The sequence below is a fragment of the Burkholderiales bacterium genome (assembly GCA_035543335.1).
Lineage (GTDB): Bacteria > Pseudomonadota > Gammaproteobacteria > Burkholderiales > JAHFRG01 > JAHFRG01.
In genome coordinates this window covers 1-57,003 of the sequence record DASZZH010000029.1, presented here as the reverse complement: position 1 = coordinate 57,003, position 57,003 = coordinate 1, and the positions used below count along the sequence as shown (strand labels likewise).

Annotated in this window: 56 protein-coding genes, 1 tRNA gene and 1 pseudogene (1 of these 58 only partly in view); 48 read left to right on the top strand and 10 right to left on the bottom strand. The window is 57.9% G+C overall.

Translation table 11 applies throughout. The features are described 5' to 3' along the window. The 8 genes from VHE58_08695 to VHE58_08660 form a co-directional block, all read right to left on the bottom strand. Positions 1–1,447, bottom strand: partial view of a hypothetical protein gene (locus VHE58_08695; GenBank protein HVS27357.1) — the 5' portion only. The gene continues 98 nt to the left of window position 1, outside the view; 1,447 of the gene's 1,545 nt are visible here — the first part of the coding sequence; the start codon lies at positions 1,445–1,447; its stop codon lies beyond the left edge, outside the window. A gap of 8 nt (positions 1,448–1,455) precedes the next feature. Then, positions 1,456–2,661, bottom strand: a complete 1,206-nt coding sequence (locus VHE58_08690) for a type II secretion system F family protein (protein HVS27356.1) — start codon at positions 2,659–2,661, stop codon at positions 1,456–1,458. A 43-nt stretch (positions 2,662–2,704) separates the two neighbouring features. Continuing rightward, on the bottom strand, positions 2,705–4,402 hold the full coding sequence (locus tag VHE58_08685; protein HVS27355.1) for a GspE/PulE family protein: 1,698 nt from the start codon (positions 4,400–4,402) through the stop codon (positions 2,705–2,707). A gap of 6 nt (positions 4,403–4,408) precedes the next feature. Further along, positions 4,409–5,542, bottom strand: coding sequence for a tetratricopeptide repeat protein (locus VHE58_08680; GenBank protein ID HVS27354.1), 1,134 nt, complete (start codon positions 5,540–5,542; stop codon positions 4,409–4,411). Beyond that, positions 5,539–7,320, bottom strand: a complete 1,782-nt coding sequence (locus tag VHE58_08675) for a secretin N-terminal domain-containing protein (protein HVS27353.1) — start codon at positions 7,318–7,320, stop codon at positions 5,539–5,541. The genes VHE58_08680 and VHE58_08675 overlap by 4 nt, the downstream gene beginning before the upstream one ends. A gap of 177 nt (positions 7,321–7,497) precedes the next feature. After that, the gene (locus VHE58_08670) at positions 7,498–9,012 is read right to left on the bottom strand and encodes an AAA family ATPase (GenBank protein HVS27352.1); all 1,515 of its coding nucleotides are present in this window, start codon (positions 9,010–9,012) and stop codon (positions 7,498–7,500) included. Between the two features lie 12 nt (positions 9,013–9,024). Further along, a complete protein-coding gene (locus VHE58_08665; GenBank protein ID HVS27351.1) occupies positions 9,025–10,521 on the bottom strand; it encodes a sigma-54 dependent transcriptional regulator in 1,497 nt (498 codons plus the stop codon). Positions 10,522–10,776: 255 nt separating this feature from the next. Next, a complete protein-coding gene (locus VHE58_08660; protein ID HVS27350.1) occupies positions 10,777–11,517 on the bottom strand; it encodes an ABC transporter ATP-binding protein in 741 nt (246 codons plus the stop codon). A gap of 143 nt (positions 11,518–11,660) precedes the next feature. On the opposite strand from VHE58_08660, the gene VHE58_08655 reads away from it, so the two are divergent. The 22 genes and pseudogenes from VHE58_08655 (at position 11,661) to tatC (ending at position 26,594) form a co-directional block, all read left to right on the top strand. Further along, positions 11,661–12,473, top strand: coding sequence for an ABC transporter ATP-binding protein (locus VHE58_08655; protein HVS27349.1), 813 nt, complete (start codon positions 11,661–11,663; stop codon positions 12,471–12,473). Beyond that, the gene (gene mlaE, locus VHE58_08650; GenBank protein ID HVS27348.1) at positions 12,466–13,257 is read left to right on the top strand and encodes a lipid asymmetry maintenance ABC transporter permease subunit MlaE; all 792 of its coding nucleotides are present in this window, start codon (positions 12,466–12,468) and stop codon (positions 13,255–13,257) included. Before VHE58_08655 ends, mlaE begins: the two co-directional genes overlap by 8 nt. A gap of 2 nt (positions 13,258–13,259) precedes the next feature. Beyond that, positions 13,260–13,763, top strand: a complete 504-nt coding sequence (mlaD, locus tag VHE58_08645) for an outer membrane lipid asymmetry maintenance protein MlaD (GenBank protein ID HVS27347.1) — start codon at positions 13,260–13,262, stop codon at positions 13,761–13,763. Next, a complete protein-coding gene (locus tag VHE58_08640) occupies positions 13,760–14,401 on the top strand; it encodes an ABC transporter substrate-binding protein (protein HVS27346.1) in 642 nt (213 codons plus the stop codon). Before mlaD ends, VHE58_08640 begins: the two co-directional genes overlap by 4 nt. After that, positions 14,398–14,697 carry an STAS domain-containing protein gene (locus VHE58_08635; GenBank protein ID HVS27345.1) on the top strand — a complete coding sequence of 100 codons (300 nt, stop codon included), beginning with the start codon at positions 14,398–14,400 and terminating at the stop codon, positions 14,695–14,697. The genes VHE58_08640 and VHE58_08635 overlap by 4 nt, the downstream gene beginning before the upstream one ends. 69 nt (positions 14,698–14,766) lie before the next feature. Beyond that, positions 14,767–15,663, top strand: coding sequence for an ABC transporter ATP-binding protein (locus VHE58_08630; protein ID HVS27344.1), 897 nt, complete (start codon positions 14,767–14,769; stop codon positions 15,661–15,663). Further along, positions 15,663–16,418 carry an ABC transporter permease gene (locus tag VHE58_08625; GenBank protein ID HVS27343.1) on the top strand — a complete coding sequence of 252 codons (756 nt, stop codon included), beginning with the start codon at positions 15,663–15,665 and terminating at the stop codon, positions 16,416–16,418. Before VHE58_08630 ends, VHE58_08625 begins: the two co-directional genes overlap by 1 nt. Before the next feature lies 1 nt (position 16,419). After that, on the top strand, positions 16,420–16,653 hold the full coding sequence (locus VHE58_08620; protein HVS27342.1) for a BolA family protein: 234 nt from the start codon (positions 16,420–16,422) through the stop codon (positions 16,651–16,653). After that, positions 16,641–17,894 (top strand): UDP-N-acetylglucosamine 1-carboxyvinyltransferase, encoded by a 1,254-nt coding sequence (gene murA, locus VHE58_08615; GenBank protein ID HVS27341.1) that lies wholly within the window; start codon positions 16,641–16,643, stop codon positions 17,892–17,894. The genes VHE58_08620 and murA overlap by 13 nt, the downstream gene beginning before the upstream one ends. Positions 17,895–17,966: 72 nt before the next feature. Then, entirely contained in the window at positions 17,967–18,620 is a 654-nt protein-coding gene (hisG, locus tag VHE58_08610) for an ATP phosphoribosyltransferase (GenBank protein HVS27340.1), read from the top strand. Continuing rightward, positions 18,607–19,905 (top strand): histidinol dehydrogenase, encoded by a 1,299-nt coding sequence (gene hisD, locus VHE58_08605; GenBank protein ID HVS27339.1) that lies wholly within the window; start codon positions 18,607–18,609, stop codon positions 19,903–19,905. The genes hisG and hisD overlap by 14 nt, the downstream gene beginning before the upstream one ends. A gap of 15 nt (positions 19,906–19,920) precedes the next feature. Next, on the top strand, positions 19,921–20,994 hold the full coding sequence (gene hisC / locus VHE58_08600) for a histidinol-phosphate transaminase (GenBank protein ID HVS27338.1): 1,074 nt from the start codon (positions 19,921–19,923) through the stop codon (positions 20,992–20,994). Positions 20,995–21,028: 34 nt separating this feature from the next. Then, entirely contained in the window at positions 21,029–21,616 is a 588-nt protein-coding gene (gene hisB, locus VHE58_08595) for an imidazoleglycerol-phosphate dehydratase HisB (GenBank protein HVS27337.1), read from the top strand. Positions 21,617–21,631: 15 nt separating this feature from the next. Then, complete coding sequence (hisH, locus tag VHE58_08590; protein ID HVS27336.1) at positions 21,632–22,270, top strand: imidazole glycerol phosphate synthase subunit HisH; 639 nt, start codon at positions 21,632–21,634, stop codon at positions 22,268–22,270. Positions 22,271–22,374: 104 nt separating this feature from the next. After that, positions 22,375–23,127, top strand: coding sequence for a 1-(5-phosphoribosyl)-5-[(5-phosphoribosylamino)methylideneamino]imidazole-4-carboxamide isomerase (gene hisA / locus VHE58_08585; GenBank protein ID HVS27335.1), 753 nt, complete (start codon positions 22,375–22,377; stop codon positions 23,125–23,127). A gap of 98 nt (positions 23,128–23,225) precedes the next feature. Next, on the top strand, positions 23,226–23,996 hold the full coding sequence (gene hisF / locus VHE58_08580; protein ID HVS27334.1) for an imidazole glycerol phosphate synthase subunit HisF: 771 nt from the start codon (positions 23,226–23,228) through the stop codon (positions 23,994–23,996). Positions 23,997–23,998: 2 nt separating this feature from the next. Beyond that, complete coding sequence (hisI, locus tag VHE58_08575; GenBank protein ID HVS27333.1) at positions 23,999–24,388, top strand: phosphoribosyl-AMP cyclohydrolase; 390 nt, start codon at positions 23,999–24,001, stop codon at positions 24,386–24,388. Next, positions 24,385–24,735, top strand: a complete 351-nt coding sequence (locus tag VHE58_08570; GenBank protein HVS27332.1) for a phosphoribosyl-ATP diphosphatase — start codon at positions 24,385–24,387, stop codon at positions 24,733–24,735. The genes hisI and VHE58_08570 overlap by 4 nt, the downstream gene beginning before the upstream one ends. Continuing rightward, positions 24,736–25,095, top strand: coding sequence for a histidine triad nucleotide-binding protein (locus VHE58_08565; protein ID HVS27331.1), 360 nt, complete (start codon positions 24,736–24,738; stop codon positions 25,093–25,095). A gap of 19 nt (positions 25,096–25,114) precedes the next feature. Beyond that, positions 25,115–25,339 carry a Sec-independent protein translocase subunit TatA gene (gene tatA, locus VHE58_08560; protein ID HVS27330.1) on the top strand — a complete coding sequence of 75 codons (225 nt, stop codon included), beginning with the start codon at positions 25,115–25,117 and terminating at the stop codon, positions 25,337–25,339. Positions 25,340–25,449: 110 nt separating this feature from the next. Next, positions 25,450–25,686 (top strand): annotated as a pseudogene (gene tatB / locus VHE58_08555) (Sec-independent protein translocase protein TatB). 146 nt (positions 25,687–25,832) lie between these two features. Next, positions 25,833–26,594: a twin-arginine translocase subunit TatC gene (gene tatC / locus VHE58_08550; GenBank protein HVS27329.1), complete on the top strand. Its 762-nt coding sequence runs from the start codon at positions 25,833–25,835 to the stop codon at positions 26,592–26,594. 22 nt (positions 26,595–26,616) lie between these two features. Here tatC and VHE58_08545 read toward each other — a convergent pair whose 3' ends face one another. Together VHE58_08545 and VHE58_08540 are read right to left on the bottom strand one after the other, a co-directional pair. Further along, positions 26,617–27,789 carry a Do family serine endopeptidase gene (locus tag VHE58_08545; GenBank protein HVS27328.1) on the bottom strand — a complete coding sequence of 391 codons (1,173 nt, stop codon included), beginning with the start codon at positions 27,787–27,789 and terminating at the stop codon, positions 26,617–26,619. Positions 27,790–27,919: 130 nt separating this feature from the next. Beyond that, positions 27,920–28,291 (bottom strand): PH domain-containing protein, encoded by a 372-nt coding sequence (locus VHE58_08540; protein ID HVS27327.1) that lies wholly within the window; start codon positions 28,289–28,291, stop codon positions 27,920–27,922. 399 nt (positions 28,292–28,690) lie between these two features. On the opposite strand from VHE58_08540, the gene petA reads away from it, so the two are divergent. The 26 genes from petA to VHE58_08410 form a co-directional block, all read left to right on the top strand. After that, positions 28,691–29,287, top strand: a complete 597-nt coding sequence (gene petA, locus VHE58_08535; GenBank protein ID HVS27326.1) for a ubiquinol-cytochrome c reductase iron-sulfur subunit — start codon at positions 28,691–28,693, stop codon at positions 29,285–29,287. 2 nt (positions 29,288–29,289) lie between these two features. Next, positions 29,290–30,651, top strand: a complete 1,362-nt coding sequence (locus VHE58_08530) for a cytochrome bc complex cytochrome b subunit (GenBank protein ID HVS27325.1) — start codon at positions 29,290–29,292, stop codon at positions 30,649–30,651. Positions 30,652–30,653: 2 nt separating this feature from the next. Continuing rightward, the gene (locus VHE58_08525) at positions 30,654–31,382 is read left to right on the top strand and encodes a cytochrome c1 (protein HVS27324.1); all 729 of its coding nucleotides are present in this window, start codon (positions 30,654–30,656) and stop codon (positions 31,380–31,382) included. A gap of 51 nt (positions 31,383–31,433) precedes the next feature. Next, entirely contained in the window at positions 31,434–32,033 is a 600-nt protein-coding gene (locus VHE58_08520; GenBank protein HVS27323.1) for a glutathione S-transferase N-terminal domain-containing protein, read from the top strand. A gap of 40 nt (positions 32,034–32,073) precedes the next feature. Then, the gene (locus VHE58_08515) at positions 32,074–32,469 is read left to right on the top strand and encodes a ClpXP protease specificity-enhancing factor (protein HVS27322.1); all 396 of its coding nucleotides are present in this window, start codon (positions 32,074–32,076) and stop codon (positions 32,467–32,469) included. An 85-nt stretch (positions 32,470–32,554) separates the two neighbouring features. After that, positions 32,555–32,630: transfer RNA gene (locus VHE58_08510), tRNA-Thr, on the top strand. Between the two features lie 20 nt (positions 32,631–32,650). After that, positions 32,651–32,815, top strand: coding sequence for a hypothetical protein (locus VHE58_08505; protein HVS27321.1), 165 nt, complete (start codon positions 32,651–32,653; stop codon positions 32,813–32,815). Positions 32,816–32,829: 14 nt separating this feature from the next. Beyond that, positions 32,830–33,996 (top strand): ADP-forming succinate--CoA ligase subunit beta, encoded by a 1,167-nt coding sequence (gene sucC / locus VHE58_08500; protein ID HVS27320.1) that lies wholly within the window; start codon positions 32,830–32,832, stop codon positions 33,994–33,996. A 106-nt stretch (positions 33,997–34,102) separates the two neighbouring features. Then, positions 34,103–34,978, top strand: coding sequence for a succinate--CoA ligase subunit alpha (gene sucD, locus VHE58_08495; GenBank protein HVS27319.1), 876 nt, complete (start codon positions 34,103–34,105; stop codon positions 34,976–34,978). 297 nt (positions 34,979–35,275) lie between these two features. Beyond that, entirely contained in the window at positions 35,276–36,964 is a 1,689-nt protein-coding gene (locus VHE58_08490; GenBank protein HVS27318.1) for an NAD(P)H-dependent oxidoreductase subunit E, read from the top strand. A gap of 19 nt (positions 36,965–36,983) precedes the next feature. Beyond that, a complete protein-coding gene (fdhF, locus tag VHE58_08485) occupies positions 36,984–39,782 on the top strand; it encodes a formate dehydrogenase subunit alpha (protein ID HVS27317.1) in 2,799 nt (932 codons plus the stop codon). A gap of 141 nt (positions 39,783–39,923) precedes the next feature. Then, on the top strand, positions 39,924–41,600 hold the full coding sequence (locus VHE58_08480; protein ID HVS27316.1) for a formate--tetrahydrofolate ligase: 1,677 nt from the start codon (positions 39,924–39,926) through the stop codon (positions 41,598–41,600). Positions 41,601–41,741: 141 nt separating this feature from the next. After that, a complete protein-coding gene (locus tag VHE58_08475) occupies positions 41,742–42,524 on the top strand; it encodes a TerC family protein (GenBank protein HVS27315.1) in 783 nt (260 codons plus the stop codon). A 54-nt stretch (positions 42,525–42,578) separates the two neighbouring features. Then, positions 42,579–43,004: a universal stress protein gene (locus VHE58_08470; protein ID HVS27314.1), complete on the top strand. Its 426-nt coding sequence runs from the start codon at positions 42,579–42,581 to the stop codon at positions 43,002–43,004. 184 nt (positions 43,005–43,188) lie between these two features. Then, positions 43,189–44,163, top strand: a complete 975-nt coding sequence (locus VHE58_08465) for a tripartite tricarboxylate transporter substrate-binding protein (GenBank protein ID HVS27313.1) — start codon at positions 43,189–43,191, stop codon at positions 44,161–44,163. 114 nt (positions 44,164–44,277) lie between these two features. Continuing rightward, on the top strand, positions 44,278–44,748 hold the full coding sequence (locus VHE58_08460; GenBank protein ID HVS27312.1) for a tripartite tricarboxylate transporter TctB family protein: 471 nt from the start codon (positions 44,278–44,280) through the stop codon (positions 44,746–44,748). A gap of 15 nt (positions 44,749–44,763) precedes the next feature. Then, positions 44,764–46,293 (top strand): tripartite tricarboxylate transporter permease, encoded by a 1,530-nt coding sequence (locus VHE58_08455; GenBank protein HVS27311.1) that lies wholly within the window; start codon positions 44,764–44,766, stop codon positions 46,291–46,293. Between the two features lie 47 nt (positions 46,294–46,340). Then, complete coding sequence (locus VHE58_08450; GenBank protein ID HVS27310.1) at positions 46,341–46,493, top strand: hypothetical protein; 153 nt, start codon at positions 46,341–46,343, stop codon at positions 46,491–46,493. Between the two features lie 228 nt (positions 46,494–46,721). Next, the gene (locus tag VHE58_08445; GenBank protein HVS27309.1) at positions 46,722–47,495 is read left to right on the top strand and encodes a CHASE2 domain-containing protein; all 774 of its coding nucleotides are present in this window, start codon (positions 46,722–46,724) and stop codon (positions 47,493–47,495) included. 10 nt (positions 47,496–47,505) lie between these two features. Further along, complete coding sequence (locus VHE58_08440) at positions 47,506–48,330, top strand: Stp1/IreP family PP2C-type Ser/Thr phosphatase (protein ID HVS27308.1); 825 nt, start codon at positions 47,506–47,508, stop codon at positions 48,328–48,330. Positions 48,331–48,346: 16 nt separating this feature from the next. Beyond that, positions 48,347–49,282 carry an FHA domain-containing protein gene (locus tag VHE58_08435; protein HVS27307.1) on the top strand — a complete coding sequence of 312 codons (936 nt, stop codon included), beginning with the start codon at positions 48,347–48,349 and terminating at the stop codon, positions 49,280–49,282. Positions 49,283–49,504: 222 nt separating this feature from the next. Next, complete coding sequence (locus tag VHE58_08430; protein HVS27306.1) at positions 49,505–51,748, top strand: adenylate/guanylate cyclase domain-containing protein; 2,244 nt, start codon at positions 49,505–49,507, stop codon at positions 51,746–51,748. A gap of 94 nt (positions 51,749–51,842) precedes the next feature. Then, positions 51,843–52,607, top strand: coding sequence for a 3',5'-cyclic-nucleotide phosphodiesterase (locus tag VHE58_08425; protein HVS27305.1), 765 nt, complete (start codon positions 51,843–51,845; stop codon positions 52,605–52,607). A 36-nt stretch (positions 52,608–52,643) separates the two neighbouring features. Then, positions 52,644–55,019: an ATPase, T2SS/T4P/T4SS family gene (locus VHE58_08420; GenBank protein ID HVS27304.1), complete on the top strand. Its 2,376-nt coding sequence runs from the start codon at positions 52,644–52,646 to the stop codon at positions 55,017–55,019. 31 nt (positions 55,020–55,050) lie between these two features. Further along, positions 55,051–56,688 (top strand): HD domain-containing phosphohydrolase, encoded by a 1,638-nt coding sequence (locus tag VHE58_08415; GenBank protein ID HVS27303.1) that lies wholly within the window; start codon positions 55,051–55,053, stop codon positions 56,686–56,688. Between the two features lie 177 nt (positions 56,689–56,865). Further along, positions 56,866–57,003 (top strand): pilin (locus VHE58_08410; GenBank protein HVS27302.1); only part of this gene is annotated, 138 nt, incomplete at its 3' end.

The following is a 57,003-nucleotide window of genomic DNA, read 5'->3' as shown; positions in this document are numbered from 1 at the left end:
TCACGTCGAGCGGCAACTGCATAATCGCGGCTCCGGCCACTGCTTTTTCGTTGCGCAGCTTTTCCACAAAGCTGTTGATGCTGGCGATGGCGGCGCGATAATCGCCCTTGAACGGTCGGATTTCCGCTTCGATCACCCCACTCTGTCTTTTGGGACCCGAAACAGAACCGGGTTGCCGGGTTTGGCCGGGTTCGGCTTCCAGGCTTTCGCTGAATTTCCAGCTTACGCTTTTCAGCACTACGCCGGGACTGGCATCTAGGACGTGGCTGATCGCCGCGAACATTAATTCCGGTCTGTGCGCGCTTTGCTTGATTTTTTGCGCAATCTCCACCACATTTCTCAGGTTTTCGGCGGAAGTGGGCGCGGCGGGAAATTGCTTGGTCACTTCCAGGTAAAAGACTTGTTGCTGCGATGCCTGCTGCAGCGCCTGTGCGGCTTGTTCCTTGTAGTTGAATTGCTGGTAAAGGTTCGCGCCACACCACAACAGAGCTGTCAACGCCACCGCGACACTGGCGACATAAACCCTGAGGCGCGCTGAATAGCGCCAGAACCGCCGGGTTTTTTCCTCGGGTGCCAGATCGATGAGCGGCTGATGCTCGCCCAGCATGTGTAAATACAGCACGTCCGGGGACAATTGCAGCAACTCTGGCGCCACTCCCAGTTTAGCCACGATCTCGCCGCGGCCAAAATTCTGGCACAGAACATTGGGTTGCTGTTTGACCAGCTCTCTGCTGAGCCCGGCCAGCGTTTCACTCTGATCGAGGATAACAACGAGCAGCGGCTCTTCCAGAGGCATGACCTTGACTGCCGCGAGGTAGAGCCGGGTATTGCCGATTTCCTCGGCATAGTCCGTGATGCGCGATACATTACTGATATTTTCCAGCGGCGTAAGGCGGCTGATACGCAGCCTCTGGTCGCGGAAAAAGGTCTGGCGCAGCCCGGCGCTGTTTTGCGTTACCAGCAGCAGGTTGCTGGTGTTGTCGAGGTCGAATTTTTTGAGAAGATTATGGCTGGCCATCGGCAGCAGGTAGATCCCCGCCAATGGCGCCTGCTGCGCCTCGATGACCTTGAGCCATCCTGCTATGAAGTCTTGGTTGGTAAGGGCGGCAAACAGGAAGCGGTCATCGCGCCGCTTGTCGGTCTCGCGTCCCTGCAGCCAGGCGCGGCTGTAGGGATTATTGCGGTAAAGCTGGCGCAATTTCCTCGCGATCATTTCCCTGCGGTCGCTACCGAAGCTGTGCGGCAGGTTTTCGAAACGATAATCTTCCTCGACTGTGTCCACCATGAGGTGCACCGGCGCCCCGGGGCTGCTCTGCAGGAGTCCATTGAACCCGGACCAGCCGTTCTGATCGTTGGCGAATACCTGGACCGCAACCAGCTTGCCTCCGCGCCAGCGGCCGGCGGTGGCCTGGGAAGCGGAAACGCAGAGAAAGATTTTGTCGGCCATAAGGTTGATTAAAACTTAAGCTTACCCAGGATATCGTACACCGGAAGCAAGGTGGCAGTCATGATGGAAAGCAAAAGCGAGGCCAGGATAATGGTGGTAAGGGGCCCTAGCAGCTTAAGGCCCTTGTCCACCGCATCCTTGACGTCGCGGTTGTAAAAATAGCTGACGTTAAGCAGCGCCGTATCCAATGCGCCGGTGGTCTCGCCCACGCGCAGCATGCGAATCACCAGCGGCGGGAACATGCCGAGATTGCGGAATGCCTCGGTCAGGCTTTCGCCCGAGCCGATTTGCTGGCCGGCGCGCTGCAGGCCGTCGACGATGACACGGTTGGCGACGATTCCCTCGCTGGTCTTGATGGCTTCAAGTATGGTGATGCCGGACTGATACATCAGCGCGAAGAAATTGGAGAAGCGCGCCATGATGATCTTTTGCAGGATCTCGCCGGTGATCGGCAGGTGCAGCTGCAGATAATCCCAGAAATAACGCATCTTGGGATTTTGCCGCACCAGGTACCCGAAGACGATGCCGGAAAATAGCGGCACGCCGAGTATATACGGCCAGTAGTGAATGATGGAGTTGGAAATAAAAATCAGCACTCTGGTCTGAAGCGGCAAGGGGAGACCCATGTTTTTCAGCAGCGACACCACTTGCGGCACCAATACCACCAGCAGCACGACCATTACCACCAGAATGACCAGCAAAACCAGGATGGGGTAAAGCATCAGGCGCCGCGTCTGGCCGATGAGCTCATCCTGCCATTTCATTGTCGTCGCTAGGCTTTCGAACACTTCAGTGAGCCGGCCGGCCTGTTCCCCGGCTTTCACCAAGCTCACGAAAACGTGGTTGAAGACATGCGGGTGGGCGGCAAGCGCCTGCGACAGCTGCTTGCCGCCTTCCATGTCTTCCAGAAGCGAGGTGATGATTTCGCGGAAACGCGGGTTCTCGAGCGTGTCGCGCAGATCGCGCATGCCCTCCAACAATGGAATCCCGGCGCGCGAAATCTGCTCCATGTCGAGGCAGAGCGTGATGAGATCGCGTCGGGTGATTTTGCCGCGCGCCAGGGCGGACGCACCGCGGTTGACCTGGCGGGAGGTGATCAGGTCCAGGCCCATGCGTTTCAACCGCAGCTCGAGATCCACCTCGTTGATGGCGTCAAGGCTGCCGCGTGCCGGCCGGCCGGCACGGTCTACCGCTTTGTATTGAAAGGTGGACATGGGCTGTTAGCCTGGACTCTGCTTTACCTGCGATGAAATGCTTTTAGTTTACCTGGTCGGTGAGATTCACTGTGCGCGTGACTTCGGTGCTGCTGGTCACGCCCTCGAGCACCAGGCGCGTGGCTTCATTGGCGAGTGTATTGAAGCCTTTCGCCGACGCCGCGACCTGCAGCTCGCGCAGCGTGGCGCGTCGCGCCACCAATTCATCCAGATCGCTGTCCATTTGCAGCACTTCCACCACCGCCGTGCGGCCTTTGTAACCTTTGTTGTTGCAGTGTTTGCAACCGACCGGTTTGTAAATCTTTAGGGATGTGTCTTCCAATTTGAACACCTTGCGCTCGAGCGAAGTCGGATCCACGGCTTTCTTGCATTTCGGGCAGAGCAACCGCACCAGGCGCTGCGCGACCACGCCGATCACGTTGCCGGCGATGATGTCCGGAAGGATGCCTATGTCCATGAGCCGCGGAAACGCCCCCAATGCGGAATTGGTGTGCAGCGTGGTGAACACCTGATGGCCGGTCATCGCCGCGCGGAAAGCCATTTCCGCCGTTTCCTTGTCGCGGATTTCGCCGACCAGGATGATGTCCGGGTCCTGGCGCAAAATCGAGCGAATGCCGTTGGCAAAATCCATTCGCGCCGCTTCGTTCACCGAGGTCTGGCGCATCAGGGTCACCGGGTATTCCACCGGGTCTTCTAGGGTCATGATGTTGACTTCTTCGTTGTTCAGTTTGGAAAGCAGTGAATACAGCATGGTGGTCTTGCCGCTGCCGGTGGGCCCGGTGAGGATCAAGATGCCTTCAGGACGCGACAGCATGAAACTCATCTTGCGCACGATTTCCTTGGACAGGTTCATGCGTTCCAGGTTGATGATGGATTTTTCACGGTCCAAGACCCGCAGCACGATGTTTTCGCCGTGAACCGTGGGCTGGGTCGAGACGCGGAAATCCACCTCGCGCCCGTTGAGGTTGAGCGAGAGCCGCCCGTCCTGCGGCGAGCGGGTTTCGGCGATGTTCATCTCCGAAATCACCTTGAGGCGCACCGCGATGCCCGGCCAGTAGGTCTTGTGCAGGCTGCGCACCTGTTCCAGCACGCCGTCAACGCGGTAGCGGATGCGCAGAAAAGCGTATTCCGGCTCGAAGTGGATGTCGGAGGCGCCGCGTTTCACCGCGTCCACCAGCAGCGCATCCACCAGCCGCACGATGGGTTGGGTGTATTCATCGCCCGCCGCTTGCAGGCTCTGGTAGTCGATTTCCCCGGTTTCGATTTCCTGGAGGATGCCGTCCACCGAAAGCTCGAAGCCGTAGAAGCGGTCAATGCTCTCCTCCAGCTGTGCCTCGCCGGCGAGCAGGGTTTTGATTTCGATGTGCGGGCCGAGCGTGGCGCGCAGTTGATCCAGCGCTACCACGTTGAAGATCTCGCTCACCGCCACCGTCAGGCTCTTATTCTCGGCGTCGTAAGCGATTGCCAGCATGCGGTAACGGCGCGCGAATTCCTGCGGCACCAGCTTCAGCGCTTCGGCGTCGGCGACGACGTGGGAAAGGTCAATGCTCTCCTGGCCGATGGTGCGGGCCATGAGGTCGCGAATCACCGCTTCGCTGACAAACCCCAGCTTCACCAGCTGCCGGCCGACCTGCAGCTTGCTTTGCTTTTGCTCGGTGAGCGCGATGCGCAGCTGGTCGGCGGTTACCAGCCCCTGCTGGATCAGCATCTCGCCGAGACGCATTTTTTTACGCTGTTCCATCGGCCGCTACTCCAGCGAAGACAGCCGGCTGATGCGGTTTTGCGCCAGATTCAAATCGAAATGCGCCTGTCCTTTGTTCCTAGCCAGGGTCAGCGCCTGTTGATAGAACTTGAGTGCAAGCTTGGGTTGGTTGAGATGTTCCAGACTGACGGCCAGATTGAAAGCATAATCCGGATTGTCGGATTGCAGATGGTGCGCCCGGAAATAGACGTCCTGCGCGCCGGGCCACTGCGACTGCCCGGCGTACAGGTTGCCCAGAGTGAAATACAGGAAAGCGGAGGGTTCGCGGGCGAGTAATTGCTTGAGGCGCGCCTCGCTCGCTTGCGGGTCGGCGCGTCCGACCAGGCCGATCAGCGCGGCCTGCGCCGTGGCGTTCTTCGGATCGGTTTGTAATGCTTTCATATAATACTGAGTGGCCTGATCCGGCTGCTTCTGCTGTTCCGCGATTGAGGCAAGACCAAGCAGGGCTTCCACGTTGTTCGGTTCGGCGGTCAAAAATTTTTGGTAAGCGGCTTGTGCCGTCTCAAGACGGTTTTGCTGGAGCGCTGAATAAGCGTCCTGCAGCTGCGGATCGACCGTCGGTGCGGCGCGGACGGGGCTGACGCTGATATTCTGCTGCGGCAGTGCGCGCGGCGCAGCGGGTCGCGGGGCACGGACAGCGTTGACTTCGCCTTGCTCGCGCGGTAAGTCGGCAAAAAGCGGCTTGGATTCCGGTACGGGTTGGGCCGGTGGCGGCGCTGGCTGTGGCGCGGGCGCGACAACCAGCGGAGCCTTGGCCGAGGGCTGAGCGGGCGCGGTGAACACGGCGGGTTTGTTGATGGCCAGGAGCACGTAGACAAACCCGCCGATTACCAATAGAGCCGCGATGAGGCCAATCAAAACTATCGGATGCCCGCGAATGTAGTTGCCGATCCCGCCCGGCGTCTCGCCCGCGCGCATCACCGTCGCCGCCATGGCGGGGCTGACGGTGGCGGCAGGCGGCTCGGCGAGCGGTTGAGCCCAGGCCGCCGCCGTGGACTCGGATTCCATCGGTTGCAGCTCGAGCTCGCGGGAATCCTTTTCCGTAACTTCGCCGGCGCCTTGGCTGCCGCCTTCACGGTTCTGGGCAGCCTTTTGCAAGGCTTTCATCAACAGGCTCATTGAGTGCTGCCGGAGATTTCAGGTTGTGGCAAAAAACGCTTGAAGAATTTCAATTCATCGCTGTCCAGCGAAGGATTGGTCACCACCGTCGGGCGCAGGAATATCACCAGTTCGGTTTTTGACACGAGGTCGTTGCGGAAGCTGAACAAGTCGCCGAAGCGCGGAATCTGTCCCAAGCCCGGCACCGCGTCGCGGCTGCGCGTTTCTTCATCCTGCATGAGCCCGCCCAGAATGATCGTCTGTCCGCTGTTGACTTGCAGCACCGATTCCATTTCACGGGTCTGGATTTGTGGCACCGGGTTGGTGATTGTTTGGGTGACGCCGGGGATGCCGGTCGGGATGATGAGGCTGGGGTTAGGGTCGTTGACGAACTTGGTGATGCGCGAAATGGTCGGGCGCACGGTAAGCGAAACCGCGCCGTTCTCGTTGATTTGCGGAGTGACGCTCATCACCACGCCCACTGGCACCGTCTGCGCGCGGGTGTTGACAACCGGCTGCGTCACTATGCCGGTGGTGACCACCGCGGGTTGTACTTCAATCGAAAAATAAACGATGTTATCCACCACCTTTAACAGCGCCGTCTGGTTATTCAGTGCCATCAATTTCGGGCTGGAGAGCACATGCGTTTTACCGAATTGCTCAAGCAGCTTGATGATAGAGGTGATGGAGGGATTGGTATTGCTGGAGGCATAGGCAATCGAGGTAAACGGCGGCGTACCGAGATTGGTACCAAGCAGGCTTTGGCGGATGGTGAAATTGCCGAGACGGACGAAATCTACTCCCGCCTGATACTGGTCGCTCAGGAACACTTCGACAATGGTCGCCTCGATCAGCACTTGGCGCTGCGAAGATTCACCGACTCCGTCGAGGTATTGTTTTATCAGCGCGTGCTGTTTTTCCGACGCCAGCACGCTGACCATGCCGGTGACCGGGTTGACTACGATATCGTCTTTTGCATCGCCGGGAAGCGCCGGCGAGCCGCCGCCAAAAGCGGCGTTGAACAGGGTTGGCGCCGCCTGGCCCGCGCGTGACACCGCCTCGGCCTGTTGCAGTCGCTCCTCGCGCGCGGCTCTCAGCGCTTCGGCGCGCGTCGCCTTGTCTTCGGCGGAAAGCGTCTGCACCTTGGTGGTGCTTAAAATGCTGCGGATATTGTCTTTCAACACATCCCAGAAATTATTGTTGGAGGTGGTGCTGACGTTGGTGGTGGAAGTGCTGCCTGTACTGCCGCTGGACGAAGCCTGGGCGCCCCCGCCCGCTCCGGTGACCGGGGTGGAAATCTGGCCGGAAACGCCGATGGCGGACGTGGTGTTGCGAGTGATGTTGACATAGTTAACGTTGTAGGTTTTAAAGTAAGGCGTGTCCGGCGACACCACCAGCGTGTCGCCTTCCAGCTTGTAGCGGATGTTGACCTGGCGCGCGATGCGGTCGAGTATCGCCGGCAGGGTTTCATTCACCGCATTCAGCGTCACCAGCCCCTGGATTGCGGGGTGGATGTCGATGTTTTGCTTGGTGTCGCGCCCGAGTGCAAACAAGAGTTCCTTCGCCGGCACCTCGTTTACCACCACGCTGTAAGTCTGCGGTTTTTCGACCGGCTTGGGAGGGGGAACGAAGGCGGTAGTTGTTACCGGCGCCGGAATTTCCGCCGGCTCAATCTCGGGTTTGGCCGCGCTGATATGGCCTTGCGATTGCGGGATGTGCGGATAATTAGCAGCACAGCCGCCGAAGAGCAAGGCCAGTGACAGGAAAAAAAAGAATCGCAATAAACAGGGGTGTTGCATTTTTTCCCCGGTTCCTTATATTAAGCAACACAGGATATTCCCTATAAATCTTAACCCTAGCACGATTTTATTACAACTTAGTCTAAACATTCTTGGCAATCTATACAGAGCAACAAGCTTTATACCCGTGCATTCAGGAGTTTATTCCAACTCGCGCAATGTCCGGAAAACGGGCCACTAATTACGAAATTCTTCTATTTTCAAAAGTTTAAGTTTGAACACCTCAGAGTATTTAGCGGGAAGTTGACTCATCGCCACCCTGGCTTCCTGCTGTGAAGGATACAGACCGTAAAACACCCTGAACCTCACTTGGCCCCCCGTTTTCACCGGGTACACGTAAATTTCGTCGAGATTCACCAGTTTCTCGGCGCGCGTAAGAAAACGTTCGATACGCGGCGGTCGCATGTCCTCGGTGAGGAACAGCTGGATGCTGAAATTTTCTGCTGCGGCTCGGGCAAACGCGTTTTGCGCCGCTTCAATGCGTTGCTGCAGCAATGGATATTGTACAAACGCGGCGTCTGCCTCGGGTTGCGCCGGCTTTTCGGGTTTGCCCTCTGCGCCGGCGGGGGCTAACGTAACTGTAGGGGACATCCGCATCGGAAGGCCGAGTTCGCCGGGGCCGGTTTTTTGCGCGCCAACCTGTGCGCTAGCTTGGGAAGAGCCGGATGCAGCTGGTTCTGCTATGGCCAGCTTGGGCTCCTCAGATGCCGCAGGCTTTGCCGGCGCGTTTTGCGGAACCGGTGCGGCACTGGCAGCGGGCTGATTATTGGAAGGCGCTTCAAATGGCAGCCAAAGCGAGAGGTAGGCGCCGTACAACAATGCTCCGAGTGCGATTCCGAACGCAAGCCAGGCCAACCCGGGAACCGGCCGGCGCCCCATGTCGCTGCCGAATTCACTGTCCTTGATGGCCGCCTTGATATGCTTGGGCTTGATGGTATGCGTATTGTCCGCGAATGCCGCAAGCAGCGCCTTGTCTGCAAGCAGGTTGACGCGGCGCGTGAGTCCCTTTGAGGCTTTGGCAATCATGCGTACCACGCCCGGGGAAAACAGGTTCGGGCCGCGGTAGCCCGCAGCGCGCATGCGGAACATCAGATAATCCTTAATTTGTTGGCCGTTCAGCGGCCCCAGCGAAAAGCTGTAGGTAATGCGCTCGCGCAGCGGACGGATCTCGGGCTTGCGCAGGATTTCATCGAACTCCGGCTGACCAAACAGGATAATTTGCAAAAGCTTGTGGCTGCCGGTTTCAAGATTGGACAGAAGCCGCATTTCCTCCAGCGTGGCGAGCGGCATGCTTTGCGATTCCTCGACGAAGACCACCACCTGGCGCTTTTGCGCGTGGCGTTCCAGCAGATAATGGTGCAGTGCCTGCATTACTTCGAGGCGCGGCGCCTGGTTGGGGATGGGCAATTGCAGTTCAAAGGCGACGACATGCAGGACTTCTTCCGGCGAGACGCTGGGATTGGCAAGATAGACGCTTTCGATATGGGCGGGCAGACGCGTCTGGAGCATCCGGCACAGCATGGTCTTGCCGCTGCCTACTTCGCCGCTCACCTTGATCAAGCCCTCGCCGTGCGTGATGGCGTAAATCAAGGCGTCGAGGATGGCGCCGCGGTTTCCCCCGGAAAAGAAAAATTCCGTATTGGGAGTGATTTTGAACGGTGGCTGTGTCAGGCCGAAGTGGGCGTAATACATGATGCCGAGCGCCTATTCTTTATTTTCTTCCAGATTGCCGTATTGCTGCATGCGGCTGTAGAGCGTAGTGCGGCGCACGCCCAAAAGCTTGGCCGCCTGTGACAGATTGCCGTGGGTGATGGAGAGCGCCGCTTCCACATAACTTCTTTCCCACTCCTGCAGCATCTGGTCGAGGTTGAAATTTTTCTGGTTCTGTAAATGCTTTTTCGCCGCTTCCTGCAGGAATTTTATATCCTGCGAAACCGCCGGCTCGGGCGTTTTCACGTCCATCCCGTCCATGTCGAGCTCGCTTTGCAATTGCGCCGTACCCACTGTTTGCCCCGGATATTTGGTGGTGAGCCGGATCACGACATTGCGCAATTCCCGCACGTTGCCGGGGAAGGGATAGTCGAGCCACAGCAAAAGCGACTTGTCGTCGAGCGTGAACGGGGCGACATGGCTCTGGCGCGCATAGAAATCGCTGAAGTGGTCGAGCAGGGCGCGCTTGTCTTCACCCAGATCGCGCAGCGGCGGTACGCTGATGCTGAACACGCTCAAGCGGTGATAGAGATCGGAACGGAAGCGCCCCGCCTTGATTTCCTGGCGCAGGTCGCGGTTGGTGGCGGCGACCACGCGCGCGTTGCTGGTGCGGCTTTGGGTTTCGCCGACGCGCTGGTATTCGCCGTTTTCCAGCACGCGCAAAAGCTTCGCCTGCAGTTCCAGCGGCAGTTCGCCGATTTCGTCGAGGAAAAGAGTGCCGTCGCGCGCATCCTCGAAATAGCCCGGGCGCGATGCATCGGCGCCGGTGAAGGCGCCTTTGCTGTAGCCGAACAACGTCGGCTCCACCAGGTTGGGTGAAATCGCCGCGCAGTTCAAAGCGAGATAAGGCTTCTGCCGCCGACTGCTTAAGCGATGCAGGGACGCGACGACCAATTCTTTGCCGCTTCCCGATTCGCCCTCAATCAGCACCGGGAACGGCGCGTCGGCATATTGGCCGATTTGATTGCGTAGTTTTTCGATTACTGAACTTGAGCCGATGATGCCGCTGTCCGCGGGCGCCACGCCCAATTCGGCATCGCGTATTTCAAGCGCCTTGGTGAGCAGGCTTTTAAGTTTTTCAGGCTCGCACGGCTTGGGGATGAATTCAATCGCGCCCAGGGTGCGCGCGTGCCGGGCGTTGGCCTCGTCGTTCTGCCCGGACAGCACTACGATCTTGATGCCCGGGGAATGGGCGAGCAGTTCGTTGATGAGGCGAAAGCCTTCGTCGGGCCGGTGCGGCGTGGGCGGCAGGCCGAGGTCGATGAGCGCGAGCTGCGGCGGTTTCTCGAGCTGCCGCAGCAGGCTTTTTACCTGATTGCGGGAATTCGCTGCGTAGACGGAAAAATCCTTGCTCAACACGAAATTGAGCGTGTCGGTAATCAGCGGATCGTCGTCAACGATTAGCAAATCCGGTTTGGCTTGGGTTACCACCTTGCTCCTCAGATTGCACGCCGTGTGGTCATTTTGCCAGAGTCTTGGAGTCTCTAACATAGTAAAGCACCTTTGCGTTGCTGTCCCAAAGATGCGGATGCAAGGCGCGAGGGCGTAGCGCTACTCCGTAGTAACGCCAGCCCGAGCAACACCGCAGACGTGCTTTTGGGCCGCAACCCGCAGGGACGGGGCGGCGCTCAAGGCATGCCGTTGTCGCTCGCCGCTGGTTTAACCCCACTAAACGGCGCGGCTCGCTTCGCGGCCTGCACTTAATTCCGCCCCGTCGTAATAGGTGTATTGCTATGTTAGAGACTCCTAAGTTCCCGTCATAGCCTCTTGGCCGGTATCGCCGATGCAGGAGAGGAAGGCTTGCTCCAGGCTGGAAGCGCCGTGCTTGCGGCAAAGCGCATCGGGCGTGCCGACAAACAGCAGGCGGCCGCAATGAATCACCGCCATACGGCCGCACATTTCCTCGACGTCGGGCAGGGTGTGCGAAGTGAAGAACACGGTGCGGCCATCGCGACGCAAATCCTCAAGCCGGGCTTTGAGGCGCGCGCGCGCCTTGGGATCGAGGCCGCTGGTCGGCTCGTCCAGCACATACAAATCCTTGTCGGAGAGAAAGCAGGCCGCGAGCCCCAGTTTCTGCGTCATGCCCTTGGAGTAGGCGCGCACCGGAAGCGCCAGCGCGGAAAGATCGAGGTCCAGCGCGGCGAGCATCGTCTCAACTTGGGAAGATTCGTACGCCGATCCCTGCAGCTTCAGCATGTATTGCAGGAAGTCCTTGCCGGTGAGGTAATAGGGTGGAATGAAGTGCTCCGGCAGAAAAGAGAGGCGGTCACGCGAGCGGGTTTCGCGGTGGGAAACGCCGGATATTTCAATTTTGCCGCCGTCGGTCCCGCAAAAATCCAGCAGGCATTTCAAGAGAGTGGTTTTGCCCGCGCCATTGATGCCGACCAGGGCGAAAAACTCTCCCGTCTCGACGCTGAAATCCACTTCAGTGAGCGCCGGATAGTTTCCGAAGCGCTTGCTGACTTTCCTAAATAGCAGGGCGTCCATGGCCGCCGTCTTATCCTCTCTTGCGCCTCATCATAGCATGCTCGCGCCAAAGGGCACGGCAGCTTGCGAATACCGCCCGGGTTTTTCTCTTTGACATAACTGGGTTAGAATCCAGCTTTCCTGAAACCGCAAAGCATTCCACCATGCCCGCCGAAACACTGGTCGAAATCAACGACCTCAATTTTGCCTATGACCAGCGCCCCGTCCTGAAAGGGATGAATATGCGCATCGCCAAAGGGCAGGTGGTCTCCATCATGGGCGGCAGCGGCTGCGGCAAGACTACGCTGCTGCGCCTGATCGGCGGCCAGCTCCGGCCTGCGAACGGCGCGGTGAGGGTCGCGGGCGAGGTGATACACAAGCTCGACCACGACGGCCTGTACCGCATGCGCCGGCGCATGGGCATGTTGTTCCAGTTCGGCGCGCTGTTCACCGATTTGTCGGTGTTTGACAATGTCGCTTTTCCCTTGCGTGAGCACACGGATTTGCCGGAAGCGTTGATTCGCGATTTGGTGTTGATGAAGCTGAATGCCGTGGGCTTGCGCGGCGCGCGCGACCTCATGCCTGCCGCCATTTCCGGCGGCATGGCGCGGCGCGTGGCGCTGGCGAGAGCCATTGCGCTCGACCCGATGTTGATTATGTACGACGAACCGTTTGCCGGGCTTGATCCGATTTCACTCGGCGTGATCGCCAATCTCATCCGGCGCCTGAATGACGCGCTCGGCGCCACTTCGATCGTGGTCACCCACGACGTGCAGGAAACACTTGCCATCGCGAACTATATCTATTTTGTGTCGGAAGGGGTGGTGGTGGCGCAAGGCACGCCCGACGAAATCCGCGCCTCGCGCTTGCCTTTCGTGCACCAGTTTGTGCACGCGGAAATGGACGGGCCGGTGCCGTTCCATTATTCGGCCAAGCCGTATGCCGAGGACATCGGGCTCGGGGACGGCTATGGTTAAGCTGGTCGCCGAAAGTTTCCGCGGACTGGGCGGCTGGGCGGTGGACAGCGTCTGGAGCCTGGGCCATGCTAGCAGCTTTTTCTGGGCCACGCTCGTTCACTCGGGAACCAGTTTCAAGCGTTTCCGCCTGGTGGTGCGCGAAGTGTATATTGTCGGCGTCTATTCGCTGATAATCATCGTGGTCTCGGGCCTGTTCGTCGGTTTCGTGCTGGGGCTTCAGGGTTACAATACCTTGCAGAAATACGGCTCCTCGGAGGCGCTCGGCCTGTTGGTCGCGCTGTCGCTGGTGCGCGAGCTCGGGCCGGTGGTGACGGCGCTCCTGTTCGCCGGGCGCGCCGGCACCGCGCTCACCGCCGAAATTGGACTGATGAAAGCGACCGAGCAGTTGTCGGCGATGGAGATGATGGCAGTGGACCCGATTGCACGGGTGATCGCGCCGCGCTTCTGGGGCGGCGTGATTTCCATGCCGCTTTTGGCCTCGATCTTCAGCATCGTCGGCGTGTTCGGCGGCTATTTCGTCGGCGTGGTGCTGATCGGGGTGGACGAGGGCGCGTTCTGGTCGCAGATGCAGGCCGGCGTGGACGTGTTCAAAGACGTGCTGAACGGCGCGATCAAAAGCGTGGCGTTCGGTTTCACGGTGACCTGGATCGCGCTGTTCGAGGGCTACGATAGCGTTCCCACCGCGGAGGGCGTGTCGCGCGCGACGACCCGCACCGTGGTCACCTCGTCGCTAGCGGTGCTGGCGCTCGATTTCGTATTGACGGCTTTGATGCTTGGAGGGTAGTGATGGAACGCAATAGTCGTGGTGAAAGACGACTGGCACGACAAACGCTCGATTTGTGGGTCGGCCTGTTCGTCCTGGGCGGCATCCTGGCGCTGTTCATGCTGGCGTTCAAAGTCGGCAACTTGAGCAGTTTCAGCCTGTCTGACGACAGTTATGTGCTGTATGCCAATTTCGAGAACGTTGGCAGCTTGAAAGTGCGGGCGCCGGTGAAAAGCGCCGGCGTGGTGGTCGGACGGGTCGCCGAAATCCGTTTTGATAACAAGGACTACGTGGCCAGAGTAACCTTTAGCCTCGACAAACGTTATCAGTTTCCTAAAGACACCTTTGCCAGCATTTCGACCTCCGGTTTGCTTGGCGAGCAGTATGTGGGACTGGACCCGGGCGGAGACAGCGAGTATCTCAAGCCCGGAGATACCCTTGCCAAGACCCAGTCGGCGGTGGTGCTGGAAAAATTGATCGGCCAGTTTTTGTTCAATAAGGCGCAAGACAGCGGAAACGGCAAATGAAAATTCTCGGCAAGCTTTTGGTGGCCCTGACGTTTGTGGGAAGCAGTGCGGCACGCGCGGCGGACGCGGCTCCGGATACGCTGGTGCGCGACACGTACAATGAAGTGTTGGAGATCCTTAAAAAGGACAAGGATATCCAAGCCGGAGACCGCCAGAAACTCCTCGGACTGGTCGAAGCCAAAATCCTGCCGCATTTCGATTTCGCGCGCATCACCCGGCTGGCGGTGGGCAAAAACTGGCGCGCCGCCACGCCGGAACAGCGGCAGGCGCTGGTGAAGGAATTCCGCACGCTGCTGGTGCGCACCTATTCCACCGCGCTCGGGACCTACAAAGACCAGACCTTTGAAGTGAGGCCCGCCGATGTCAAGGGCAATGATGCGGCAGTGAAAGTGCAGATTAACCAACCCGGCGGGCAGCCGATCATGCTTGACTACAGCATGGAAAAGACGCAGCAAGGCTGGAAGGTTTACGATGTGATGGTCAGCGGCATCAGCCTGGTGACGAGCTACCGCAGCTCATTTAACGAAGAAATCAACCGCACCGGCATCGACGGACTGATCAAGACGCTGGTGGAAAAGAACCGGAAGCTGGAAAGCGGCGGGGAAAAATCCACCAGTGTGCAGTTGGAACAAAAATGATCGAGCGCGAAGGCCGCAGGCTGCGAGTCAAGGGCCCGATTACTCTGAGCAATATCACCGCGCTTTTGGAAGCGGGGCTGCAGCAATTCGATTTAGAACTAAAGGAAATCGATTTCAGCCAGGTGCAGCACGTCGATTCGTCCGCAGTAAGCATGCTGCTGGAATGGCTGCGTCAGGCGCAAAGCCGCAAGCTGCAGCTGCGCGTCGTCAATATGCCGGATAATATGCAGAGCCTGGCCGCGCTCTACGGCGTGCTCGAACTCATCCCGTCCTCGACAACCCAGCCCGCAAAATAAGCGATAATGGCCTGCCGCAGGATTCGCGAGCGACCTTGTGGTGGGCGTTCTTGAACATTTGTTCCCATGATCCCCGCCATTCAAGTCAGTGAAGTGCATAAGAGCTTCGGCGCGGTGCAAGCGCTCGCCGGAGTGAGCCTGGAGATTGCGCCAGGTGAGTTTTTAGCGCTGCTAGGCCCCAACGGCGCGGGCAAGACCACGTTGATCAACATCCTGGCCGGGCTGGCGCGCCCCGACCGTGGAAAGATTTCGGTAATGGGGCATGATGTGCTTGCGCACTATCGCGAGGCACGGCGCGCACTTGGGGTGGTGCCGCAGGAGCTGGTGTTCGATCCGTTTTTCACGGTGCGGGAGACGCTCACCATCCAGTCGGGTTATTTTGGCCTCAGGAACAACCACGACTGGATTGACGAAATTATTCACAACCTCGATCTCACCGACAAGGCGGATACCAACATGCGCGCTCTCTCCGGCGGCATGAAACGGCGCGTACTGGTGGCGCAGGCGCTGGTGCACAAGCCGCCGGTCATCGTGCTCGATGAGCCGACCGCGGGAGTGGACGTGGAATTGCGCCAGGCACTGTGGGAATTCATCCGCAAGCTCAACCGTGACAGCCACACTATCGTACTGACCACGCATTACCTAGAAGAAGCGGAAGCGTTATGCGGGCGCATTGCCATGCTGAAGCAGGGCAAAATCGTCGCGCTCGACACCACTCGGAATCTTCTGGAGAGCTTTTCCCGGCGTCAGGTGAAGCTGCTGCTTGTGCCGGATGTGTTGCCCGAAGCCTTGCAACCGCTGTTGAGCGCCCGTGAAGGCAACAGCTTCATTTTGTCGCTTCCCGATTACGCTGAGCTGCAGCGGGTGCTCACGCAGCTCAGGGAAGAAAAAATCGAAGTGCGGGAAATCGAGTTGCTGCAAACCGACCTCGAGGAAGTTTTTGTGAACATCATGAGTAAGCACTGATGCACGGATTTAACACATTGTTTTATAAGGAATTATTACGCTTCTGGAAAGTGAGCTTACAGACCATTCTCGCGCCGGTGGTGACGGCGCTCCTGTATCTGCTGATTTTTTCGCATGTGCTGGAAGAGCATGTCCACGTGTATGAAGGTGTGAGCTATACCGCGTTCCTGATCCCCGGTCTGGTGATGATGACGGTGCTGCAAAATGCCTTCGCCAACAGTTCCTCCAGCCTGATTCAGTCGAAAATTACCGGCAACATCATTTTCATCCTGCTGCCGCCGCTTTCCCATTGGGAGTTCTTCATCGCCTACATGCTCGCCGCCGTCGTGCGCGGGCTGGTAGTGGGTTTGGGCGTGTTTGCGGTTACGCTGTGGTTTACCAGCGTGCCGCTCAAATACCCGCTGTGGATCCTGCTGTTCGCCCTGCTGGGGAGCGGCATTCTTGGCAACCTGGGCATTATCGCCGGCATCTGGGCCGACAAGTTCGACCAGTTGGCGGCGTTTCAGAATTTCATCATCATTCCACTGACATTCCTCTCCGGTGTGTTTTATTCGATTCATTCCCTGCCGCCGTTATGGCAGAAGGTTTCGCATTTCAATCCGTTTTTCTACATGATCGACGGCTTCCGCTACGGTTTTTTCGGCGTCTCCGACATTTCACCCTATTCGAGCTTCGCGGTTGTCGCGGGCTGTTTCCTCGCTTTATCATGGTTCACTCTTTGGTTGATCAAAATCGGCTACAAGCTGCGTTACTAAAATGACCACGCCTGAAAAGATCAAAAGCTACATTCAAGACAACTTGCCGTGCGAACGGGTGGAAGTGCGGGGCGACGGCCAGCACTTCGAGGCGGTAATTGTGAGCGCGGCATTCCGCCAGAAGAACCGGGTGCAGCGCCACCAGATTGTTTACCGCGCGCTGGGTGATCGCATGCGCGAGGAAATCCATGCGCTCTCGATCAAGACGCTGACGCCGGAAGAATGGACAAACTAGTCATTCAGGGCGGCGCGCCGCTTTCCGGTGAGGTGCGCATTTCGGGCGCCAAAAATGCCGCGCTGCCGATTCTCTGCGCGAGCCTGCTTACCCGCGAGCCGTTGCGAATCGAAAATGTGCCGCATCTGCGCGATGTCACCACCACGCTGAATCTGCTGGCGCAGATGGGAGTAGGAGTATCGCTGCACGAGAAAATGACGGTGGAACTCACCGCCCAAAAACTTGCTAATCGGGTCGCGCCGTATGAGCTGGTGAAGACCATGCGCGCGTCCATACTGGTGCTGGGCCCGACGCTCGCGCGCGCGGGCGAGGCACGCGTGAGTCTTCCCGGCGGCTGCGCCATTGGGTTGCGGCCGGTGGACTTGCACATCAAGGGCCTGCAGGCGATGGGGGCGGAAATGGTCATTGAGCATGGTTACATCAATGCGCGTTCCAAACGCTTGAAGGGCGCGCGCATATTAATGGATCTGGTGTCAGTCACCGGCACCGAGAACCTGATGATGGCGGCGACGCTGGCGGAGGGCACGACCGTGATCGAAAACGCGGCGCGCGAGCCGGAGGTGGTGGATCTGGCGAATTGTCTCAATGCCATGGGCGCTTGCATCCGCGGCGCGGGAAGCGAGGTGATCAGCATCGAGGGCGCCAAGGAATTGCACGGCGCGCGCTACCGCATCATGCCCGACCGCATTGAAACCGGGACTTTTCTGGTGGCGGCGGCGGCAACCGGAGGCAGCGTCCGGCTGCGCGAAACCAGAGCGGACATTCTCGGTGCGGTCTTGGACAAGCTGGGCGAGGCCGGCGCACATGTGGAATCAGGCGAAGACTGGGTGGGAGTGAAAATGAACGGTGAATTAAAGGCAACCAACGTGCGCACCGCGCCGTATCCGGGTTTTCCCACCGATATGCAGGCGCAGTTCATGGTGTTGAACAGCGTGGCGCGCGGTGTCGCCACCGTCACCGAAACGATTTTTGAAAACCGCTTCATGCACGTGCAGGAACTCAAGCGCATGGGTGCAAATATCGAAGTGGAAGGCAATACCGCGCTGGTGAAGGGAGTGCCCAGGCTCGATGGCGCGAAAGTGATGGCGACCGACCTGCGCGCCTCGGCAAGCCTGGTGCTGGCAGGAATGGTCGCCCGCGGTGAAACTGTCGTTGACCGCGTCTATCATCTCGACCGCGGCTATGAGTGTATACAAGAGAAGCTCTCGCAACTCGGCGCGCGTATCCGCCGCGCACATTGATTTTCAACGAAAAACTCCTGCGCTCAGCCGCGTCTCTGCGGTAAAATGCACCTTTTTAGTTAAGAGACCGCCGTGCCCGGCATCACCCTCGCCTTGTCCAAAGGCCGCATCTTCGATGAAACCGTGCCCCTTCTGAAGGCGGCGGGGATTCGCGCGCTCGACGATCCTGAAACTTCGCGCAAGCTGATACTTGCCACTAACCGCGCTGACATCCGCATCATCATCGTGCGCGCTTCCGACGTGCCGACCTATGTGCAGTACGGCGCGGCGGATCTGGGCATTGCCGGCAAAGATGTGCTGGATGAGCATGGCGGGGCGGGACTATACCAGCCGCTGGATTTGAACATCGGGTGCTGCCGCATGATGGTGGCGGTGCCGCAGGAGTTCGATTACGAAAGCGCGGTGCGGCAGGGCGCGCGGCTCAAGGTTGCGACCAAATACCTGCAGACGGCGCGCGAGCACTTCGCGGCCAAGAGCATGCATGTTGACCTCATCAAGCTCTATGGCTCGATGGAGCTTGCGCCGCTTACCGGCCTGGCTGACGCCATCGTGGATTTGGTGAGCACCGGCAACACCCTGAAAGCGAACAACCTGAAAGTAGTGGAAGAAATCGCGCCCATCTCGGCGCGGCTTATCGTCAACCAGGCGGCGCTGAAACTCAAGCGCGAAGCGATCAAGCCGCTGATTGACGCGTTAGAAAAGGCGGCGGCGAATGGCAAAACTTAGACGTCTTTCAACCCGCAGCCGCAATTTCGAGGCGCGATTCAAGGCGTTGCTTGCCGTTGAAGCGGCCTTGGATGGCAAAGTGGATGCTGCGGTGGCCAAAATCCTCGCCGAAGTAAAAAAACGCGGCGATACGGCGCTTCTTGATTACACCCGGCGTTTTGACCGGCTCAAAGCGAAAACGGTGCGCGAGCTGGAACTGCCGCGGGCGTGCCTGGCCGCGGCTTTGCTCACCCTTCCTAATCCTCAACGGCAGGCATTGGAAGAGGCGGCGACCCGTATCCGCGCTTATCACAAAAAGCAGCTTGCCCAATCCTGGAGCTATCGCGAAAGCGACGGCACGCGGCTTGGCCAGCAGGTCACGCCGCTGGATCGCGTCGGCATGTATGTCCCCGGCGGCAAGGCGGCCTATCCTTCCACCGTGCTGATGAATGCGATTCCCGCGAAACTGGCGGGGGTGCGCGAGCTCATCATGACCGTGCCCACGCCCAACGGCGAGAGTAATGATTTGGTGCTTGCCGCCGCGGCCATCGCCGGCGTGGATCGCGTCTTCACCATCGGCGGCGCGCAGGCGATAGGCGCGCTGGCTTACGGCACCCAGACCATCCCGCAGGTGGACAAAATCGTCGGGCCCGGCAACGCCTATGTCGCCGCGGCCAAGCGTCGCGTGTTCGGCGTGGTGGGGATCGACATGATCGCGGGCCCTTCGGAAATCCTGGTGATTTGCGACGGCAAAACCTCTCCCGACTGGGTGGCGATGGATTTGTTCTCCCAAGCCGAGCACGACGAAATGGCGCAGGCGATTCTGCTTTGCCCCGACGGAAAGTTCATTGAGGCAGTGGCCGCAAGCGTCAAGCGGCTGCTGCCGGCCATGCCGCGCATGAAAGTGATCCGCGCTTCGTTGGAAAAGCGCGGCGCGCTGATCGAAGTAAAAGATCTGGATGAGGCCTGTGAGATCGCCAACCGCGTTGCGCCCGAGCATCTGGAGCTTTCGGTGGAAAACGCGCAAGGCTGGGCGGCCAAAATCAAGAACGCCGGCGCGATTTTTATCGGGCGCTACAGTTCCGAGGCTTTGGGCGATTACTGCGCCGGGCCCAATCACGTGCTACCGACTTCGCGCAGCGCGCGTTTTTCCTCGCCTCTGGGCGTTTACGATTTCCAGAAACGCTCCAGTCTGATAGAGGTGTCCAGGGAAGGCGCGGTCAAGCTCGGCAAAATCGCGGCGGAACTCGCCGCCGGCGAAGGCCTGCCCGCGCACGCTCAATCCGCCCAATACCGGATGAAATAATTCCGGCGGTTCAATATGGCGAAATCCCCTGATGAGTTAATCCGCGACGAGATTCGCGCGTTGAGCGCTTATCACGTGCCGGAGAGCGCCGGCCTGGTGAAGCTCGATGCGATGGAGAACCCGCATGCTTTGCCGCCGGCGCTGCAAATCGAAATGGCGCAACTGGCAAGCCGGGTGGCGATTAACCGCTATCCCGATCCGCAGGCGACCCGCTTCAAAGCGCAGTTGCGAAAAGTGTTACAAGTGGGTGATAGCATTGATATTCTTCTGGGCAACGGCTCGGATGAACTCATTCAAATAGTTGCCCTGGCGGTGGCGAAACCGGGAGCCGTGTTGCTGAGTGTCGAGCCCGGCTTCGTAATGTTCCGCATGCTGGCCACTTATGCGGGTATGCGTTATGTCGGCGTGCCGCTTAAATCCGATTTCGCGCTTGATGCCGCTGCCGTTATCCAGGCCATCAAGCGACACCCGCCGGCGGTGATTTTTCTCGCTTATCCTAACAACCCGACCGGCAATCTGTTTGATGCGGAGGCGGTGACACGCGTCATTGAAGCGGCGCCGGGGCTGGTGGTGGTGGATGAGGCGTATCACGCGTTTGCCAGCGCCAGCTTCATACCGCGGCTTGCCGATCACCGTAATCTGCTGGTGATGCGCACTTTTTCCAAGCTAGGCATGGCGGGATTGCGGCTGGGATTTCTACTTGGTCGCGCCGAGTGGCTGGCCCAACTCGATAAACTGCGTTTGCCGTATAATGTGAACGCGCTGACTCAAGCGGTGGCCGAAAAGCTGTTGCAGCATATGGATGTACTTCTGGAACAGGCACAACAGATAAAGGCGGAACGCGAAAAATTGCACGCAGAACTCGCGGCACTGACAGGCATCAAAGCGTATCGCAGCGACGCCAATTTCATTCTGTTCCGGGTAAACCGGGCGGACGAGGTGTTTAAGGGTTTAATTCAACGCGGCATACTGATTAAAAATTTGAACTGCAGCCACCCGCTGCTGGAAAACTGCCTGCGGGTGACGGTGGGCACGGCCGAACAGAACCAACAATTCATGCAGGCGCTCAAAGCCAGCCTCGTCAACTGAATTTCTTCCCTTTTTCTTTAATTTAAGATACGCCATGCGCAAGGCACAGGTAACCCGCAATACCCTGGAAACCAAAATCAGCGTGAAGCTCAACCTCGACGGCAGCGGCAAGTCCAAGCTCGCCACCGGGGTCGCGTTTCTCGACCACATGCTGGACCAGGTGGCGCGCCACGGTTTGCTGGACCTGGAAATCGCGGCGAAGGGCGACTTGCGCATTGATGCACACCACACCGTGGAGGATATCGGTATTACTTTCGGCCAGGCGTTTGCCAAGGCGCTCGGCGACAAGAAAGGCGTGCGCCGCTTCGGCCACGCCTATGTGCCGTTGGACGAGGCGCTCTCCCGCGTGGTGGTGGATTTATCGGGGCGGCCCGGAATCGATTACAACCTGAAATTCACCCGCGCCCGCATCGGCGAATTCGACGTGGACCTGGTGCACGAATTTTTTCAGGGCTTTGTCAATCACGCGCTGGTGACGTTGCATGTCGACAATCTGCGTGGCAAGAACGCGCACCATCAGTGCGAGACCGTGTTCAAGGCTTTCGGTCGGGCGCTGCGCATGGCGGCTGAAGTTGACCCCCGCATCAAAGGCGTGCTTCCTTCTACCAAAGGCAGTCTGTAGGCAGCAACATCCTGCATGATTGATATCGCAGTGGTGGATTACGGCATGGGCAATCTGCGCTCGGTGGCGAAAGCGCTGGAGCATGTCGCGCCCGATGCGAAGATAAGCGTAACGGATTCCCCTCGGCAGATTCGTGAAGCCAGGCGCGTGGTATTTCCCGGCCAGGGTGCGATGCCCGACTGCATGCGTGAAATGGATGCCCGGGGCTTGCGCGAGCCGGTGCTGGAGGCGGCGGAAACCAAGCCCTTTCTCGGCATCTGTATCGGTTTGCAAATGCTGTTCGATTGGAGCGAGGAAGGCGGCGTCGCGGGCCTGGGCGTGCTTCCCGGAAAAGTGCGGCGTTTTCCGCGTGAAGCAATGGTGGATCAAGGCGGCGCCAAGCTCAAAGTGCCGCACATGGGCTGGAACCGGGTCGAGCAGCAACAGTCTCACCCGTTGTGGAATGGCATTGAGACAGGCAGCCGCTTTTATTTTGTCCACAGCTATTATGTTGAAGCCGGTAAACTGCAACAGGTGACGGGCGTGAGCCGCTATCCGTTTGCCTTTGCCTGCGCGGTGGCGCGCGAAAACATTTTCGCGGTGCAATTTCACCCTGAAAAAAGCCAGGCCGCGGGTTTGCAACTGCTCGCCAACTTTATAAACTGGAATAATTGATGCGTTCCACACAACGCCGGTTTGTGTTGTATCATTTAAGCGTGAAATCCGCAGCTCGGCCAACCTACGTTTAGTTCACCCCGCTTGATTTTCCGTTCCAAGCAATGCTGATCATTCCTGCGATTGATTTGAAAGACGGGCAATGTGTGCGCCTCGAGCAGGGCTCGATGCAAAAAATCACGGTGTTTTCCGATGACCCGGCAAGCCAGGCGAAAAAATGGGCGGAGCAGGGCGCGCGGCGCCTGCACATCGTGGACTTGAACGGCGCGTTTGCAGGGAAGCCCAAGAACGAGGCCGTGATCAAGCAAATCATTGCTGCGGTGGGGGGTGAAATCCCGGTGCAGCTGGGTGGAGGCATCCGCGATCTGGAAACCATCGAGCGCTACCTCGACGACGGCATCAGTTATGTCATTATCGGCACCGCCGCGGTGAAAACCCCCGGTTTCCTGCACGAGGCCTGCACCGCTTTTCCCGGCCACATCATGGTCAGCCTGGACGCCAAGGGCGGCAGAGTCGCAGTGGACGGCTGGTCGAAAATGACCGGCCACGACGTGGTGGACCTCGCCAAAAAGTTCGAGGACTACGGCGTGGAAGCGGTGATTTACACCGACATCGGCCGCGACGGCATGCTAAACGGCGTCAACATCGAGGCCACGGTCAGCCTGGCGCGCGAGCTTACCGCGCCGGTGATTGCCAGCGGCGGCATCAACAGCCTCGACGACGTGAAGGCGCTGTGCAAGGTCGAAGCCGAAGGTATCATGGGCGCGATTACCGGCCGTGCCATCTACCAAGGCACGCTCAATTTCGCCGAAGCGCAGAAGCTTGCCGACAAACTCGGCTCGAAAGCGAAGCCTTGAACCGCGGAGACGCAAAGGCGCTGAGAATTTTAAGTAAAAGGCTTGCCCTGACTTTGGTTTTTCTGCGTTTCCGCGCCTCTGCGGTGGAAAACTGATTTATGGGCCTCGCGAAACGTATCATTCCCTGCCTCGATGTCACCGGCGGCCGCGTGGTCAAAGGCGTTAATTTCGTGGGCTTGCGCGATGCGGGCGATCCGGTGGAAATTGCGCGCAGCTACGACGAACAGGGCGCGGACGAGCTCGCCTTTCTCGACATCACCGCGAGCTCCGATTCCCGCGGCCTGATTTTTTCCATGATCGAAGCGGTGGCGACGCAGGTGTTTATCCCGCTCACCGTCGGCGGCGGAGTGCGCTCGGTGGCGGATGTGAGGAGCCTGCTGAATGCGGGAGCGGATAAGGTGAGCATCAACACCGCGGCGGTAGAAAATCCCCAGCTGGTGGCGGATGCCAGCAGCCGCTTCGGCTCGCAATGCATCGTCGTGGCGGTAGACGCAAAACAGGTGAGCGACGGCGCCAATCCGAGTTGGGAAATCTACACCCACGGCGGGCGCCGGGCGCGGGGATTTAATGCGGTAGAATGGGCAAGGCGCATGCAGGCGCTGGGCGCCGGCGAGATTTTGCTTACCAGCATGGATCGCGACGGTACCCGAAACGGTTTTGATTTGGCGCTCACGCGCGCCATTTGCGATGCGGTCGATATTCCAGTGATTGCCAGCGGCGGCGTGGGCAATTTGCAGCATCTGGTGGACGGTGTGCTGCAAGGCGGGGCGGATGCCGTGCTCGCGGCGAGCATTTTCCACTATGGCGAATTCACGGTGCGCGAGGCCAAGGAATACATGGCCAGGCACCATATCGAAGTCAGGTTATGAACATGGCGGACACCTGGTTAAACCAAGTAAACTGGACGCAGGATGGTCTGGTTCCGGTAGTGGTTCAGGAAACAGGCAGCGGCAAGGTGCTGATGTTTGCCTGGATGAACCGTGAAGCCCTGCAACGCACTGTAAAAAGCGGTGAAGGGGTGTACTGGTCGCGCTCGCGCAAGAAACTGTGGCGCAAGGGTGAGGGGTCCGGCCATGTGCAAAAAGTGAAGGAAATCCGCCTCGATTGCGACCAGGATGTGTTGTTGCTGACAGTGGAACAGGTGGGCGGCATTGCCTGCCATACCGGCAGACACAATTGTTTTTTTCACAAACTGCATGACGGCAAATGGGTGGTGACAGATCCGGTGATCAAGGACCCGAAAGAGATATATAAGGAATGAGCGACGCGATACTGCAACGCCTGGCCAAAACGCTGGAGAGCCGAAAGAACGCGAGCCCGGACAGCTCCTATGTGGCAAAACTTTATGCCGGCGGGGCCGACGCCATATTGAAAAAAATTGGCGAGGAGGCTTCCGAGACCCTGCTCGCGGCGCAAGACGGTGATAAACTACAGATTGTGAAAGAAACCGCTGATCTGTGGTTTCACTGCTTGGTGATGTTGACCTACTTCGGCTTGAAGCCGGATGACGTACTCAAGGAATTGGAACGGCGTGAAGGCGTTTCGGGATTGGAGGAGAAAGCGACACGCAAAAAAGGCAAGCCACGGGAATACGGAAACGGAAAATGAATGGACAACTGCATTTTTTGCAAGATCGCGAGAGGGGAAATCCCAAGCAAGAAGGTGTACGAGGACGACGAGGTTCTTGCCTTTCACGACATCAACCCGTTGGCACCGGTGCATTTCATGCTTATCCCGAAGCAGCATGTGGATTCGCTTGCGCATGTCAGCGAGATGCACAGCGATGTGTTGGGGAAACTCATGGTGCTGGCACCGAAGCTCGCCAAACAACAAGGATGCAAAGATGGTTTCCGCACCATCATCAATACCGGAAGAGTGGCGCGGCAGGACGTGTTGCATTTGCACATCCACGTTATCGGTGGGCCGGAAGTATTGCCGCAAATGCTGTACCGTCCCAAGCCGGCATGAATTTTATTAGGAGTTAAACATGGGCTCATTAAGCATTTGGCATTGGCTGATTGTTTTGCTTATCGTGCTCTTGATTTTCGGCACCAAGAAGCTGCGTAACATGGGCACCGATCTCGGCAACGCCGTGAAGGGTTTCAAAGACGGCATGCGCGGCAATGCTGAAGAAGACAAGCCCGCGCAGCCGCCGGCAACAGGCAAAACCATCGAAGGCGAAGTGACCGATAAAACCCAAACTAAAGCGTGAATGAGGTGAATGAAGTGAAAAGGTGAAGAAGTAAGAAAAAGCTGCAAAACCGGCATTTTTCTACACTCTTCGCTCCTTCACTCCTTCACTTCTTCACTCATTCACTCCTCATGTTTGATGTCGGTTTTTCTGAAATCCTGGTGATCGCCGTGGTGGCGCTCATCGTCATCGGCCCCGAGCGGCTGCCCAAAGTGGCGCGAACGCTGGGGCATCTGTTCGGGCGTTTGCAGCGCTATGTGGCGGAAGTGAAAGCCGACATCGACCGTGAAATGCAGATGGATGAGCTGAAAAAACTCCAGTCCAGCATGCAGGAAACGGCGCGCAACATCCAGCAATCCATCAACCAGGAAGCGCACGCGGCAGAATCGCAGGTGAACGCCATCGCCAGTGATGCGGGGAAGACGGGCGACTCCTCCCCAACCCAAACCGGCGCGGTCGCGCCGCAACCCAAGCAACCCTGAGCGCCCGATTAATCCCGAAGCTTGCGCCGACAATGGCCACCGCCGATACTTTTATTTCACACCTGATCGAACTGCGCGACCGCCTGCTGAAATCGATTGGGGCTGTCGCGATGGTGTTTTTCTGCATGTTTCCCTGGTCGAAAGATATTTACGCCTTGCTGGCCAAACCCATGCTGGCGGCGCTGCCCCAGGGCGGACAAATGATCGCGACCGAGGTGGCCTCCGCGTTTTTTGTGCCGATGAAGGTAACGATGCTCGCAGCGTTCGTCGTCGCGCTTCCCTTCGTGCTTTACCAGATGTGGGCTTTCGTCGCGCCGGGACTTTATGCCCACGAAAAACGCCTGGTTGGCCCGCTGATTTTCACCAGCACGCTGCTCTTTATCTGCGGCATGGCGTTCGCCTATTTCCTGGTTTTCCCTCTGGTATTCGGTTTCATCGTCGGCGTCGCGCCGCAAGGCGTGGCGGTGATGACCGATATCGGCAAGTATCTGGATTTCGTGCTCACCATGTTCATGGCTTTTGGGATTACTTTTGAAGTGCCGGTGGCGGTGGTGCTGCTGGTGAGAGTGGGCGTCGTGAGCATTGCCCAGTTGAAGGAAGTGCGCCCTTATGTCATCGTCGGCGCTTTCATCATCGGCGCGATTTTCACCCCGCCCGACGTGGTGTCGCAAATCATGCTCGCCGTGCCGATGTGGTTGCTTTATGAACTGGGCATCGTGGTGGCGAAGCTGGTAGTCAAGCCGGCGGGAACGGCGGAAAACTACCAAGCCGAGGATGGCGGGCGCGCGGAATAGGAGGGGCGTGCTGCCCGTTACCTTATTCCTCTTCGTCTTCCTCGTCGAAATCCTGCACTGCGGGCATGGGCCGCTTGCCCACGGTGATTTTGAGCTGCACCTCGGTCTGATTACGGATCAGGGTGAACGCGGCCGGCCTGCCCGGCGGCAGCGCCGCGATCAGGTTGAGCATGCTTAAGGAATCCGAGACGGGTTTACCTTCCACTGCGAGCAGGATGTCGCCAGGCTTCACGCCCGCCTTGTCCGCCGGGCTGTTGCGCAACACGCCGGCAATCAACGCGCCATTGGTATTGGCCAGCTTGAACGATTCCGCCAATTCCTTGGAAAGATCCTGCGCTTCAACGCCGATCCAGCCACGAGTGACGCCGCCGCTCCTGATGATTTGCTCCAACACCTGCTTGGCGACGCTGGTGGGAATGGCAAAGCCGATGCCCAATGATCCGCCGGTACGCGAATAGATCGCGCTGTTGACGCCGATGAGGTTGCCGGAAGCGTCCACCAGCGCCCCGCCGGAATTGCCGGGATTGATCGCGGCGTCGGTCTGGATGAAGTTTTCAAAGGTGTTGATGCCGAGATGGTTGCGGCCGATGGCGCTTACGATGCCCATAGTCACGGTCTGCCCCACGCCAAAGGGATTGCCGATGGCCAGCACCACGTCGCCGACGCTCGCTTCTTCGGAACGGCCGAAGGTAATCGCCGGCAGGCTCTTCATGTCCACTTTCAACACCGCGAGGTCGGTCTCCGGGTCGGCGCCGACAATGCGCGCAGTAGTTTTTCTGCCGTCGGCCAGCAGGATTTCGATTTCCTCCGCGGCCCTCACCACGTGATGATTGGTGAGAATGTAGCCTTGCGGGCTGACGATTACCCCCGAGCCGAGGCTCGTGCTACGACGCTTTTCGTCGCCACGGTCGCCGAAGAAATGCCGGAATAACGGATCATCCATCAGCGGGTGGCGCGGCACGCGCACTTCCTTGCTGGTGAAAATGTTCACCACCGAGGGCATGGCTTTTTTCGCCGCGTCACTGTAGGAGTTGATTTTTTTCGTCGTGACGTCCGGCGCCGCTTCCCTGAACGACACTACGTTGCCGCCGCGCCAGCCGGCGGGCAGCAATTCCGGTTTAAGCGTGGTGACCACGAACACCACCGCCAGGCAGACGGTCGCGGTCTGGGCAAAGATCAGCCAAAGTTTGCGCATTTGCTGGGGTCGTGGGTTAAGTTAAGCGCGTAATTATCGCGCAAAAAGCTTCTTCATAAAAGGGAATACTTGGGCAAGCTTTGTTTTGCCGGAGAAGATTGCCGGCGCAGCATGCGGATACAGACTCCCGCTATGCTTGCAGTTGTTGAAATTGCTTCCTGAACTCCACCGGATTGGCAATGTAGGGGAATAGCTCCCTCGTTCCGCCGGTGCCGATGACGGTTATGGAGCCATACCCGAGGGTTCGCCCCCAGATGCCCTGATCCACACCTACGGACTCAACCTTCGAAAGGTTCATCTCAAGCGTGTGCCTGGAGATGAGCCCCACCTTGATGACGACGCGTTTGTTGGTGATGGCGAACTCGCTGGTGGCGCGGGCAATGAGTGGAGCAATAAAGAGCGTCAGCAGAGCCTTCAGCGAAACGAAGGTTATCCAGTGCAGCTTGGTTTCATAGACTATGTGTTCGTCCCTGATGAGGTTGCTTTCAATATACCCGGTCATTGTTGGTTTCCTTTCTTGTGCTGATGCGGCCTAACGGTCAAGGCCAGCGACCGCCATAGGCGGATCCGCTGGACCGCAGGATTAGAACCCATTGTGCTTACTTTCCACCTAGGATGGAGGAAGAAAGCGTTCCGAAGCATAAATGGGGTCAGAGTCAATTAACTTGTTAACCTGAAACAATTTTTGCCTCGCATTTTAACATTCGCCGTGCCCGGAGGCGACTTGCGTTTTTGTGTGCGCACACTTACTAAATATTTCGACAGGAGTTGTTGTAACTCACTAATTCAAAGTATTTTTTCCAGGCTCCTCCATCCTGTTTTAGCGTCAAGGGATTTAAGTTTCCTTTTCGATTCAGGTAAAATAATCGGATTTTTAGTCTCCGCGACAGGGAAGCGTTGAATGACCGATAGCAATCAGGTGGATCGCGGCAAACGGCGCTTTCTTATCGCCGCCACTACGGTAGCGGGAGGGGTGGCGACAGCCGCCGCCGCTGTTCCGTTCGTGGTGTCCATGCTGCCGAGCCAGCGGGCGCTCGCCATCGGCGCGCCAGTGGAAGTGGATATCGGCAAAATCGAGCCAGGCGCCAAGCTCGATTTAGAGTGGCAGGGCAAAGTAGTGTGGATTGTGAACCGCACCAAGGAAATGCTCCAGCTGCTGCCCAAGCTCAATGACAAGCTCGCCGACCCGGATTCCGAATCCTCAGAGCAGCCAGACTACTGCAAAAATTTGACGCGCTCGCTCAAACCGCAATACTTCATCGCAATCGGTCTATGCACCCATCTCGGCTGCTCGCCGACTTACCGCAAGGAAGTGAGGGCGCCCGATCTCGGCGCCGATTGGCCGGGCGGCTTTTTCTGTCCCTGTCATGGTTCGCGCTTTGACCTTGCGGGCCGTGTATTCAAGAACGTGCCCGCACCGACCAACCTGAGGATTCCCCCGCACCGCTATTTGAGCGATAACAAGATTCTCATCGGCGAAGACAACAAGGGGGCCTGACAATGACCAAAAAATTGACCGCGCTGCTCGGCTGGATTGACCAGCGTTTTCCGCTGACCGCCAACTGGAAAACGCATCTTTCCGAATATTACGCGCCAAAGAATTTCAACTTCTGGTATTTCTTCGGCTCGCTGGCGCTTTTGGTGCTGGTGCTGCAAATTGTCACCGGCATCTTCCTCACCATGAACTACAAGCCGGATGCGAATCTCGCGTTCGCTTCGGTGGAATACATCATGCGCGACGTGCCTTGGGGCTGGCTGATACGCTACATGCATTCCACCGGCGCCTCGATGTTCTTCGTAGTGGTGTACCTGCATATGTTCCGCGGCCTGCTTTACGGCTCCTACCGCAAGCCGCGCGAGCTCATCTGGATTTTCGGCATGCTGATTTATCTGTGCCTGATGGCGGAAGCGTTTTTCGGTTATCTGCTGCCTTGGGGGCAGATGTCGTTCTGGGGCGCGCAGGTGATCGTGAACCTGTTCGACGCGATTCCCCTGATCGGTCCCGACCTCGCACTGTGGATACGCGGTGACTATGCAGTGTCCGACGCGACGCTCAATCGCTTCTTCGCCTTTCACGTAATCGCTGTGCCGCTGGTGCTGCTGGGCCTGGTGGTGGCGCATTTGATTGCGCTGCACGAGGTGGGGTCGAACAACCCTGACGGCATCGAAATCAAAAAGAACAAGGATCCCAAAACCGGCATTCCGCTCGACGGCATTCCCTTCCATCCGTATTACACGGTAAAGGACATTTTTGGCGCGGTGGTGTTCCTGTTGGTGTTCTCGATCATCCTGTTCTTTGCTCCGGAGATGGGCGGCTATTTCCTGGAAGCCAACAACTTCATTCCCGCCAATCCGCTGCAGACGCCGGAGCATATCGCGCCATTGTGGTACTTCACAGCGTTTTACTCGGTTTTGCGCGCCACCACGGAAGATTTTATGTGGTTTCTCAGACTAGGATTGGTTGTTTACATGATCCTGGCGATCATCGGCGTAAAACAGAATCACTTTAAGTTCGCCATCGCCATCATCGGCGCGCTGATTTTTGTGGCGACGTTTGTGTTTGAAGCCAAAATCTGGGGCGTGGCGCTGATGGGGGCATCGGTGATGATTTTCATCTTGCTGCCCTGGCTCGACCAAAGCCCGGTGAAGTCGATCCGCTACCGCGGTGCGCTTTACAAAACGGCGCTAACGCTGTTCGTAATCAGCTTCCTGGTGCTGGGCTTTCTGGGCACGCAACCGGTGAACAGACTGTATACTATTATTGCGCAAATCTGCACCCTTATCTACTTCGCGTTCTTCCTGCTGATGCCCTGGTACACCAGATTTGACCGGACCAAACCGGAACCGGAAAGGGTGGGATAGCAATGAAAAAACTCCTGCTGACTTTAATGCTTGTCCCGGTTGCGGCCCTTGCTTCAAGCGATGCAAAGTACGACACCGCACCGGTCAACCAGCACGACAAGATTTCACTGCAGCGCGGCGCGCGTATTTTCGTCAACTACTGCGTGACCTGCCACAACGCGGCTTACATGCGCTACAACCGCTTGCAGGACCTGGGCCTCACCGAGCAACAGATCAAGGACAACCTGATGTTCGCGGTGGCGAAACGCGTGGGCGATACCATGACCGTGGCGATGGACAAGAGCGACGCCAAGGACTGGTTCGGCGCGCCGCCGCCGGATTTGTCGCTGATTGCCCGCGTGCGCGGCGCCGACTGGCTCTACACCTATTTGCGCAGTTTTTACCGCGACGACAGCACGCACACCGGCTGGAACAACACGGTATTTCCGCTGGTGGGCATGCCGCACGTGCTGCACGAATTGCAGGGCGTGCAGATGCTGAAGACGGAAGAAAAGACCGATTCACAGGGACACCAGCACGAGGATCACAAGCTGATACTGGAAAAGCCGGGCGCGCTCACGCCGCAGCAATACGACAGGCTGGTCGCGGACCTGGTGAATTATCTCGTGTACATGGCCGAGCCGGCGCGCAATTTCCGCGTGCAACTGGGCATGTTTGTGCTGATTTTCCTCGGCATCCTGTTCGTGCTCACCTACGCGTTGAAGAAGGAATTCTGGAAGGACGTTCATTAGAGCGTCCTTGGAGAGCCATGTGAATAACAACTCTAGCGGGCGGTAACAGCCATGATGACCTTATACTCCGGAACCACCTGTCTTTTCAGCCACCGCTGCCGCATCGTGCTTTTTGAAAAGGGCATGGATTTCCAGATAGTGGACGTGGACCTCTACAACATGCCTGAGGACCTGGCGGTGATGAACCCGTACAACCGGGTGCCGGTGCTGGTGGAGCGCGACCTGATTCTGTACGAAGCCAACATCATCAACGAATACATTGACGACCGTTTTCCCCATCCGCAGCTCATGCCGGCCGATCCGGTGATGCGTGCCCGCGCCCGCCTGTTCCTGTTCCGCTTCGAGCTCGAACTCTTCTCGCAAATCGAGACCATCGAGCACGGCAATCAAAAAACCGCCGACAAGGCGCGCTTGGTGATCTGTGACAATCTTACGCAGATCGCGCCGGTCTTCGCCAAGCATAAATACATGCTGGGTGATGAGTTTTCCATGCTCGATGTGGCGATTGCACCGCTGTTGTGGCGGCTCGACCATTACGACATTCAATTGGGCAAGCCCGCAGCGCCGCTTATGAAATACGCCGAGCGCTTGTTTAGCCGCCCCGCGTTCATCGATTCGCTGACGGCAGCCGAACGCGCCATGCGCAAATGAACCCCGCTGGTTACCTGCTATACTGTTTCGTGAGTGGCGAATGAAAAATATTTCCAGCAAACCTTATCTGATCCGCGCGCTCTGCGAATGGTGCGCCGACAGCGGACTTACGCCTTATCTTGCGGTGAAAGTGAACGAGCGCACACGCGTGCCGATGGAACACGTCAAAAACGGCGAAATCATCCTCAACATCAGCCTGAACGCGACGCGCAATCTCACCCTGGGCAATGATTTGATTCAATTCTCGGCGCGCTTTGACGGTGTTTCACGAGAGCTTTCCATTCCCCTGGATGCGGTGAACGGAGTTTTCGCCAAGGAAAACGGCCAGGGCCTGTTCTTCAATGACGCGCCTGCTGCAACCGAGCAGAAGACGGGCGAGGATAATCCTTCTCCCTCCACGCCTAACGGCAAACCGCGCCTGCAAGTCATCAAATAAAGCAGGCTTTCGTGGCCGGACGGCCTTGGTTCTGTTGCATCTTCGTTGCTGGGGCCCGCTCGAAGTTCTATAATCAACTTCCACTGCCGGCATAGCTCAGTTGGTAGAGCAGCTGATTTGTAATCAGTTGGTCGAGGGTTCGAATCCTTTTGCCGGCACCACTTTTTCTCTCTTAATAAAAATGCCTGACAAGCTGACCGAAAGCGCGCTGCACTACCACCGCTTCCCCACTCCCGGAAAAACCGAAGTCATCGCCACCAAGCCGCTTGCCACCCAGGCTGATCTAGCGCTCGCGGTGATGGACGCCAACGCTGAGCGCTTCGAGCAAGCCAGCCTGAAGCTCTAATATTAAGAACAGCAATGAAGATACACGAATATCAGGGAAAGGAAATCCTGAGGAAATACGGCGTCGCCACGCCGCGCGGCATCGCCTGCTTTTCGGTTGACGAGGCGGTAAAGGCGGCGCAGCAACTTGGCGGCAAAGTTTGGGTGGTAAAAGCACAGATCCACGCCGGCGGACGGGGAAAAGGCGGCGGCGTCAAAGTGGCAAAGTCGTTCGATGAAGTCAAACAATACGCGAGCCGGATTCTCGGCATGCGTCTGGTGACACACCAGACCGGGCCCGAGGGGCGCCTCGTCAAGCGCCTGCTGATTGAAGAAGGGGCCGACATCAGAAAAGAACTCTACGTCGGCATGGTGGTGGACCGCGGTACACAACGCGTGGTGCTGATGGCAAGCTCGGAAGGCGGCACTGAAATCGAGGAAGTCGCGGCCAAGATGCCGGAAAAAATCCATAAGGTGTTCATCGACCCGATACAGGGACTAATCGACAAAGACGCTGAAGAGATAGCGCGCAAAATTGGCGTTCCGGAAGCTGCTGTGGCGCGGGCGCGCGATTTTTTCAAAGGGCTATACAAGGCGTTTGACGAAACTGATGCTTCCCTTGCAGAAATCAATCCGTTGATCCTGGCCGGCGATAACCGCGTGCTGGCGCTGGATGCGAAAATGAATTTTGACGGCAACGCGCTCTACCGACATCCGGAGATCGTGGCGCTGCGCGATCTTGATGAAGAAGATCCAGCGGAAATCGAGGCGTCGACACATGATTTATCCTACATTTCCCTTGACGGCAATATCGGTTGCCTGGTGAACGGCGCGGGACTGGCGATGGCGACCATGGATATTGCCAAGCTCTACGGCGGCTCGCCCGCCAACTTTCTCGACGTCGGCGGCGGCGCCACCATCGAGAAAGTCACCGAAGCATTCAAGATTATGCTGAAAAATCCCAAAGTGAAGGCGATTCTAGTCAACATCTTCGGCGGGATAATGAAATGCGACGTAATCGCCGAAGGCATCGTCGCCGCTGTGAAACAGGCGCATCTTAACGTGCCGCTGGTGGTGCGGCTGGAAGGCACCAATGTGGACGTGGGCAAGAAAATCCTTGCCGAGTCGGGATTGCCCATCATCTCCGGCACCAACATGGCGGATGCCGCGCAAAAAGTTGTGGCTGCCGCGAATAAAAAGTGAACGAGTGAACAAGTGAACGAGTGGAAAGGCAAAACCAATTTCACCTCATTTACCGCGCACAGCGCGATTCACTTTTCACCCGTTGTTTCACAAAGGAAGTAAATAAATGGCAATCCTGATTAACAAGAACACGAGAGTGATGACCCAAGGCATTACCGGAAAGACCGGGCAATTCCACACCCGCATGTGCCGCGACTATGCTAACGGCAAAAACTGTTTTGTTGCCGGGGTGAATCCAAAGAAGCCCGGCGAGGATTTTGAGGGCATACTGATCTATGCCACCGTCAAGGAAGCGAAGGAAAAAACCGGGGCGATGGTTTCTGTCATTTATGTTCCGCCGCCGTTTGCCGCGGTAGCGATAGACGAAGCGGTGGAAGCCGATCTCGATCTGGTGATTTGCATCACTGAAGGCATACCGGTGCGCGACATGATTCGCACCCGCTACAGGATGCGCGGCAAGAAAACCGTTCTCATCGGCCCCAATTGCCCGGGCGTGATCACGCCGGATGAAATCAAGATCGGCATCATGCCGGGGCACATTCATAAAAAGGGCCGCGTCGGCGTGGTGTCTCGCTCCGGCACGCTGACTTATGAAGCAGTTGGCCAATTGATGGAGCAGGGCTTGGGGCAATCCACTTGTGTCGGCATCGGCGGCGATCCGGTGAACGGCCTCAAGCACATTGATGTCATGAAGATGTTCAATGAAGATCCGGATACCGACGCGGTAGTCATGGTGGGGGAAATCGGCGGCACCGACGAAGAAGACTGCGCGCGCTGGGTCAAGGCCAACATGCACAAGCCGGTGGTCGGTTTCATCGCCGGCGTTACCGCGCCGCCTGGAAAGCGCATGGGGCATACAGGCGCCATCATTTCCGGAGGCAAAGGAACCGCGCAGGAAAAGTTGGCCGTAATGGAGGGGTGTGGGATAAAAGTTACCCGCAATCCCGCCGAGATGGGAAAGTTGCTGAAGTCAGTGCTCTAAAGGTCAACTTTCGGTGGAGGCTAACATTTCGCGAAGCGCAATGTTATGCCGGAACCAAAAGCTTATGGTAATGGAGGGGTGTGGGATAAAAGTTACCCGCAATCCCGCCGAGATGGGAAAGTTGCTCAAGGCAGTGCTCTAAGTTTGTAATAGTTTTATTAACTGTTTCTGCTTGCTGCTACCGCAAGTCGCTGCAAGGCACAAAAATATTCGTATAATTTGACAATGTAGCTTGAACTAGTACGTAGGCATGAAAACTAGGTGCGGAATCAAAGTTTTGCATCGAGAGGAGTGTTGATGGCAGGAGATAAGCCCGTAGGCAATCGCTCGAAACAGCACAGCGTGCGCGCTACGCCCAAGGGTCGTATCGTCGATTCTGCCGCGCTGGCGGAAGTACAGGCGCTGCTCGGCAATGAATCGCGTAGCCGCGATTTGCTGATCGAGCATTTGCACAAATTCCAGGACCGCTACGGCCATATCTCGTCCCGTCACATTGTGGCGCTGGCTGCCGAGATGAGGCTCGCGACCACTGAAGTTTACGAGGTCGCGACGTTTTATCATCATTTCGATGTCGTCAAGGAAGGAGAAAACACACCGCCCGCGTTGACCGTCCGCGTGTGCGATTCGCTTTCCTGTGAATTGGTCGGCGCGCAGCAGTTGATCTCCGAACTCAAGCGCACCCTTGGTTCCGAAGTAAGAGTAATACCCGCGCCCTGCGTTGGACGTTGTGAGCAGGCGCCGGTGGCGGTGGTAGGGCAAAATCCGCTGGCGCACGCCACCATAAGCCAGGTGCAATCCGCGGTTAACGCCAAGGCAAGCAAATGTCCGGTCTCTTCCTACATCGGCTACGAAGAATACCGCGAACATGCCGGCTATCAGTTGCTGTTGGATTGCGTAAAAGGTGATCACGAAGTGGAATCGGTGATCAAGATCATGGAAGACTCAGGATTGCGCGGCCTGGGCGGCGCAGGCTTCCCCGCCGGTCGCAAGTGGCGCATCGTGAGAGGCGAACCCGCACCGCGCTTCATGGCGGTGAACATTGACGAAGGCGAGCCCGGCACGTTTAAAGACCGCTATTACCTGGAACGCGATCCGCATCGTTTCCTTGAAGGCATGCTGATTGCGGCGTGGGCGGTGGAGATTCACGAAATCTACATTTATCTGCGCGATGAATACGCCGGCTGCCGCGAGATTCTCACCAAAGAGCTCGCCAGCTTAACTGCAAATCCTCCGTGCCAACTGCCTAAAATGCATTTGCGGCGCGGTGCCGGCGCCTACATCTGCGGCGAAGAATCGGCGATGATTGAATCTATAGAAGGCAAGCGCGGCATGCCGCGGCTGCGTCCGCCCTATGTCGCCCAAGTGGGCTTATTTGGCAGGCCAACGCTTGAGCACAACATGGAAACGCTTTATTGGGTGCGCGACATTCTGGAAAAGGGCGCGGAGTGGTTTTCCTCGCACGGCCGCCACGGCCGCAAGGGTTTGCGCTCGTTCTCGGTATCCGGGCGCGTGCAAAAACCCGGCGTGCATCTCGCGCCTGCCGGCATCACTGTGCGCGAGCTGATAGACGAATATTGCGGCGGAATGCTGCCCGGCCATGAATTTTATGCTTATCTTCCGGGCGGCGCATCGGGCGGCATTCTGCCGGCGTCCATGGGCAATATTCCGATGGATTTCGATACTTTTAACGAGTATGGTTGCTTTATCGGCTCGGCGGCGGTGATTATTTTGTCAGACAAGGACCGCGCTGCGGCCGCGGCGCGCAACCTTATGAAATTTTTTTCCGAAGAATCGTGCGGACAATGCACACCCTGCCGTGTCGGCACCGTCAAGGCGTTGAAGCTCATGAACGCGCCAAAATGGAACCAGGCGCTGCTCGAAGAACTCTCAGTAGCCATGGCTGACGCCTCGATTTGCGGCTTGGGGCAGGCGGCGCCCAACCCGGTGCGCTGCGTGATGAAATACTTTCCGAACGAAATCGTGTGACAGGCGGCAGGAGAAACCCATGAATGCGCCGATGGAGCAGGCCGTCAAACCGGAAGTGGTGGTGTTCAAGCTGAACGGCAAAACCGTCAGCGGCTACAGCAACGAAATCCTGATTGAAATCGCCAAGCGCCATGGCGTGGAAATCCCGCATCTCTGTTACCAGAAAGGCATGCGCCCTGACGGCAACTGCCGCGCATGCATGGTGGAAATTAAGGGTGAGCGAATATTGGCGCCTTCCTGCTGCCGTAATCCGAAGAGCGGCATGGAGGTGTTTTCCGACAACGAACGTGCACGCGCGTCGCAAAAGATGGTGTTCGAGCTTTTGCTCTCCGACATGTCGGAAACATCCTATACCCTGAATTCCGAGCTCGATCTGTGGGCGAAAAAACTCAAGGTCGGAAAACCGCGCTTCAGCCCGCGGCAGCAACCGGCCGCCGATGTTTCGCACCCCGCCATTGCGGTGAATCTCGACGCCTGCATCCAGTGCACACGCTGCCTGCGTGCCTGCCGCGAAGAGCAGGTCAACGATGTCATCGGCTACGCGTTCCGCGGCGAGCATTCCAAGATCGTATTTGACCTCGATGACCCGATGGGCATCAGCACCTGCGTGGCATGCGGAGAATGCGTGCAAGCCTGTCCCACCGGCGCGCTTATGCCCGCCCGGGGCGTGGGCATGCTCAAGCCGGACAAGACCGTGGATTCGGTTTGTCCCTACTGCGGTGTCGGTTGCCAGCTCACCTACCATGTCAAGGACAACAAGATTCTTTACGTGCAAGGGCGCGACGGCCCGGCCAATCACGGCCGGCTGTGCGTGAAAGGCCGTTACGGTTTCGATTACGTAAGTCATAAACAGCGACTCACCAAGCCGCTGATTCGCCGGCCGGGTTTTCCCAAGTCCGCCAATTTCGTGATGGATCCGGAAGACGTGCTGAAAGTCTTCCGTGAAGCGAGTTGGGAGGAGGCGCTGGAGCTCGCAACAGGCAATTTGAAAAAAATCCGCGATGCCCAAGGCCCGCAGGCGCTTGCCGGCTTCGGTTCGGCCAAGGGCTCGAACGAAGAAGCATATCTGTTCCAGAAGCTGGTGCGCACCGGCTTCGGCAGCAATAATGTGGACCACTGCACGCGCCTGTGCCACGCCTCCAGTGTGGCGGCGCTGCTCGAAGGCATTGGCTCGGGCGCGGTGTCGAACCAGGTCAGCGACGTTCTGAAAGCGGAAGTGGTGTTCGTGATCGGGGCCAATCCGACAGTGAACCATCCGGTGGCGGCCACCTGGATCAAGAATGCGGTGAAAAAGGGCGTGAAGCTCATCGTTGCCGATCCGCGCGGCTCGGAACTCGCGCGTCACGCGGCTTACTTCCTGCAGTTCAAACCCGACACCGACGTGGCGCTGTTGAATGCCATGATGCACACCATCGTGCGTGAAGGGCTGGTGAACGAGGAGTTCATCAAGAACCGCACCAGCGGTTACGAGGAACTGAAGAAAAACGTTGAAGGCTACAGCCCTGAAGCTATGGCGCCGATTTGCGGTGTTCCCGCCGCAACGATCAAAGAGGTGGCAAGGCTTTACGCTACCTCGAAAGGATCGATGATCTTCTGGGGCATGGGCATTTCGCAGCATGTGCACGGCACCGACAATGCGCGTTGCCTGATCGCGCTCTCACTGCTCACCGGCCAGGTGGGGCGTCCGGGCACCGGGCTGCATCCCTTGCGTGGGCAGAACAATGTGCAGGGCGCCTCCGACTCCGGGCTGATTCCGATGGTATATCCCGATTATCAGCCTGTGGACAACGCAAGCGTGCGCGCCGCATTCGAGAAACTGTGGGGTACCAAACTCGATCCCAAGCCGGGCCTCACGGTGGTGGAAATCATGAACGCGGTGCACGCCGGGCAAATCCGTGGCATGTACATCATGGGTGAGAACCCCGCCATGTCCGACCCTGATCTCAGGCATGCGCGCGAAGCGCTGGCCGAACTCGAGTGGCTGGTGGTGCAGGACCTTTTCCTCACTGAAACTGCGTACCTCGCCGACGTCATCCTGCCGGCTTCGGCGTGGCCGGAGAAAACCGGCACGGTCACCAACACCGACCGTATGGTGCAGCTCGGCCGGCAGGCGCTGGATCTTCCGGGCGAGGCAAAACACGATCTATGGATCATCCAGGAAATCGCGCGGCGCATGGGGCTCAACTGGAATTACCCGGGGCCGAAGGACGTGTTCAATGAAATGCGCAAGGCGATGTCTTCGATCGCGGGGATTACCTGGGAACGGCTTGAGCGTGATAGCTCGGTAACTTATCCGTGCGAGCACGAAGGCGATCCCGGCGAGCCGGTAGTATTTACCGACCGCTTCCCGACAGCAAACGGCCGCGGGCGGTTTGTGCCGGCGGATATCATTCCCGCCAACGAGCGGCCGGACCGGGATTATCCTCTGGTGCTGATTACCGGGCGGCAGCTTGAGCACTGGCATACCGGCAGCATGACCCGCCGCGCTGGCGTGCTCGATGCGATTGAGCCCGAACCGGTGGCTTCACTCCATCCTTTGGATTTGGATGCCATCAGCGTGCAACCGGGGGAAGTGATTACCGTGGAATCCCGGCGCGGGGAAATTTCGCTCTATGCGCGCGCCGACGACGGCACGCCGCGCGGCGTGGTGTTTATTCCCTTCTGCTTCTACGAGGCAGCGGCGAATCTGCTGACCAATCCGGCGCTCGACCCTGTCGGCAAAATACCAGAATTCAAGTACTGTGCGGTCAGAGTAAAACGTGGTGGGAGGAAGCCCGAGCACGCAAGTTTTGGTGGCGGACAAGTGCTCGCCATATAATTCGCCAGTAATTCGACCCGGGTTGAGCCATTCCCGCCATTGCAACCCGGCTTACCGGGTAAACCAGAACATGCCCTGCAAGCCGTCTTAATCATAAGCGGATTAGGGAGGAAAACCGTTTTTCAAAGAAAGGGTAGATACATGCTGACGGACATCGAAATCGCTCAAAAAGCCAGGATGCAGCGCATTACCCAACTGGCAAAGGGAAAACTCGGGATAGACGAAGAACATCTCGAGCCTTATGGCCACTACAAGGCCAAGCTTTCCCTGGATTTTGTTGACAGTCTCGCCAATAAGCCTGACGGCAAGCTGATCCTGGTGACTGCCATTACTCCCACCCCCGCGGGCGAAGGCAAAACTACCACTACCGTGGGGCTGGGCGATGCCTTGAATCGAATCGGCATAAAAGCGGTGATTTGCCTGCGTGAGCCTTCTCTCGGCCCGGTGTTTGGCATGAAAGGCGGCGCTGCGGGCGGCGGCTACGCGCAAGTGGTGCCAATGGAGGATATCAATTTGCATTTCACCGGCGACTTCAACGCGATTGGTTTAGCCAACAATCTGCTTGCGGCGATGGTGGACAACCACATCCACCACGGCAACGCGCTGGGGCTGGACGTGCGGCGCATCACTTGGCGGCGAGTGGTGGACATGAATGACCGCGCGCTGCGCGATATCGTGATTTCGCTGGGGGGTACGGCCAACGGTTACCCGCGCCAGGACGGATTTGACATTGTGGTGGCTTCCGAAGTGATGGCGATATTCTGCCTTGCCACTTCGCTGAAGGACCTGAAAAACCGCTTGGGCAACATCGTGGTCGGCTATACGCGCGAGCAGAAGCCGGTCAGGGCGCGCGAGCTCAATGCCCATGGCGCGATGACGGTGCTGCTTAAGGACGCGCTAAAGCCCAATCTGGTGCAGACGCTGGAGAACAATCCGGCGTTCATCCATGGCGGCCCGTTCGCCAACATCGCCCACGGCTGCAACTCGGTGATCGCCACCAGGACCGCGCTCAAGCTCGCCGATTACGTGGTGACCGAAGCCGGGTTCGGCGCCGACCTCGGAGCGGAAAAGTTCATCGACATCAAGTGCCGCAAGGCGGGGCTTAGACCCGATGCGGTGGTGATCGTCGCCACCATCCGCGCCCTCAAGTACCACGGCGGGGTAGATCGCGCTGACTTCAACAAGGAAAACCTGGCGGCGCTGGAGAAGGGCATCGCCAATCTCGAGCGGCATGTCAACAACGTGCGCAATCACTATGGGTTGCCGTGCGTGGTGTCGATCAACCGCTTCAATTTCGATACGCTGGCCGAGATCGAGCTGCTCAAACAGAAGATGGCGCACCACGAGGCGCCGGTGATCCTCGCCACGCACTGGGCCGACGGCGGCAAGGGCGCCGAGGAGCTGGCGCGCACCGTGGTCAATCTCATCGATAACGTCCCCACCGACTTCAAGTATATCTACGATGACTCGCTGCCGCTGTGGGACAAGATGAAGGCGATTGCCACCAAGATTTACGGCGCGGCGGACATCGCGGCGGACGCCAAGGTGCGTGCGCAGATCAAGAAGCTGCAGGAGGATGGCTACGGGCACTACCCGATCTGCGTGGCGAAGACACAGTACTCGTTCTCTGCGGACGCTAGCGTACGCGGCGCGCCGACCGGGTACACCGTCAATGTCCGGGAAGTCCGTCTCGCTGCCGGTGCTGAATTCGTGGTGATGATTTGCGGCGACATCATGACCATGCCGGGACTGCCCAAGGTGCCTTCCGCGGAGAAAATCGATCTTGATGATGATGGCAAAGTGGTAGGGTTGTTCTGATCCAGTATAATTCTTCGCGTCAGTGCGGGCGGGACCCACCGGCTCTTTCCTTACGTGGCGGCGACGAGCGGCTCGCCGGTCAAGCGTGCCAGCGCAGAGCTAGTCTAGAGGCAGCTGGAAATCGAGGAGGAAACGCGAATCATGGAATTCCTGAACGAGCTGCAGACCGCCGCGTTCTGGACCGGGTTGCTGGCCATCATCTGGGTCAACATCATCCTGTCGGGGGACAACGCGGTGGTGATCGCGCTCGCGGCGCGCTCGCTGCCCGCACGCCAGCAGACACAGGCGGTGATCTGGGGCGCCGGCGCGGCGGTGGTACTGCGGATCATCCTCACCATTGTCGCGGTCGAATTGCTCAAGCTGCCCTGGCTCAAGTTGATCGGCGGCGCACTGTTGCTGTGGATCGCGGTCAAATTGCTGGTGCCCGAGGACGGCGGCGAAGGCGACGTCGAATCGAGCGACAATCTGTGGGCGGCGATCAAGACCATCCTCATCGCCGATCTGGTGATGAGTCTGGACAACGTGGTCGCCGTGGCGGCGGTGGCCAAAGGCAGCATCGTGCTGTTGATCCTCGGGCTGGCGATCAGCATCCCGCTGGTGGTCTTCGGCGCGACCATTCTGATGAAACTCATGGGGCGCTTCCCGGTGATCGTCACGATCGGGGCGGCGCTGATCGGCTATGTGGCCGGCGAAATGTTGGTGACCGACCTGGTCGTGGTCGAGTGGTTCACGGCCAACGCCCACTGGATGATTGACATCGAAGTTTTTTCGATACTCGGCGCCAAGCTCGAACTGTCGGGTGCCGGGCTGATCGGCGCAGCCATCATCGTCGCGGTTGGCAAGTGGATAGGGAAGCGGGCGGCGAAGGAAGAAGGCATGGTGGACCTGGCGGTCGAGGAACAAAAGACCAAGGCGCCGCATTGACCCTGCGAGCGCTGTCGGCCTCAAGATCTGAATAAATTATCGGGAGCGATGCGGATGTTGAAAATGCTTGTGCCGGTGGACGGTTCGGAATCCTCGAGCCGTGCGGTTGACCAACTGATCAAGAAGTTCGGTTGGTACAAGGACGGGGTGGAAATACACCTGCTCAACGTCCAGCACCCGTTTCCCGCGCATGTGGCCTCCCATCTCGGGCACGACCAGGTGCAGCAGTACCACCGGGAGCAAGGGCTCGCCGCCTTGGCGGACGCGCGCAAGAAACTCGATGCCGCGGGCATCAAGTACCACTACCATATCGGGATAGGCGACGAGGCCGAGGTCATCTGCAAGTATGCGAAGGAAAAGGGGGTTGTCCAGATCTTCATGGGCACACGCGGCCTGGGTTCGGTATCCGGCCTGCTCCTGGGGTCTGTCGCCACCAAGGTGATCCACCTGACGGATTTGCCGGTACTGCTGGTGAAGTGATCGCGGAATGGGCGCCTTCGCCGATTATTGACGGAAGTTAAGAGTTTTAATCTGATGATGTATTATGGGAGCTACTCTCATAAAGATGTAAACTGTTCCCGTAAAAACGCGTTTAAAAATTAATGGAATATCCCTGCTCACCAAAAGGAGATCAAACATGAAGATGGGTTTTAAACAATTCGCAATGACGGTATTCATTGGCTGCGCCATGGCCTTGGCCATGCCCGCAGTGGCCTGGGAGCCGACAAAGACTGTCGAGTTTATCGTGCCGGCGGGTACGGGCGGCGGTGCCGACCAGATGGCGCGGATGATTGACGGCATCGTCAAGAAGTACGGCCTGATGAAGGAGTCCATGGTGGTGATCAACAAGGGCGGCGGCGCCGGAGCGGAAGGGTTCCTGGATGTTAAAGACAGCAAGGGCGACCCGCATAAGATCATCATCACGCTGTCCAACTTGTTCACCACGCCGCTTGCGACCGGTGTTCCGTTCAACTGGAAGGACCTCACTCCTGTCTCGATGATGGCGCTCGATCAGTTCGTGCTGTGGGTGAACGCCGATACGCCCTATAAGACAGCCAAGGAATACATAGAGGCGGTCAAGGCCGCCGGCCCCGGCAAGTTCAAGATGGGCGGCACCGGCTCGAAGCAGGAGGACGAGATCATCACCGTGGCGGTAGAGAAGCAGACCGGCGCCAAGTTCACCTACATCTCCTACAAGGGCGGCGGCGAGGTAGCGGTGCAACTGGTCGGCAAGCACGTGGATTCCACAGTCAATAATCCCATCGAAGCGGTCGCTCAATGGCGCGGCGGCAAGCTGCGGCCGTTGTGTGTATTCGACAACCAGCGCATGCCGTACAAAAACAAGATCACGGAAACCATGTCCTGGTACGACATACCTACTTGCAAGAGTTCAGGCCTCGATGTCGAATACCTGATGCTGCGCGGCATCTTCATGGCGGGCGGTGTCACCGAGGAGCAGCGCAACTTCTACGTCGATATGCTGAAAAAAGTGCGCGCCACGCCGGAATGGAAGAATTTCATGGAACAGGGTGCCTTCAACCAGACGGCGCTGCAGGGAGACGACTACAAGGCCTGGGTGACGCAGGAAGAGAAGCGCCACTATCAACTGATGAAAGAAGCGGGTTTCCTCGCCCAATAAGTTAACAAAACGCTTTTATCCAAAGCGTTGTTTTGCCCACTACCGGCCCTCTTGGTCGGGAGTGCGGTTTGGAAATCGGCCATGGAAAACGATAACAACCGGTCAGCTGGATCCGTGAAAACCGTAGAGGTCTGGGTGGCGGCCATCGTGCTGCTGTTCGGCGCATTGGTGGTCTACGACAGCTTCCGACTCGGCGCGGGTTGGGGGAATAGCGGCCCGCAGACCGGATACTTCCCGTTTTACATCGGCCTGCTCATTTGCGTCTCCAGCGCGGTAAACCTAGTGCTCGCTCTGCGCGACCGGGCGGGCGGATCAAAGTCGTTTGTCTCGCGAGAGCAGCTCAAGCTGGTCATGGTGGTGCTGGTGCCGACCATCGTTTATGTCGGCCTAGTCCGCTACCTTGGCCTGTACCTGGCCTCGACCCTCTACATCGCCTATTTCATGTGGTGGCTGGGCAAGTATTCCTGGGTGAAGATCGTGCCGGTGTCGTTGGGGGTGAGCGTGGCCTTCTTTCTGATTTTCGAGACGTGGTTCAGGTTGCCCCTGCCCAAGGGTCCGCTTGAAGCCGCGCTCGGTCTGAACTAGCTGGATCGAGACACGGTGGAAGAAATTACTGCGCTGATGCACGGCTTCGGGGTCGCGCTGTCCCCGTTTAACCTGATGCTGATGCTGATCGGCGTGGTACTGGGCATCATCATCGGCGTGCTTCCCGGCCTGGGCGGCGCCAACGGCGTCGCCATCCTGCTGCCTCTCACGTTCACCATGGCGCAGCAGCCCGGCGGCACCACTTCGGCAATTATCCTGCTATCGTGCATCTACTGGGGGGCGCTGTTCGGCGGCGCCATCACCTCGATATTGTTCAACATTCCGGGCGAGCCGTGGTCGGTCGCCACAACGTTCGACGGCTATCCGCTGGGGCAGCATGGCAGGGCCGGAAACGCGCTGACTGCGGCATTTACCTCGTCATTCGTCGGTGCACTGTTCGCCGTGATCGTGATCACGTTCCTATCGCCGTTGGTGGCGAAGTTCGCGCTCGCTTTCGGGCCGCCGGAATATTTCTCGGTCTATTTGCTGACCTTCTGCGCCTTCGTCGGCATGAGCGGGGGGAATGCGTTCAAAACTATCGCCTCAATGATGATCGGTTTCGCGCTCGCCGCTGTCGGCCTGGACAGTGTCACAGGCCAGTTGCGCCTGACCTTCGGCTTCACCGACCTGCTCAAGGGATTCGACTTCCTGATCGCGGTCATCGGGCTGTTCGGCATCGGCGAGATACTGCTCACGCTCGAGGAAGGGCTTGCATTCAAGGGCACCAGCGCAAAACTCAATCCAAAGGTTGTGTTCCAGACCTGGAAAGAGCTGCCGAAGTACTGGGTCACCAGCCTGCGTTCGTGCATCGTCGGCTGTCTCATGGGAATCGTACCGGGCGGCGCCACCCCCGCCTCGTTCATGAGCTATGGCTTGGCGAAGCGGTTCTCGAAGGACGGCCACGAGTTCGGCACCGGCAAGATCGAGGGCGTGGTGGCGCCAGAGACGGCGGCCCATGCCGCCGGCACCTCGGCGCTGCTGCCGATGATCACGCTCGGCGTACCCGGCTCTCCGACCGCTGCGGTGCTGCTGGGCGGACTGCTGATTTGGGGCCTGCAACCGGGGCCGCTGCTGTTCATTGAGCAGAAGGACTTCGTCTGGGGCCTCATCGCCAGCATGTACATCGGCAACATCGCCGGGTTGCTGGTGGTGCTTACCTGTGTGCCGCTGTTCGCGGCGATTTTGCGCATTCCGTTCTCGATCATCGCGCCGGTGATCATGGTGATCTGCGCCATCGGCGCCTACACCGTGCATAACTCGATGTTCGACGTCTACCTAATGGTGGTGTTTGGCGTGCTCGGCTATGTGTTCAAGAAGCTGGATTACCCGCTCGCGCCCCTAGTGCTGGCGCTGGTGCTCGGCGATCGCGCCGAGGAGAACTTCCGCAACGCCATCAAGGGATCGCAGGGCGACATGACTGTGTTCTTTTCGAACGGCCTGGTCGGCAGTCTCACAGGGCTGTCTCTATTCCTATTGTTCTGGCCCCTGATTTCGATGTTGTGGCGCAAAATCCGCGCTGCGGGGAAAGCCGGCGGAATTACCTAGCGAGCATGGATTGACGGTTTAAAGAAACCTGTCACCGGCGAAGCCGGGTGGTGAAAAACCCCCGGCTTTTTCGTTTCCAGATCTTCCCGTGTTTTTTCAGCCGGCTCTGGGTTTCCGGCGACAATGCGGTGGCGATTGCGCTCGCGGCTCGCCACATCGCCGGAGAAATGCGGGTGAGCGCTCTCTTGTTGAGCGACTAAATATAGTACTTGCACCGGGGCGCAACAGGTGCATGGTTTAACACAACTCACGGCAGAGCTTGATTGCCGTTTAGTGCCGGATTAATGTTTGATTTCTTTAAATTTTATCGTTTAGTGGTCGCGCTTTACGATGCAAAAAAACGTATACTTTACAAATGAATATCGTAAAATGTGTAAACTAAAACTTAAAAGCTTGCCTACAATATAAAAATAATAAGGAGTTCAGGGATGAGAAAAACCGCATTTTGGAAGGCTGACTGGTTCCTCGGGCTCATTGTTGCGATCGTGCTGATTTTCGCCAGCGGCAGCGATCTTATCCAAAGCCTGGAGCGCAAGGCCTATGACCTCGCTGTCCAGGCGTCCTCGCGCAGCCCCAGCGACAAAGTGGCGGTGATTGCGATTGACGACCAGAGTATCGCCAACATCGGCCGCTGGCCGTGGTCGCGCGAAGTGCACGCGAAGATGATCGATCTCCTGGCTTCCGCCAAAGCCAAGGTGATCGGCAACACGGTATTTTTTTCCGAGCCGCAGATCGACCCCGGCCTCGTCTACATCAGCAAACTCAACCAGGTCCTCGCCAATTCCGGCATAAAAAACAATACCGATCCCTCGGTACAACAGGAGGTGTCGCAAATCGAGACGCTGCTCAAAGAAGCGGAGCAGAACTTGAACAGCGACCTTAAGCTTAGCGAGAGCATTGCGCAGGCGAACAACGTGCTGCTTGCCATGCTGTTCCAACTCGGCGAGCCGCGCGGCAAGCCGGACCAGCCGCTGCCGGAATTCGTAGAGAAGAACGGGCTTTCCAACGTCGAGGGTAAAGTCGCCGCGGTGTTCGATGGTTTGCTGCCTGACCCCACGACCTCGGCGCTGATTCCGCTTGCCGAATTCGGCAAGAATGCGCTGGCGAAAAACGCCGAGGAACGCTACCAGACCGGCGCGGAAATGGCGCAAGCGCTCAAGCAATGCATGGCAAGCTGGGAAACCGTGGACATCACGATCTGAGAGAGTGCGCATGAATTTGAGCAAGGCGCTGGAAGTCGCGACGGCCACCGATCCCGGAATGGTGCGCATGCTCAACGAGGACAGTATCGCGGCGGATGACGCAAGCGGATTTGTTATCCTCGCCGACGGCATGGGAGGGTATAATGCCGGTGAAGTGGCCAGCGGGATTGCCACCGCTATGCTCGGCGCCACGCTTAGACAGGCGCTGCAGACGACGGATCCGGGGCAGATCGAGCCGGCGAGCGGCGAGCCGATGGCGGTGAAAATGTTGAAAGAGCACATCGCCGGCGCCAACACCTCGATTTACCAGGCGGCAAAAAGCCAACCGCTGTATGCGGGCATGGGCACCACGCTGGTGGCAGGGCTGTTTTATGATAATCGCGTAAGCGTGGCGCACATCGGCGATTCGCGGCTGTACCGCCTGCGCGGAGAAGAATTCAAGCAGATCACACGGGATCATTCGCTGTTGCAGGAACAAATTGACTCCGGCATGATTACCGAGGAAATGGCGAAGCTGTCGCAGAACAAGAACCTGGTGACGCGCGCCCTGGGGATCGACCCCGAAGTCGAACCGGAGATTCATACTTACGAAGCGCTGCCGGGCGATATTTACTTGCTATGTTCGGACGGCTTGAGCGACATGGTGGAGGACGAAGAACTGCATCTGGCGTTGATGGGCCTGCAGGCGAATCTACCGCTCGCCTCGCAGCAGCTGGTGCAAATAGCCAACGACAACGGCGGGCGCGATAATGTGTCGGTGATTCTGGTACGGGTCTTGCGTGATTTCCCGGCCAAAGCCGACTGGTTGAACAAATTAATATCATGGTTTAAGTAAGAGAAGGCGGGAGATTATGGCGAAGTTGATTCTCAGTATGGACGGCTTAGTGTTGAAGGAGATTCCTCTTGCCAAGGAGCGCACGACCATAGGCCGCAAGCCGAGTAATGACGTCCAGATCGACAATTTGGCGGTCAGCGGCGAACATGCGGTCATCGTCACCATACTCAACGACTCGTTCCTCGAGGATCTCGGCAGCACCAACGGCACGCTGGTCAACGGCAATCTGGTCAAGAAGCATTTCCTCCAGAGCAACGATGTGATTGAGCTCGCCAAGTACAAGCTCAAATACGTGAACGAGCAATCCGCCCAGGCATCGGCTGAGGATTATGAAAAGACCATGGTGATTCGTGCCCCGGCCAAGCCCAAGGCACCGGAGCCGATGCCGGCGCCGGCAAACTTGCAGGCCACCCAGCAGCAAGCACTGGATACCGTCCCCGGCGCGGCCAAGGCTCCAGAAGCAAAGGAAACCAAACCTACCGCGCCCGAGGCCAAGCCGGCAGAATCCAAGTCTGCCGACCCCAAACCCGCAGAAGCCAAACCGGTCGAAGCCAAGCCCGCCGAACTCAAACTGGCGGAGCCAAAACCTGCGCCTGCCGCCGCCAAGCCGGTTGAGCCGCTGAAACCCGCGCCCGAGTTCAAGCCTGCGCCCGCCGCCGCACCCGCAACGCCGTCCAAACCGGTCCAGCTTGCCACGATTCAGATTCTCACCGGCCCGAGCGCGGGCAAGGAGCTGGATTTGACCAAGAGTCTCACCACCTTGGGCAAGCCGGGGGTGCAGGTGGCGGTGATTACACGCCGGCCGCAGGGGTATTTCATCACCCATGTGGAAGGTGTATCGTTTCCCGTGGTAAATGGCAAGACTCTGGATGCTCAGGCGCACCCCCTCAATGACCACAACATCATCGAACTGGGGGGCGTGAAAATGGAATTCTTTTACAAAACCGCCTGAGCTGCCAAAACCTGAATAGAGGGGGGCGGATGAGCGCAGCACGGCAGGACAGTGCAGCGCGGGGTGCAACGCAATCGCAGAAACCCGCGCTGGCGAAAAGTCGGGCTGGCGGATGAAGCGTTCACTCGTTCGTTTCTGCGCCCACTCTCGGGTCTGTTTGCCATCCCTTCCTGATTGTAGCGATTCACAAGCCCTCTTTTCCATGGCTGGAAAGGGAGCGGCGTGAATTTAAACCCGAATCTGAAAAAGCACGGGGTGCGCATCGGCATCGGGCTAGCGCTCACGCTGCGCTTCCTCGGCTACACGGCGAGGCCGAAGATCGGGGATTTCACTTTTGAGCTTAAGTTTATCGACCAGCTTGATGCCATCATTTATGATGCACGGCTCAGGCTCACCATGCCGCGCACGGTGGAGGAGCGCATCGTGATTATTGACATCGACGAAAAAAGCCTGGCCGAGGAAGGCCGCTGGCCATGGCGGCGCGATCGTCTGGCACTCCTCGTTGACAAGCTGTTCGACCGCTACGGTGCCGCAGTGGCGGGCTTTGACGTGGTGTTCGCCGAGCGGGACGAAAGCTCGGGCCTTAAGGTGCTCGAGAATCTCGCGCAGAAGCAGTTAAAGGACGTTCTACAGTTTCAGAATGCTCTGGCACAGTTCAAGCCGCAGCTTGAATACGACCGGATTTTCGCCGCCAGCCTGAAAAAACACCCGGTCATCCTCGGTTTTTATTTTTCCAACGATGAAGTCGCCGGCAAATACGCGGCGGTGAACAGCCTGCCGCCGCCAGTGCTGCCCGCCGGTACGTTCACGGGTAAAAGGATTAATTTTGTCTCGTGGAACGGCTACGGCGCGAACTTGGCAGAATTGCAGACTGCCGCTGCCGGCGCCGGAATGTTCAACCCCCTGACCGATTTCGACGGGGTGAACCGGCGCGTGACGATGCTCTCCGAAAACAAAGGTGCGTACTACGAGCCGCTCTCGCTCGCGGTGCTGCGCGTGCTGCACGGCAACCCCAAGGTCGAGCCCGACTACCCCGTGGAAAAAATTTGGAGCCCGGACTATTCCGGTCTCGAAGACATCCGGATCGGTCCGATCCGGATACCCGTGGACGAGAACGTCGCGGCGCTCGTGCCCTACCGCGGCCCGCAGGGGAGCTTCAAATACATTTCCGCGACTGATGTGCTAAATGACCGGGTGGACAACGCCGCCTTGAAGGACAAGATCGTCCTGGTCGGCACTACCGCCCCTGGGCTCAAAGACTTGCGCTCGACGCCGGTGGCCGGGGTGTATCCGGGTGTGGAAATCCACGCGAATCTCATTGCCGGCATGCTCGACGGCAACATCAAGCAAAGGCCGCCCTATGTGCTGGGCGTTGAAGTGGTGTTGCTGCTGTTGACCGGCGTGGCACTGGCGGTCTTGATGCCGCTGTTGAACCCGCTGCGCTCGCTGATTTTCACCCTTTGCGTGCTGATTTTTGTGGTCACTACCAACGTCATTGTCTGGCATTACGGCAACCTCGTGCTGCCGATGGCGAGCGGGCTGTTGCTGATCCTGTCGCTGTTCGCCCTCAACATGTCCTACGGCTATTTCGTGGAAACGCGCAGCAAGCGGCAATTCACCGAGCTGTTCGGCCAGTACGTGCCGCCGGAACTGGTGGACGAGATGAGCAAAGACCCGGAACGCTACAGCATGGAAGGCAGAAGCCAGGAGCTCACCGTATTGTTTTCCGATGTGCGCAACTTCACCTCGATTTCCGAGGGCCTGGAGCCGAAAGAACTCACGGCCTTCATTAATGAATATCTCACCTCGATGACCCGCGTCATCCGCTCGCATCTCGGCACGCTGGACAAATACATCGGCGATGCCATCATGGCGTTCTGGGGCGCGCCGGTGAACGATCCGGAGCATGCGCGCCACGCGGTGATTACCGCGCTGGAAATGCAGCAAACGGCCCAGCGATTGCGTGAGCAGTTCAAGCTGCGCGGCTGGCCTGAAATCCGCATCGGGGTCGGCATCAACACCGGCATCATGGTGGTGGGGGACATGGGTTCGGTGGTGCGCAAGGCCTACACCGTGATGGGCGATTCGGTGAACCTGGGCTCAAGGCTGGAAGGCCTGTGCAAGGAATACGGCGCGTGGATCATTCTGAGCGAAATGACCAAGAACGCGGTTCCCGGCATCGTTTACCGCGAGCTCGATCGGGTAAGGGTGAAAGGCAAGGATGACCCGGTAAGCATTTACCAGCCACTCGGCCTGGAAGGGCAGGTGGACAAGGCCGTGCTGGATGAACTGAATCTGGCCCAGCAAGCGCTGAAGCTTTATCGTGCACAGAACTGGGACATGGCGGAACTGCAGCTCATCAATCTGCAGAAAATAGGTTCAAATGCCACACTCTACGAACTGTTGTGGAGCGCATCAAATGGCTCCGCGCCCGCCGCCCGCCTGGAACGGCGTTTGGGTGTTTGAAACCAAATGAGGGAACCTAGAGTAGATTAGTTGGCGGAGCGGGGCTAAAATCAGCGAAAGTCACCCAGCTTGCCAGGATACGGTAAAACAGTTCATGAAACTTAAAATATTGGGTTGCAGTGGCGGCATAGGCGGGCAGTTGCATACCACCTCGATGCTGCTCGACAACGACATCCTGATCGATGCCGGCACCGGCGTGGGCGATCTCAGCATCAAGCAGCTTTCCCGTATTGATCATGTGTTTGTCTCACATTCACATCTGGATCATGTAGCCATGATCCCGTTTCTGGTGGACACGGTGGGCTGCATGCGCAGCAAGCCGATCGCGGTGCACGCGACGCAGGCCACGCTGGAAATCATCAGGCAGAATATCTTCAACTGGAAAATCTGGCCGGATTTTACCCATATTCCCAGCCCGGAAAAACCCTACCTGCGTTACCAAAGCATCTTTGTAGGCAAAACCATTGAGATGAAGGGTCGCAAGATCACGCCGTTGCCCGCCAATCACACGGTGCCAGCGGTGGGTTTTCACTTGAACAGCGGCAAGGGCAGCTTGGTGTTTACCGGCGATACCACCACCAATGACGAGTTGTGGGAGGCGGTGAACAAGATAAAAAACCTGCGCTACTTGATTATCGAGACCGCGTTTTGCAACCGCGAGCAAGATTTAGCGATCGCTTCCAAGCATCTGTGTCCGAGCATGCTGACGGAGGAGTTGGCGAAGCTGCACCGCCCGACGCAGATTTTCATCACCCATTTGAAACCCGGCGAAATCGAGCTCATCATGCGCGAGGTCGAAGAATACGCGGGCAAGTACAATCCTAAGATGCTGAAAAACAATCAGGTTTTTAAGTTTTAGGCGGATATCGCGCCGTGAAGAAATGAGGTTTGAGCCATGAGTACGGTATTTCAAGCAAAACCGACAACCCAGGACGTTCTCACCGAGAAGCTGAATTTCACTCGAAAACTGCAGGCGGCGACTAACAAGATTCACGCCACCAGCAATATCGACGAAATCATGCTGGAGGTGAGCCAGGACATTTGTTCCCTGTTCAACGCCGACCGTCTCACTATCTACACCATGAGCGAAGACAAAACGTACATCGTCTCCAAGGTGAAAACCGGCCTTAATTCGTTCAAGGATCTGAAGCTGCCGGTATCCGAGCGAAGCATTGCGGGTTATGTGGCGCTGGCCAAAAAGCGGGTCAACATCAAGGATGTTTACGACGACAGCGAGCTGAAGACGTTGAGCCCGCATTTGAACTTCCTCAAGGAGGTAGACAAGCGTACCGGCTATCGCACCAAGCAGATGCTGGTGACGCCGGTGATGGACGTCGGCAGCAACGATCTCATCGGCGTGGTGCAGATCATCAACAATAAGGCGGGTGTGCCGTTTCCACCGGTGATGGAAGAGGGTGTGACGCTGATTTCCGAGACGCTTGCCATTGCCCTCAAGCAGCGCCAGCAGCCGCTGCATAGGGTGCGCACCAAGTACGATTACCTGGTCGCGGACGCGGTGATTTCGGCGGAAGAATTCGAACTCGCAACCCGTTCGGCGCGCAGGAAAAGCATAGACATTGAAGATGTGCTCATCGACGAGTTTCAGGTGAAGCTGCCTTCGCTGGGGCAGTCCCTGTCGAAATTCTTCCAGGTGCCGTACGAGCCGTTCAAGCCCGACCGGATGAAGCCCGCAGACTTGCTCAAGAACATGAAACGCGATTTCGCTCAAAGCAGCCAGTGGGTGCCGATTGATGAAACGCCACAGGGGCTGGTGATACTCACGACCGATCCGGAGCGCGTCAAGGGTTCGCGGGTGGCGAACAATGTTTTTCCCAAGCACAAGCTGATTTACAAGGTGTGCACCAATCGCGAGTTCATCAGCACGCTGGATGCGTTTTACGGCGCCGGTGGCATGGATCCGACCTCGATAGGCGATCTGCTTTCGGGCATGGATGAGGGAAGCGAAGGCGGCGGAGAAAGCGCCTCAATGGATGAGGCCTCTGCCGCGGAGGACAACGAACTGGTCAAGCTCGTCAACAAAATCATCGTTGATGCCTACAACCAGGGCGCGTCCGATATTCATGTCGAGCCTTATCCGGGCAAACACAAGACGCTCGTCCGTTTCCGCAAGGACGGCACGCTGGTGCCTTACATCGAAGTTCCGCCGAGCTACCGCAACGCCCTGATCGCGCGAATCAAAATCATGTGCGACCTGGACATCTCGGAAAAGCGCAAGCCGCAGGACGGCAAGATCAAATTCAAGAAATTTGGTCCGCTCGACATCGAGCTGCGGGTCGCGACCATCCCCTCGCAGGGTGGAGTGGAGGATGTGGTGATGCGGATACTCGCCGCAGGCGAGCCGATTCCGCTGGAAAAACTCGGTTTAAGCGAGCGCAACCAGAAAAACTTGAAGGACTGCATCATCAAACCCTATGGGTTGTTCTTTGTGTGCGGCCCGACCGGTTCCGGCAAGACCACCACGCTGCACTCGGTGCTGGGCTATCTCAACACCCCGGAAACCAAGATCTGGACCGCGGAAGACCCGGTGGAAATCACCCAGAAAGGCCTGCGCCAGGTGCAAATGAATCCCAAGGCAGGGCTCAACTTCGCCACGGCGATGAGGGCTTTTTTGCGCGCCGATCCGGACATCATAATGGTCGGCGAGATGCGCGACAAGGAAACTGTCTCCATCGGCATCGAGGCGTCGTTAACCGGCCACCTGGTGTTTGCCACCTTGCACACCAACAGTGCGCCGGAGTCCATCGTCCGGCTGCTGGACATGGGCATGGACCCGTTCAACTTCGCCGACGCGCTGCTGGGAGTGCTGGCGCAGCGCCTGGCCAAGCAGCTCTGCTCCAAATGCAAGCGGGACTACGTTCCTGATCAGGACGAATTGAAAGCCCTGCTCACCGGATACTGCGAGGAGCTCAGGAATACCGAACAGTGGAAGAAAGACCCGAAAGGCGCGTACGAGCTGGTTTACAAGGAGTGGGTCAAATCCTTTGGCAATGACAAGGGGCAGTTTACCCTTTATCAGGCGGTGGGTTGCGAGGTGTGCAACGACACCGGCTATAAGGGCCGGGTCGGCTTGCACGAACTCTTGGTCGGCACCGATCCCATCAAGAAGCACATCCAGGAACATGCCCGGGTGGCGGAAGTGCTGGCGACGGCGCTCAACGAAGACATGCGCACCCTCAAGCAGGACGGCATCGAAAAAGTGCTGCAGGGCATCACCGATATTCACCAGGTCAGGGCGGTTTGCATCAAGTAACGCCCTGGATTTTACGGAGGAACGGCAGAGGGTGAAAGTGTTGACTTCTGATGATTTGCTGCAGCGGCTGGAAGAGCTAAACCGCGTCGGCGTATCCTTGTCCAAGGAAAAGGACATCAACCGCCTGCTGGAGAACATCCTGATCGCAGCGAAGAATATCGTCAACGCCGATGGCGGCACGCTGTACCGGATGGTGGACGAGCGCAATCTCAAGTTTGAGATCATCCGCACCGATTCTCTCAACATCACCATGGGCGGCACCACCGGGCTGGAAATTCCTTTCTACCCGGTCGCGCTCTACGACGGTGCCGGCAAACCCAACAATTCGATGGTGGTGGCTTATGCAGTGCTGCATGACCAAACCGTCAACATCGCCGACGCCTATTCCGAGCAGGGCTTCGATTTCACCGGCACCAAGAATTTCGACAAGAAAACCGGATACCGCTCGAAATCGTTTCTTACCATCCCGATGAAGAATCATGAGAACGAGATCATCGGCGTGCTGCAGCTTATCAATGCCAAGGACCGGGCGAGCGGCGAGATCATCGCTTTTTCCGCGACCGATCAGCAGCTGGCCGAGTCGCTGGCTTCGCAGGCTGCGATCGCGCTCACCAACCGCCTGCTGATCAGCCAGCTGGAGAACCTGTTTGAATCCTTTATCGGGCTCATCAACACCGCGATCGACGAGAAATCGCCCTATACCAGCGGCCATTGCGCGCGGGTTCCGGTGCTGACCATGATGATTGCGGGTGCTGTCAACAAAACCGAGACCGGTCCGCTCAAGAGTTTTCACATGAGCGAAAAAGACCACTACGAGCTCAAGATTGCGGGGCTTTTGCACGACTGCGGAAAGGTGACGACGCCGGTGCACGTGGTGGACAAAGCCACCAAGCTGGAGACCATTTACGACCGCATCAACCTGATAGACACGCGCTTCGAGGTGCTCAAGCGGGATGCCGAAATCGAGTTGCTGAAGGCAAAACAGCAGGCAGGAAAAGATCGTGATGCGATCACCAAACTCGAGACCGGATACCGCAGCCGCATCAAGCAGCTGGACCAAGACCGCGAATTCCTGCGCAAAACCAATATCGGTGGGGAATTCATGAATGAGGAGCTGCTGCAACGAGTAAGAAAGATCGCTGCCTATTCCTGGGCTGGCATTGATGGCAAGCAGGCGAATTTCCTCACCGATGACGAAGTGGAAAACCTGAGTATTGCCAGAGGCACGTTGACCGCGAAAGAGCGCGAGATCATCAATAACCATGTGGTGGTCACCATCAAGATGCTAGAAGCGCTGCCGTGGCCGAAGCACTTGCGCAAGGTGCCGGAATACGCCGGCGGCCACCACGAGCGCGTGGATGGCAAGGGTTATCCGCGTGGCCTAAAGCGCGAGCACCTGTCGATGCAGGCGCGCATCATGGGCATTGCCGATATTTTCGAGGCGCTCACCGCCAAGGACCGGCCGTACAAGGTGGGCAAGACGCTTACCGAATCGCTCAATATCCTGGGCAGGCTCAGGCTCGACGGCCACATTGACTCGGATCTCTTCGAGGTGTTCGTGCGGGAAAAAGTCTATCTCGAGTACGCCCGACAGTTTCTCGACCCGGCACAGATCGACGAAGTGGATGAGTCGAAAATCCCCGGCCACATGCCACTTAGCGCTGCATGACGCGCCTTCAGCTGACATAAATCGGTAGTTTCTGCCCGATCTTGCCAACACCGGCCCCGTACCGTATTTGGACATAAAGGCTTTTCAGGCCTGACAGCCTGGCATGCGATTTGCTCTAGTTATGACTGCAACAAGTTGTCGTGTTTTAGTCGTAAATTCTTAATAGGAGCTATTTTTATGAAACACCTGCAAAAAGGCTTTACCTTGATTGAGCTGATGATCGTGGTAGCGATCATTGGTATTTTGGCGGCGGTGGCGATTCCAGCCTACCAGGATTATACCGCGCGTGCCCAGGTCGCTGAAGCGGTGGAACTG

What these genes read in the sequence shown, in the direction of transcription:
- VHE58_08515 (HVS27322.1), top strand. Translation starts at nt 32,074, where the DNA reads ATGAAAAATATTTCCAGCAAACCTTATCTGATCCGCGCGCTCTGCGAA.
- VHE58_08465 (HVS27313.1), top strand. Translation starts at nt 43,189, where the DNA reads ATGACGGTATTCATTGGCTGCGCCATGGCCTTGGCCATGCCCGCAGTG.
- VHE58_08685 (HVS27355.1), bottom strand. Translation starts at nt 4,402, where the DNA reads ATGGAACAGCGTAAAAAAATGCGTCTCGGCGAGATGCTGATCCAGCAG.
- mlaD (HVS27347.1), top strand. Translation starts at nt 13,260, where the DNA reads ATGGAACGCAATAGTCGTGGTGAAAGACGACTGGCACGACAAACGCTC.
- VHE58_08445 (HVS27309.1), top strand. Translation starts at nt 46,722, where the DNA reads ATGAGAAAAACCGCATTTTGGAAGGCTGACTGGTTCCTCGGGCTCATT.
- VHE58_08675 (HVS27353.1), bottom strand. Translation starts at nt 7,320, where the DNA reads ATGCAACACCCCTGTTTATTGCGATTCTTTTTTTTCCTGTCACTGGCC.
- VHE58_08640 (HVS27346.1), top strand. Translation starts at nt 13,760, where the DNA reads ATGAAAATTCTCGGCAAGCTTTTGGTGGCCCTGACGTTTGTGGGAAGC.
- sucC (HVS27320.1), top strand. Translation starts at nt 32,830, where the DNA reads ATGAAGATACACGAATATCAGGGAAAGGAAATCCTGAGGAAATACGGC.
- mlaE (HVS27348.1), top strand. Translation starts at nt 12,466, where the DNA reads ATGGTTAAGCTGGTCGCCGAAAGTTTCCGCGGACTGGGCGGCTGGGCG.
- VHE58_08565 (HVS27331.1), top strand. Translation starts at nt 24,736, where the DNA reads ATGGACAACTGCATTTTTTGCAAGATCGCGAGAGGGGAAATCCCAAGC.
- VHE58_08690 (HVS27356.1), bottom strand. Translation starts at nt 2,661, where the DNA reads ATGTCCACCTTTCAATACAAAGCGGTAGACCGTGCCGGCCGGCCGGCA.
- VHE58_08490 (HVS27318.1), top strand. Translation starts at nt 35,276, where the DNA reads ATGGCAGGAGATAAGCCCGTAGGCAATCGCTCGAAACAGCACAGCGTG.
- hisF (HVS27334.1), top strand. Translation starts at nt 23,226, where the DNA reads ATGGGCCTCGCGAAACGTATCATTCCCTGCCTCGATGTCACCGGCGGC.
- VHE58_08470 (HVS27314.1), top strand. Translation starts at nt 42,579, where the DNA reads ATGTTGAAAATGCTTGTGCCGGTGGACGGTTCGGAATCCTCGAGCCGT.
- VHE58_08655 (HVS27349.1), top strand. Translation starts at nt 11,661, where the DNA reads ATGCCCGCCGAAACACTGGTCGAAATCAACGACCTCAATTTTGCCTAT.
- VHE58_08620 (HVS27342.1), top strand. Translation starts at nt 16,420, where the DNA reads ATGACCACGCCTGAAAAGATCAAAAGCTACATTCAAGACAACTTGCCG.
- VHE58_08505 (HVS27321.1), top strand. Translation starts at nt 32,651, where the DNA reads ATGCCTGACAAGCTGACCGAAAGCGCGCTGCACTACCACCGCTTCCCC.
- tatA (HVS27330.1), top strand. Translation starts at nt 25,115, where the DNA reads ATGGGCTCATTAAGCATTTGGCATTGGCTGATTGTTTTGCTTATCGTG.
- VHE58_08545 (HVS27328.1), bottom strand. Translation starts at nt 27,789, where the DNA reads ATGCGCAAACTTTGGCTGATCTTTGCCCAGACCGCGACCGTCTGCCTG.
- hisD (HVS27339.1), top strand. Translation starts at nt 18,607, where the DNA reads ATGGCAAAACTTAGACGTCTTTCAACCCGCAGCCGCAATTTCGAGGCG.
- VHE58_08635 (HVS27345.1), top strand. Translation starts at nt 14,398, where the DNA reads ATGATCGAGCGCGAAGGCCGCAGGCTGCGAGTCAAGGGCCCGATTACT.
- VHE58_08570 (HVS27332.1), top strand. Translation starts at nt 24,385, where the DNA reads ATGAGCGACGCGATACTGCAACGCCTGGCCAAAACGCTGGAGAGCCGA.
- VHE58_08625 (HVS27343.1), top strand. Translation starts at nt 15,663, where the DNA reads ATGCACGGATTTAACACATTGTTTTATAAGGAATTATTACGCTTCTGG.
- VHE58_08540 (HVS27327.1), bottom strand. Translation starts at nt 28,291, where the DNA reads ATGACCGGGTATATTGAAAGCAACCTCATCAGGGACGAACACATAGTC.
- petA (HVS27326.1), top strand. Translation starts at nt 28,691, where the DNA reads ATGACCGATAGCAATCAGGTGGATCGCGGCAAACGGCGCTTTCTTATC.
- VHE58_08435 (HVS27307.1), top strand. Translation starts at nt 48,347, where the DNA reads ATGGCGAAGTTGATTCTCAGTATGGACGGCTTAGTGTTGAAGGAGATT.
- hisH (HVS27336.1), top strand. Translation starts at nt 21,632, where the DNA reads ATGATTGATATCGCAGTGGTGGATTACGGCATGGGCAATCTGCGCTCG.
- VHE58_08660 (HVS27350.1), bottom strand. Translation starts at nt 11,517, where the DNA reads ATGGACGCCCTGCTATTTAGGAAAGTCAGCAAGCGCTTCGGAAACTAT.
- hisB (HVS27337.1), top strand. Translation starts at nt 21,029, where the DNA reads ATGCGCAAGGCACAGGTAACCCGCAATACCCTGGAAACCAAAATCAGC.
- VHE58_08440 (HVS27308.1), top strand. Translation starts at nt 47,506, where the DNA reads ATGAATTTGAGCAAGGCGCTGGAAGTCGCGACGGCCACCGATCCCGGA.
- hisA (HVS27335.1), top strand. Translation starts at nt 22,375, where the DNA reads ATGCTGATCATTCCTGCGATTGATTTGAAAGACGGGCAATGTGTGCGC.
- tatC (HVS27329.1), top strand. Translation starts at nt 25,833, where the DNA reads ATGGCCACCGCCGATACTTTTATTTCACACCTGATCGAACTGCGCGAC.
- VHE58_08480 (HVS27316.1), top strand. Translation starts at nt 39,924, where the DNA reads ATGCTGACGGACATCGAAATCGCTCAAAAAGCCAGGATGCAGCGCATT.
- murA (HVS27341.1), top strand. Translation starts at nt 16,641, where the DNA reads ATGGACAAACTAGTCATTCAGGGCGGCGCGCCGCTTTCCGGTGAGGTG.
- VHE58_08665 (HVS27351.1), bottom strand. Translation starts at nt 10,521, where the DNA reads ATGTTAGAGACTCCAAGACTCTGGCAAAATGACCACACGGCGTGCAAT.
- VHE58_08525 (HVS27324.1), top strand. Translation starts at nt 30,654, where the DNA reads ATGAAAAAACTCCTGCTGACTTTAATGCTTGTCCCGGTTGCGGCCCTT.
- fdhF (HVS27317.1), top strand. Translation starts at nt 36,984, where the DNA reads ATGAATGCGCCGATGGAGCAGGCCGTCAAACCGGAAGTGGTGGTGTTC.
- VHE58_08670 (HVS27352.1), bottom strand. Translation starts at nt 9,012, where the DNA reads ATGTATTACGCCCACTTCGGCCTGACACAGCCACCGTTCAAAATCACT.
- hisI (HVS27333.1), top strand. Translation starts at nt 23,999, where the DNA reads ATGGCGGACACCTGGTTAAACCAAGTAAACTGGACGCAGGATGGTCTG.
- sucD (HVS27319.1), top strand. Translation starts at nt 34,103, where the DNA reads ATGGCAATCCTGATTAACAAGAACACGAGAGTGATGACCCAAGGCATT.
- VHE58_08420 (HVS27304.1), top strand. Translation starts at nt 52,644, where the DNA reads ATGAGTACGGTATTTCAAGCAAAACCGACAACCCAGGACGTTCTCACC.
- VHE58_08475 (HVS27315.1), top strand. Translation starts at nt 41,742, where the DNA reads ATGGAATTCCTGAACGAGCTGCAGACCGCCGCGTTCTGGACCGGGTTG.
- VHE58_08425 (HVS27305.1), top strand. Translation starts at nt 51,843, where the DNA reads ATGAAACTTAAAATATTGGGTTGCAGTGGCGGCATAGGCGGGCAGTTG.
- VHE58_08530 (HVS27325.1), top strand. Translation starts at nt 29,290, where the DNA reads ATGACCAAAAAATTGACCGCGCTGCTCGGCTGGATTGACCAGCGTTTT.
- hisC (HVS27338.1), top strand. Translation starts at nt 19,921, where the DNA reads ATGGCGAAATCCCCTGATGAGTTAATCCGCGACGAGATTCGCGCGTTG.
- VHE58_08680 (HVS27354.1), bottom strand. Translation starts at nt 5,542, where the DNA reads ATGAGCCTGTTGATGAAAGCCTTGCAAAAGGCTGCCCAGAACCGTGAA.
- VHE58_08520 (HVS27323.1), top strand. Translation starts at nt 31,434, where the DNA reads ATGATGACCTTATACTCCGGAACCACCTGTCTTTTCAGCCACCGCTGC.